This is a genomic window from Pedobacter hiemivivus (genome assembly GCF_004331685.1).
Taxonomy (GTDB): Bacteria; Bacteroidota; Bacteroidia; order Sphingobacteriales; family Sphingobacteriaceae; genus Pedobacter; species Pedobacter hiemivivus.
Window position 1 is genome coordinate 1 of record NZ_SJSM01000017.1, and the last position, 57,671, is coordinate 57,671.

Consider the following 57,671-nt stretch of genomic DNA (forward strand, 5'->3'; position numbering starts at 1 on the left):
GGCTACTTTCTGGCCACGAATAGGAAAGTCTTGGATACCAACCTCTGGAAAGAATCCTTTGGATTCAAGATCCTTTTTATCATAACCCTCGGGGGCTATATTCTTCTCTTCAAGGTAGATGTTCAGCATCTTTTCTGCTTTATCTACTTGGGTTAACTCAAAATAATCCAGGATACCTTCCGGTAATAATAAACTGATCAGGGTTTGCTCGGCTTGACTCAAAATAAAAATTGTCGTTTGGTTTACAAATGCAAAAGAAAGAAATTATTTCCTTCCCCCCAAGAATTCCGCTTGATCCGTATGAATTCCGCCGATCCCAAATTCTCGCCGGCCCGGCAGTCACTCAAAAATCCCTTAACAAAAAAAGACAGCCTTTCGGGCTGTCTTTAATCATTGTGCGGAAGAAGGGACTCGAACCCCCACGCCGTGAAGCGCCAGATCCTAAGTCTGGTGCGGCTACCAATTACGCCACTTCCGCAGTTAGGATGTTCCCTTTCGGGATTGCAAATGTAGATATTATTTTTATAAGTCAAAAAGATTTCTGAATTATATTCAGCAGCTTTAGTTAACCGACTGGTTTACAGGAAAAATATTTTTCATTTTATTTCCCAGCTATTAGCACCCACGCAGTACAAACCCATTTTTACAATAATTCTTTTTGCAATTGAAAAAGATATTGAACAGCTTTAACCAACCTACTTCCATACCAGGAAAACATTTCACCGTCCACAAGCATTACTTTGGCGTCTGGAATTAAAGTCCTTATTTCTTCCAAATGTTTTTGTTTAAAAGGATAAGGCTCCGAAGAAAGAAAAATCAAGTCTGGTTTTAAATCCACAAGAGCCTCCAACTCTAATTCAGGGTATCGACTTTGCTTAATCACATTCTGCAATCCGTTTAAAGCCAAAATATCATCAATAAAAGTATTCCTGCCAGCCAGCATATAAGGATCTTTCCATATCAAGTAAGCTACCTTTTTGTCAATTCCCTGTTGCAATGCTAAAGTCTGCAAATCATTAAATCCAGCATTGATCAGGTGATTTAGATAAGCTGCCTCTGGCTGTCGATCAACGAGTTCTCCAATATGCAAGATCGTCTTTTTAGCATCTTCAAGTGTATAAATATCACTCATCCACACGGAAAATTCTGCCATCAGCATTTCTATTTGCTTCTGCTCATTTTCTTCTTTATTACCGATGATGAGATCAGGCTTCAGGCTTCTGATTAAATCTATGTTCAGCTTCTTAGTTCCACCAACCTTGGTGCGTTCAGCAAATTTTTCAATCGGATGAATGCAGAATTTAGTCAGCCCAACAATCTCTTTGTCTAACCCCAGGTCAAACAATAGCTCAGTTTGCGATGGCACAAGTGATATTATTCTTTTTGGTGGGAAATTAATCTCAATGTTCCGATTAAGCTGATCCGTAAAACTGCGCTTCATCATACAAATATAAGCGCAATTTTCAAATCGAGTTTAAACATTTTTAGCCGATTTTATTTCGTTCCTCATTAACTACCCCATCTAAAAGATGTAAAGTTCTATTGCCATAAACGGCATTCACTTCAGAATGGGTAACCTGCACAATGGTAATCCCATCCTCTTCATTTAACTTTTTAAATAAATCCATAATTTGCAATGCCTGAACCGATTGCAGATTTCCTGTAGGTTCATCAGCTAAAATGATAGTTGGATGTGCCACCAAGGCTCTTGCGATACCAACCAGTTGCTGCTGGCCACCAGATAATTGATTAGGGAAAAGATCGCTTTTGGCCACCATGTTAAACCTATCCAGAATATCTGCTACCCGACTCTTACGCTCAGATCCCGGAACTTTTTTATATAATAAAGGAGCTTCAATATTTTCGGCCACTGTCATTTCATCAATAAGATGATAAGCTTGAAATACGAAACCTATATGGTTGCGGTACAACTCTACACGCTTACGTTCGCTTAATGAGACTACATCTTCACCCATAAATTCATACTGTCCATATGTAGGCTCTTCAAGCATCCCCAGTATATTAAGCAAACTAGATTTTCCGGCACCAGACGGTCCCATTATAGAAACAAATTCACCCTGCTTTATATTTGTAGTTACGTGGCGAAGTACGTAACTTTTTACACCTTTGTTAGCGTAATATTTCTCTATATTTTTTAATTCTATCATCACGTTGTGTTTTTAAATGTTTTAATTCTACTCGTATTTCAATGCGTCAATGGGATTTGAACGGGCCACCTTAAAAGATTGCAGACTAACAGTAAGCACAGCAATCAACAAGGACAGACCAATAGCAATAGCGAAAGGTAAAATAGATATAGCTACCCTAAATTCATATGCTGAAAGCCATTTATTGACAATAATATATCCCAAAGGAAAAGCAATTAGGTTGGCTATAGCCACAAGCTTGATAAAATCTCTGTTCAACAGTGTCAATACATTCATTGTACTGGCACCTAAAACTTTACGGATACTGATCTCCTTTTTACGCTGTTCCGCCATAAACAAAGCCAATCCCAAAAGCCCAAGGCAGGAAATAAACACAGCAAAGCCACCAAACCAGTTAGAAAGCGTCCCGAGTAATTGTTCATCCTTAAATTTCTGACCGAACTCTTCGTCAACAAATTTTCTGTCGACCGGAAATTCAGGATTTAATTCTTTCATAACTTCATCAATTGCATGTACCGAAGTACTTACATTTTGAGCTTGATTCAGCCTGACAATAACTTTACTAACCTCGGTCATTCTATGATACATGATCATGGGGGCTGCTTTCTGGTATGGAGACTCCATTACAAAATCTTTAATCACACCAATTACGGTCAATTGTTTATCCCAGACCCTCACTACCGCACCAAGCGGTTGTTTCAATCCTATCGCTTTAACCGCAGCCTCATTCAACACCAAACTTAATGAATCGTTAAACTGAGCTGAAAATGCTCTACCTGCAACCATCGATGTGCCAATGGTTTTAATAAAATCATATCCGGCACTTCTGTAATTGAACAACACCGAATAATTAGGAGCTTTTCCCTGCCACCCTATCCCGAAGGTAGAATTTCCTGTTTCATTAAGCCCCATACTAAAATATGTCAGACTAGAAACTGCACCCGTTTTAAGCAATCTATCTTTTAATAATACCAGTCTGGATTCATCTTTCAAATTACCCTGAATTTGGATTTCAATTAATCCGGCCTTGTTATAACCGATCGGCTTATTTTTAATATAGTTCAGTTGCTGATAAATTACAGCCGTGCAAATGATCAGACAGGCAGCAAATACAAACTGAAAAACAACAAGAACCTTCCTTACTAACAAAGACGAATTACCGGCTACAGGTAAACCTTTCAGTACTTCCACAGGCTCAAAGGAAGAGAGGTAAAAAGCAGGATAACTTCCTGCTAACAAGCCAGTAAACAAGGTCAAACCTATTAAAACAGACCAAAACTTCCAATCGCTATAATTAACTATCAGGTTGATATTCAACAAACCATTAAAATAAGGGAGACAAATTTCCATCAACATAAAGGCAACCACCATTCCTATCAGCGAAAGCAATATTGATTCTAACATAAACTGACCAATCAGGGAGCTCCTGGATGAACCAATTGCCTTCCGGACACCTACCTCTTTAGCTCTTTTCTCAGATCTGGCGGTTGAGAGGTTCATAAAGTTTACGCAAGCAATTAGCAGGACGCAAAAGGCAAGTATAAAAAAGATCCTGATCTGGCTGATCTTTCCCCCAACAGAAACCCCATTTTCAAAATTACTATACAAATGCCATTTAGACAATGGATGCAGAAAAGCATCTGCATTTGTACCCTGCTCATTACGTTTAAAAACACCTTTCATCTGTACACTTACCTGCCCAAAAAGCTCATTGTCCTGTAATTGAACCAGCGTCAGACAAAAATTATTACCCCAGTCGGAATTTCTAATGCCCACATCACGTCTTTCAAGCAAAGCCCAGGGCAACAGGTAATCAAACTGAATACTGCTGTTTAAAGGCACATCTTTAACTATGGCCTCAACTTTCAACGCTTCTAAATTTTCCAGTTTCACCATTTTATTGATTGGATCCTCGTTTCCAAACAAACTTCTGGCTGTGCTTTCAGTCAAAATGATGGTATTCACATCCTGCAACACTTTATCAGCATTACCTTTTACTATTTTATAATCCAGTATTTTTAAGAACTCAGTATCAGCAAAGACTACATTCTTTTTTATATTCTTACGCCCATAACTAATTAACTTTTCCTCTGGAAAAGAAGAACGGGAAACATGAGCAACTCCCGGTATCTTTTCCCTGATTTCCCGGGCTAATACGCGAGGTGTCCATTTCCAGGTAAAAACCTCGTTTGGAGTTGTGGAGTTGTTAAAAACTATGTACGTCTTATCATAATTGCTAAATTGTTTGTCATAAGTCCACTCATAAGACACATACAGCAATAGCAGCATACAACTAGCCAAACCAATAGCAAGCCCACCTGCGTTAATCAAAGTATAGCCCTTGTTTTTCCAAAGGTTACGCCAAGCTATTTTTAAATTTAATCTGAACATGAGTTTAATGTTTAAATTTGTCTGTTATTCGTATTTTAAGGCATCCACGGGGTTTGCTTTCGCAGCTTTATATGCCTGAAAGCTTACGGTTAAAAAGGTGATTATGCTTGTCCCAAATATTACCACAACGATGATCCACCAGGAAATTACGGTGCGGAATTCAAAATGTTCCAGCCATTTATTCATCAGGTAATAGGCGGTCGGTACACCAATTATAATTGCCACCAAAATCATTTTCATAAACGACACAGAGAGTAACCGCATAATACTGGCTACCGAAGCGCCAAGTACACGCCGGACACCAAATTCCTTTGTTCGCTGTTCGGCACTGTAAGCTATCAGTCCGTAAAGCCCCATACATGAAATCAATATTGCTATACCGCCGAACAAATTGGCCAGGATACCCAGAATCTTTTCCGACTGCAACTTTGCAGCAAACAACTCATCAACAAACTTAATTTCAACAGGATAGTTCGGATTGATACTTTTAGCAACAGCCAAGATCAGTTCTACATTTCTGCTTAAACTGTTGGCAGGATTTAAGCGCAGATTGATATTACCGCCCTGACTTTTACTAAAATTGATAACCATAGGGCGTCCCGAATGATAGGGCGAATCCCAGAGAAAATCTTTAAAAATGCCGATTACCGTTAGCTGATTTCCGAAGAGATTTACAGACTTACCGATAGGATCTTTCAGATTCATCATCTTCACAGCAGTGCTGCTTAACAAAATTGCAGCTGTATCTGAAGCAAATTCCTTAGAGAAATCGCGTCCGGCCAGCATTTTCACACCATTTGTCTTCACAAAATCATACTGGGTCTCGAGTCGGTTGAAAACAATTTCCTCGCCCTGTTTCTCCATTCCTGGCCATTTTAACCCATAAAACCAATTGCTCACATGGGTCATACTGCGTGATGCCTGGTTTACCGCAGTAACTGCCCCGGATTTCAATAACTGATCTTTGAACAATTCAAATTTCTCGTACAATTCTCCACTTTGCGGCATCTCCGCGAGCAAATTGATGTTATAACCTACTGATCTGCCCTTTATAAACTGTATTTGCTTATAAATGACCAGCGTAGCAATGGTCAGTATGATGGCAAAACAAAACTGTGCTACCACCAGTACCTGCCTCAGGTTGATGGGGATAAGCCTGGCCCTTGCTGTTTTCTTTTTAAAGGTCTGAATAGCGTTGAATGATGACAGGAACACTGCCGGATAAATGCCTGCCAGAAGACCTGTCAGCAACGCTACAGACAAAATACCCAGCCAATAGCCCATATTCATGTAGTCGATCGTGATTTCTATAGCCAGCAGGTTATTGAACATCGGCAAACTAGCTTCAACAATAGTAAGCGCAATCAACACTGCCACTGCAGTGAGCACCATCGCTTCGGTCAGGAACTGTGTAACCAAAGAGCCCCTCGTTGCACCGATCGTTTTTTTGATCCCCACTTCCTTTGCCCTGCGTTCCGATTTAGCCGTAGCCATGTTCATAAAATTGATACAGGCGATCAGCAAAATACCAAAGGCAAGTGCAATAAACAGATAAATGCGTTCGATGTCGCCACCTACACTCTTGCCGTCTAAAAATTTCCCGTATAAATGTGTATCCGAAAAGGGGAACAAGAAGTTCTCATTTCTTTCCTTCGTATAGGTTTCGTTGAACAGTTTTTTCACCTTGGAATTGATCAGATCTAATTTGGCCTTGTCATTAACCTTTGCTATAGCCAGAAAGCTAAAATTTCCCCAGCTGGGATTTCTAGCCTCATCATCTATACTTTGATAAAAAGACCATGGCATCAGGTAATCGGTGTATTTAGTGCAAAATCGGGATTACCAGCTATAAATTCATAGTTGAATATTTTCAGAATCTCCGGATCAGCAAAGAGATCGACTTTTTTAAACCCGTTTTCCTTATTGGAGATGAGCGATTCATTACCACCCGCAATACGGGTAATGGCATCTACTTCAGGGATTTTGCTCCTAATTGCCATTGCAATCCCGTTGCCGGGTGACGTCCTGGTACTTGTAATATTTCCTGATGCATCCTGAAAGTTAGTCATCACCTGATAGATTTTATCTGCATCTTTAAAGTGACGGTCGAAATTCATTTCGTAATTCACGTATAGCAGCAACAGTAGGCAGGCAGACAAACCAACCGCCAGTCCAATTATATTAATAACAGAAGAAGTCTTATTTCTCCAAAGATTGCGCAAAGCGATTTTTAAATTGAGTCTGAACATGAGTCTATCTTTAAAGGCTTATTCATATTTTAATGCTTCAGCAGGACTTGTTTTTACTGCTTTTCTTGCCTGGATGCTTACCGTAAGTACAGTAAGAACTGTAGAGATTAATGCCGCCAAAACGAAGGGAAAAAGGGGAATGTCAATTCTATAAGCAAAAGTCTCTAGCCAGTTCTTTGCCAGAATATAAGCCAGGGGCCAGCCAATAACATTGGAAATCAAAACTATCCAGATGAAAAAGGTATTTAACATTTTAAACATCTGAAAATCTGTTGCCCCTAGTATTTTCCTGATCGATATTTCCTTAATCCTGTTATTGGTTGTAAATGCTGAGAATGCGAAAAGACCTAATACCGCAATAAATATGGTTAGCATTGCTGCAAAGAAAAAGACAGACTGAAGCTGTTCTTGTTTTTTAAATAGCCGTCCATACAGTTCATCTAAAAACTCATACCTAAAATCGTCTCCATCAAGATTATTAATACTCGGCCATTGCGATTTGAGTGCGGCCAACGCAGCAGTCATACTACGTTGGTCTATATTAACCATTATCTTTATTTTTTGATTGTTACATGGATTCTTGATCGAATATATAGTGGGTTCAACAGCGGCTTCAAATCCCTGCGCTTTAAAATCCTTCACAACGCCAACTATTTTATAATCCATATCGCAGCCCCTAATAATCTTACCTACCGGATTTGTTACGCCATAGCGCGCAACTGCACTTTCATTTAAAGTTGCTGAACCGGCAGTGTCGGCCATAAAATTTCGGGAGAAAAACCGTCCACTTTTTAATTTAATGTCCAGTGTTTCAAAGTAATCAAAATCCACATCAATAAAATCTATCGATGATTCCTGCTCACCTAATTTATAGGTATTTGTACCGGGCTTAGATCCATCCGGTATATCTGACGCTACAGTTACGTAATTCACACCAGGTATTTTCATCATTTTGTTTCTGGCCTGTTCAAAATCTTTAGCCTTGTTATAGAACTGGATATTTTTAATAAAAACTACTTGTGATGATTTAAATCCTTTATCCTCCGCCCGCATATATTTTAGCTGGTTGTTTACAATCAGCAAACCAGCTATAAATATGATCGCAATTACAAACTGGGCCGCCAAAAGGGAATTTCTTAACCAACGTGTTTTATAACTGGTCTGCATATTACCCTTCAAAACAGACGCAGGCTTATAAGCTGAAAGTACCAGGGCCGGGTAAATACCCGAAATAACCGTTACCCCAATTAATATCAATAACAGTTGCGCAAAAAGAGTCTGATCTCCATGCCATATAGATAAAGGAATGCCAAATAACCTGTTAAATACGGGGAGCAGAACCTCAGCAATGATGAGCCCCAATGCCAGGGATAGTAAACACTGCATAAAAATCTCTGCGAGAAACTGATACGTCAGGTTCAGCTGATAGGCTCCCAATACCTTTCTTACCCCAACTTCTTTTGCCCGCTTCGTAGCCTGCGCAATGGTGAGGTTTGTAAAATTGATACAGGCAATAATGACAATCAAAATACCCAGCCCAAAAAGCGCAAATACAATCTTATAATTGGTATCACTGCCGGCCATTGGCTTTAAATGCAGATTTTTTAAAGGATCAAGAAATATAACCGAACGCCCCGCAATTCTATAATCGTTCGCAGACGCCCCCGCTTTGATCACCTCACGCTTATAGAGTTGATCTATTTTTTGTTGAAGGGCTTCGATATTTGCCCCCCTCTTAACCTGGATAAAGGTTTTAAAGTTATTTGTGCCATAGTCTTTATTATCAAAACTGATATCCTTCGAAAGCGATACCACATCAAATTTTATATTAGAATGTTCATCTGTTCTTTCAATTGTACCATATAATTTAACAAACTGCCCAGCTTTTTTTGGCCCCAGACTAACCTGTTTAGGGAATATGACTTGCTCATTTGGAAATAACTTATTAAAAAACAATTTGGGTACATAGAGCTGAAGGCCGGGATCATTTTCATCGGCTAATTTTCCTTCAGGCCGGATGTTAAACATTTTAGCCACCTTATAATCCAACAATAAAGCTTTCGTAGAATATACCCTGCCTTTTTCTGTCTGAATAGGAAACTCAAACCAGGTTGTGCTCATTTTTCCAGTTACCTCAACTTCAGGAAAGTTATCCTGAATTACTTTTGCAAGTGGCGCCGGCGTATAATCAGTTTTATGGTCAGGCAGGTTTCTTCCTACCTGATAAATTCTATCATAATTTGGCACATCCTTATCGTAACCGGTTTCATAAGTAACGTAAAGTAAAACTACAATAAAAGCCGCCAAAGCGATAGAAAGTCCACCGATATTAATTGCTGTATAAACCTTGTTTTTCCAAAGGTTACGTAGCGCTATCTTGAAATTCAGTTTAAACATATGATCTGCACAATTAATTAGTTATCAATTGAAAAGTTTCGATCTAGATCAATTCTTCTGTTCGTCCCCTATTTACTTTCTCCGAAATCACATGACCATCCTTGAGGTTAATAATACGGTTAGAAAAACTTGCGTCATGAGAGGAGTGCGTTACCATTACGATGGTAGTTCCCGTTTCATTCAGCTCACACAGAAGCTCCATTACTTCATTACCATGAGAACTGTCCAGATTACCCGTTGGCTCATCTGCAAGCACAAGTTTTGGCTTTGTAATCAAAGCTCTTGCAACTGCAACACGCTGCTGCTGCCCACCAGAAAGCTGTTGTGGGAAATGTCCGCTTCGATTTACAATATTCATCCTGTCAATAATCTCGTTTACCAAACGTTTCCGTTCTCCGGAAGGCACTTTATTGTAAATTAAAGGCAGTTCTATATTTTCAAAAACAGTAAGCTCATCAATCAGATTAAAATTCTGAAATACGAAACCCATATTTCGCTTTCTAAAATTAGAACGTTCCCGTTCATTCAAAGTCAGCAATTCAGTCTCCATAAATTTGTAACTACCACGTTCCGGTTTATCCAATAAGCCCATAACATTTAAAAGGGTCGACTTACCACAGCCTGACGGCCCCATTATGGACACAAATTCTCTCGCTTTAACGTGAAGGTTAATCCCGTTCAATGCAGTAGTTTCAACTTCCTCCGTTTTATATACTTTTTCCAGATTCTCAATTCTTATCATAATTCTATTTTATGTACCGAGCTTTTTATTTAATGTTCCTCAATGTTATAAGAAGGCTTCTCTGTTCCCGCCCAGGTTCAGAGAAGAGCCCTTCTTATCTAGTTAACCAAAACTAAACTAATTTCTATTGACTTATTTCTATCACATCATACTGATTGAATTGATCGTACGACGAGGTAATTACCTCTTCACCATTCTGTAACCCCTCCATCACCTCATAATACTTAAAGTTCTTGCGTCCGATTTTTATATTTCTCTTCGTTGCCTTTCCATCTTTAACTACGAATACCCAGGAACCGCCGGTACTTTGAAAAAACTGTCCCTGGCTTAGGAGCAAAGATTTACTATTATCGGATAAGGTCAGTTTTACGGATAAGGTCAAACCTCTCTTTAAATCAAGAGGCGATTTATTTTCAAAGCCCAGCTCAACCTGAAACTGACCCGCAGTAATCTCAGGAATTACCTTCTTTACAACCAGCTGGTAAGTACTACCATTAAATTCGCAGCTGGCAGTTTGCCCCTCCTTAACTCTGTTTACATAATATTCATCTACACTGGCCTGTAACTTATAGCCTTGCATCACATCTATTTTACCCAACATCTCATTTACGCCATAAGACTTACCGATCACAGGGTCGTAGGAGGATAACTTCCCCGAGACCGGTGCCTTAATAATCATATTTTCAATATTTTGTCTGATGGTCTGTAAACTCTCGTTCATATTATTTATTGACACATCAATTTGCTTTAACTGCATGATGCGGCTCTGATTTTCCTGTTTAACAGCCTCTTTAAGTATCTTTTTCCGGCCTTGAAAATATTCGTAATCCTGACTGGAAATCTCAAACTCCTGCCTGGTGATTACTTTTTTTGAGTACAATATGCTGTCGGTATTGTACTTTCTGGTTGCCGTTCTTAAACTGTTCTCAATACCCATCATATCCTGACTCATGATGCGTTGATTTTGTTCGAGATCAAGCCTCAGTTTACGCAATTGATTGATTTGCTCTGTAATACTGGTTTCACTGGACGTATATCCGGATAAAGCATTGGGATTGGCAATTCTTAATAAAGGAGTTTCTTTTACTACGCTCGCACCATTCTCCGTAAATATCTCAGCTACGGTACCGCCTTCAGGAGAACTAACAATTACGGAAGTTAAAGGAATTACACTCGCATTCAATAAAACCACATCCTCAAAATCGCCATACAGCACTTTGTTAAATACAACTTTATCTGCATCAGCTTTATATACCTTTGTTAGCGACAAACTATAACCGTAGGCAACAACAACTACAAATAGTAAAAGCCCCGCAGCAATCCATATTGTTTTCTTACTGAACCTCTTTTTCTCTATAAGCTTATCCATATCTAATTTGCGTACATTTATACATGGCGGTAAGCCAAGGCTATGCCAGGAGAAAAACAAAAACTAAATCACTAGTAAACAGTTAATTAAAAAATAAAACAAAACTAACATGTTCAAAATCGGACACTTGCTGTACGCCATCGGACACTTTATATTATTTTTGGTATAAACTAAAAGGCGATGATAGAGGCAACTGTTCTTGTTATAGATGATGACGATGACATCCTGCTCAGTGCAAGGTTATTCTTAAAACAACATTTTAGCCAGGTAATTACCTGCAAATCTCCCAAAGAGCTCAATACATTATTGAGCCGTAACGAAGTAGACATCGTTCTGCTCGACATGAACTATCAAAAGGGAGCCAGTGGCGGGCGGGAAGGCTTATATTGGCTGGACCATATCCTTTCCATTGATAAAGATTATGTAGTGATCCTAATGACCGCATACGGAAATGTTGAACTTGCAGTACAAGCGATAAAAAAAGGCGCTATAGACTTTATACTCAAGCCCTGGGAGAATGAAAAGCTTTTTGCGACATTGTCGTCTGCTTCACGCTTAAGACAATCCAATAAGAAGGTTAAGAAACTTGAAAAGATCCATTCTTCTTTGCAAAAAGACATCAACAGACAGTTTGAAAACATACTGGGGAGCTCAGAACCTATTCAACAGCTACAAAATACACTCGTTAAAGTTGCTCCCACTGATGCCAATGTATTAATCCTCGGCGAAAATGGAACAGGAAAACAGGTATTCGCCTACGAGGTACACAAACTATCACAACGCAGGAACCAGATATTTATGCATGTAGACTTGGGTTCACTAAACGAGAATTTGTTTGAAAGTGAGCTATTTGGATATGCTAAAGGGGCTTTTACAGATGCGAAAGACGATAAACCTGGAAGGTTTGAAATGGCTGAAGGCGGAACAATTTTCCTGGATGAAATTGGCAACCTTTCCCTGCCTTTACAAGCAAAATTACTGAGCGTAATTCAGAACCGAACCGTCAATCGACTTGGAGAAAGTAAGGACCGTAAGATCAATGTGCGTCTCATTACAGCAACGAACATGCCCCTCAACGAAATGGTAGCTAAAGGAACATTCCGACAGGATTTACTTTTTAGAATAAATACGGTGGAACTTTTCCTACCCGCTTTGGCTGAACGCGGGCAAGACATTTTATTGCTGGCAGATCACTTCCTCTATGCTTTCAACACAAAGTACCATAAAAGTATTACAACATTTGATGATAAAGCACAAACAATGATGCTACATTACCATTGGCCCGGTAATGTACGGGAATTACAACACGTAGTAGAACGGGCGGTCATCATGTCGGATGGGCACCAAATCGGACCAAATGATCTTCAGTTGAGTCAGCAGAAGTTTGGATCAACATTAACTGCACAAACAAATCTTGGACTGGAAGAAATGGAAAAGGCGATGGTACAAAAGGCAATAGACAAACACAAAGGCAACATTTCAAGGGCCGCAGCAGATCTTGGTTTAACCCGTGCGGCATTATACAGACGCATAGAAAAATTTAACCTCTAATGTTTTACAATCGTTTCACCTTCAGCCTGATTATCAGGATACTGACCATCAATTTACTGGCCATAGCTTTGTATTATCTGATCAGTAAAACGGAATTATGGTTCACTATCACTGGATTGGGTATCATTTTAATAACCAATATTTTAAGTTTATACTTTTACATCAACCAGATCAGAAAAGACATCAAACGTTTTGTTGAAGCCGTAAAGACACAAGACAATACACTGAATTTTAACCGCAAAGCTACAAAAGGCGCGTTTCCTGAACTGTATAAATTCTTTAATGAACTCATTAAGATCAATAAAGACATGCAGCTGGAAAAAGATTCCATGTTTCAGCTGATCAAGACAATATTAGAACAAATTCCAGCCGGAATAATAGTCATTAAAGGTTATCCCCAGGATAAAGAGAAAACAGAAATATTCTTTTTTAACCAGGCCGCTACAAATCTGCTTAATATACCTGCATATAAGTATTGGCATCGTTTAACGCAACATATCCCTCAATTTGCCAAAGAAATCGGGCACATTGGGAAAGGAGGAAAGAGATTTATGGAACTTAAAATACAAGACAAATTGATTCAGTTGTCTACAGAAGTAATCCCATTAAATCTATACCAAACGGACTATACCATTATTTCATTCCAAAACATTAAAGATGAAATTGAGCAAAAAGAAGCAGAGGCCTGGAACAGGCTGATTGGCGTAATTTCTCATGAAATACTGAATTCAATTACACCGATCAGCTCGCTTTCGGATACGGTAAACAGTATGATCGTTAATAAACAAAGTCTAAATAATGAAGAACTGGAGGATCTAAAACCTGCTATCCAAACCATTAAAAGAAGGTCTGAAGGCTTGCTTGATTTTGTCAAAGACTACCGACTGATTGCAGAACTACCAACTCCGCATCTGGAACACCATACCATTGGAGAAATCCTACAGCACATCAAAGTATTGATGCAACCTTTTGCCGCTGGACGTAACATCACGCTAAAAGTTGAGCAGACCTCATCCAGAATCAGTATAGAGATAGACTTAAAATTAATTGAGCAGGCACTCATCAACCTGGTTACGAATAGCATATATGCGTTAGAAAACATCCCTCAGCCAGCAATAGAAATAGGTTACAGATTAGATCAGAATAAATTATATCTGGAAGTAACGGACAATGGGAAAGGTATTGAACCCGACTTATTGGGAAAGATATTCGTACCTTTTTTCACCACCAGGAAAAGCGGATCCGGCATCGGCCTAACCATTACTCAAAATATTATGAAAATGCATCAGGGAAGCTTGGAAGTCGACTCTACACCTTTTGAAAAGACGACATTTTCCCTTATATTTAAATACCTTTGAAATTCTTTTCTCAAGGATTTTAAAATCAGATATAAATCCTATGTACATTTAAAATGAGGATCAGAAAACGAATTCGGATCCTCAATAAGGTCTAATATTACAGATTAGGTATAATCATCAAATCACTGTTCCATTCGGAATAACAGCTCCTTTTTTAACCACAACTATACCGTCCTTAACCGTATACAAAGGATGGTCGCCATCAGGCAAATGATCACCGCCAATAATCTGCACATCATTACCGATTCTAGAATTCTTATCAATCAGTGCATTCACAATTTTACACCGATCACCAATTCCTATCAGCGGTTTCTCTTTAGCGGTTTCCTCTTGAATTTCCTGTAAGGTCTGATACCGATCACTACCCATCACATAAACACTCTCTATAATCGTACCTATACCTATTCTTGAGCGAATACCAATCACAGCGTGTTTAATTTCCGCAGCCTGTAAAATACAGCCTTCAGCAATTATTGCTTTGTTTAAAGTAGTGCCTAATATTTTTGAAGGCGGCAACATCCTTGCACGTGTAAATATGCTTTGATGACTGTCAAATAGATTGAATTTAGGGATATCATCTGTAAGGCCTAAATTGGCTTCAAAAAATGAAGATATATTCCCTATATCCGTCCAATAGCCCTCATATTGAAAACTCAATACTTTATTATGTGCCATTGCCCTTGGGATAATCTCTTTACCAAAATCCTTCTCATCAGGATTCTCTAACAGAATTTTAACCAGCAAATCCCTATTGAAGATGTAAATACCCATCGAGGCAAGATAATCTCGCCCCTCTGCTTGCATTTCTGCACCTGTATCAGAGGACCAATCAACCAGCAATTCTGCAGCTGGTTTTTCTATAAAAGAAGTAATAAAACTATCTTCATTAACCTTTAATATTCCAAAATCTGTAGCGTCTTTTGCGGTTACCGGAATCGTAGCAATACTTACTTCCGCCCCTTTACTGACATGTTCCTGTACCATTTTATTGAAATCCATCTGGTACAACTGATCGCCAGATAAAATCAACGCATACTCAAACTCATGGTTCAGCAAATGGTGCATAGTTTGTCTAACCGCATCTGCTGTTCCCTGAAACCAAGTTGGATTATCAGGTGTTTGCTCAGCAGCAAGAATATCAACAAACGCTCCACTAAAATGACTAAAATGATAGGTGTTTTTAATGTGTTTATTTAATGATGCAGAATTGAATTGCGTTAAAACAAACATCCGCTGTATGCCTGAATTTAGGCAATTAGAGATTGGGATATCTACCAAACGATATTTCCCTCCTATTGGTACCGCTGGTTTAGAGCGAGTTTGCGTTAATGGCGCCAGCCTTGAACCTTGACCACCGCCAAGGATTACCCCCAATACATTGTCAGTCATAGTTTTTCATTTTATATTTGGTATAGATGTATATATTGTTGCGCTGCCTTATCCCATGAATGATCCAGCTGCATTATAAACTTACGTATTTCTTTTACTTCTTTCGCATTGACATATAACTCATAAGCCCGACCTATAGCATGTCCTACATCCCAAACACTACTCTGATCATGACAAATACCAAAACCACCATCCCCAATATCAATCACTGTATCTTTTAGTCCGCCAATTCTTCTCACAATAGGGATAGTTCCATATCTTAAAGCATACATTTGGTTTAAGCCACAAGGCTCTACCCTACTTGGCATCAACAGAAAATCTGCCCCCGCATAAATCTGGTGCGACAGCTGCTCATTGTACCCTATGTAAACATTGTAATTTCCTGGAAATGCTTCTTTCAATTGCGACAATCTACCTTCTACCTGTGAATCACCAGATCCGAGCACCAGTACATTTATTTCTCCGTTATACTCGATTAAAGCATTGTAAAATATATCAGGAAGCAAATCAGCTCCCTTTTCACCCACCAACCGACCGATGAAAGTAAACAATGGCTTTTCCGGATCAAGATTAAAAACCTTACAAAGCGCTTCTTTATTCGCTCTTTTCCCAGCATCTACTGTCCGAAGGTTATATTTTTTTTCCAACATGGGATCCGCCTGCGGATTCCAGACTTCATTATCAATTCCATTAAGTATACCGAAAGACTTACTGCGTTCCTGGGCAAGCAAATCTTCAAGTCCATTAGCTTTAAAGCTGATCTCATCCAAATAACTTGGTGAAACCGTTGTTACTCGCCATGCACATTTAATCGCCGAAGCCAAGGGATTAATAGCCCCCTTCCAATCTAACTGACCAGATTTCCAAAGTTCAAACGCCGGAATATAGTGCAACTTATCCCAACCAAATTGCCCCTGGTATTGGGCATTGTGAATGGTTAGCACTGTAGGAATATGACATAAACTTTTAAACTGATGACAATTGGCGACCATAAAAGGTACTAAGCCGGTATGATGGTCGTGGCAATGGATCACATCAGGACGATGTTCCCATTGAGCCATCCAATCAAGTACGGCTATCTGATAAGCCAGAAAACGCTCTGTATCGTCATCATAACCATACACCATTTCCCTATCCAATAGGCCTGAAATATGGACCAGATATAGGTCAAAGCCCAACTTATTGGTCATCTCCCTAAATATCTTTACGGTAAAATTATGAAAGCCAAGTTTACCCCAGCCATCATAAACTACCTCAAATTCATTCTCCTGTATAAACTTGTTATGATACGCAGGCATTACTACCTTAGCTACATGCCCAAGCTTGTTTTGATACTTTGGCAAGGCACCCACAACGTCACCTAAACCACCAACTTTAGCTATAGGATAACATTCTGCACTAAGGTGTATAATCTCCATATTTTGAGGCTTTAAAAATCACCTTAAAATAGCGATTACAATAAGGAATGCAAATATTTAACGTAAATAAATTATTTAATTAGATTTTAATCTGCTACAGCCCTAAACATCAATGCCGCTGCTGTTAAATTGGTTCTACTATCGATCAAAATAGCTGCACCATTGGCTTTATTATCTGTGTACAAATCAAACGCTAGCTCATCTGCCGTTTTCAAAACTATCCGACCAATATCATTCAACTTAAAATCATGCGCTTCTTGTTTTTCCAGCGTATTGATATCCACTTTATAAACTATTTCGCGAATTTTACATTTCGTTACCTTGCTATTGTGTTGCAACAGATAAGTAATGCTATCATCAAGTGGTCTTGCGTCCATCCAACATACATCAGCTTCTATAAGCTTAGAGCTTTGTGGCAAATGGTCGGCATTAACCAATACATCACCTCTACTGATGTCAATATTATCTTTTAAATGAAGCGTTACCGACTGGCCCGCAAAGGCAGTAGCAGGCTGCTGATCAAATATTTCTATCCGTTCAATAATAGAGCTACCTCCAGATGGTAAAACGGTCACCTTATCATTTACATTAAATTCGCCACTTAAAATACGGCCGGCATAGCCTCTGTAATCGTGCAACTCGTCGGTCTGCGGCCTTACCACCCACTGTACAGGCATACGTGCAAGATCAGACTCAGCCCCAGTCTCTACATCAACAGTCTCCAGAAAATGCAATAAACTACGTCCATGATACCAGCTCATATTTTCCGACTCATTTACCACGTTATCCCCCTTCAAAGCACTTACAGGAATAAAATTCACATCCTTTAAATTCAATTGAGCGGCCAACGTTTTATATTGATCAGTAATTGCTGTAAATACGGTTTCGCTATATCCCACCATATCCATTTTATTTAAACACACTACCACATGCTCAATACCCAATAAGGACACCAAATACGAATGGCGGATAGTTTGCTCAACCACACCATTTCTGGCATCAATTAAAATAATTGCCAATTTGGCGGTAGATGCTCCGGTAACCATATTACGGGTATATTGTATATGGCCTGGGGTATCAGCAATGATAAATTTACGTTTATCCGTCTGAAAATATTTGTAAGCCACGTCAATAGTAATTCCCTGCTCACGCTCTGCCCTTAAACCATCAGTTAAAATGGCGAGGTCAATTGTTCCGTCATCATTTTTACGATTAGATTGCTGTAAAGCCTCTAACTGATCAGCAAGGATGGAATCCGTATCGTATAACAACCGTCCAATAAGCGTGCTCTTACCATCATCAACACTACCGGCTGTAAAAAATTTAAGTATATTCATTAAAAGTATCCTCCCTTTTTGCGGTCTTCCATAGCAGCTTCCGAAACTTTATCGTCCATGCGGGCACCTCGTTCACTAATTTTTGATGCGCTGATTTCTTCAATGATTATATCAATCTGATCAGCATCAGATTCAACAGCTGCAGTACAACTCATATCACCAACAGTACGGAACCTCACTTTTTTGTGTTCAATAATATCCTCTTCATCCATATTTAAAAATGGAGAAGCTGCCATTAACTGTCCATTACGTGTGATTACATCTCTGTAATGTGCAAAATAGATAGAAGGTAAACCGATATTTTCTCTTTTGATATAGTTCCAAACATCAAGCTCGGTCCAATTACTGATTGGAAATACCCGTACATTCTCGCCTTTATGAATTCGACCATTGTAAATGTTCCATAACTCGGGGCGCTGACGCTTAGGGTCCCACTGACCAAACTCGTCTCTTACCGAAAAAATACGTTCCTTGGCGCGTGCTTTTTCTTCATCTCTTCTGGCACCACCAATACAGGCATCAAAACCATGCAGCGCGATGGTGTCTAAAAGAGTAACGGTTTGTAGCGCATTTCTGCTGGCATTTTTACCGGTCTGTTCCACAACCTTTCCTTGATCAATGGATTCCTGAACACTACCTACAATGAGTTTTTCGCCCAATCGTTGCACCATTTCATCACGGTAAGTAATGGTTTCTTCGAAGTTATGCCCAGTATCTATGTGTACCAGCGGAAAAGGAAACTTACCTGGTCTGAAAGCCTTTTCAGCTAAACGCACCAATGTAATAGAATCCTTACCTCCTGAAAACAGTAAGGCCGGTTTTTCAAATTGCCCTGCAACCTCACGTAATATGTGAATCGCCTCGGCCTCTAATTCGTCTAAATAATCTAAATTATACTTACTCATATCCTGTTGCAATTACGTTGTGGCATGCAAACCACATTCTTTTTTTGATTGATCTTCCCACCACCAACGGCCGGCCCTAAAATCCTCACCCTCACTAACCGCCCTTGTACAAGGTGCACAACCTATACTTGGGAATCCCTTATCGTGTAAGGTATTGTAAACAATATTATTCTCTTCTATATACGCCTTCACTTCTTCCAGAGACCAGAAAAATATCGGGTGAAATTTGATCAACTGGTTTTGTTCATCCCATTCCAGGTTAGACATATCGTGTCTGTTTACAGATTGTTCTGACCTGATTCCAGTAACCCATAGATCATTTCCTTTTAAAGCTCTCTTTAAAGGCTCCAGCTTGCGAATCCCGCAGCATTCTTTTCTATTCTCTACAGACTCATAAAAGCTGCTTGGTCCTTTTTTATTCACCATTGCCTGTACAGCCTCGGTATCGGGGAAATAAGCTTTTATGGGTTTATTATAAATTTCTAAAGTACGGTTCCATACATAGTATGTTTCCGGAAATAACCTACCGGTTTCTAGTGTAAAAACTTCAATTGGGATATCATTGGCAAAAATCATGTGTGTAATTACCTGATCTTCCCACCCAAAACTTGTAGAAAAAACAATCTTTCCCGGATATTGATCTGCAAAAAATTGCAAGGCAGCTACCGGATCAAGACCCTTAATTTTTTCGGCTATTTCTGCTAATTTTTCCTTCATGACTAAACTAATTTTAGGATAAAATTGATGATACTGCGCAGACTCACTAAAATCACAAGAACTCCAACTGAAACCATAATAGTTTTAGCAGATATCTTATTGGAAACTTTTGCTGCTATTGGCGATGCCAGTGCACTTCCAATAACCAAACCTGCAACAGCTTCCCAATGTGCACCATTTAACATGGTGATAAAGGTTAAAGAGCTCATCAATGCAATAAAAAAGCGAGTAATCTTTACGGTCCCTAAAGAGAACCTGGCATTTCTTCCCCCAGCAATTAAGCTAGACAATACAATTGAACCCCAGCCTCCGCCGCCAACAGCATCTATAAAACCTCCAAATAACCCCAATAACGAGATTTTTTTTATTTTCCCATTTTGGACTGCTTTTTTACGGTTGACCTGATAAGCCTTAGATAATATTACGCAGCCTAGTATTAAGGTGTATAAAGAAACAACTGGTTTGGTATAATTACTATAATGCTCTAATGAAGACAACAAATAAGCACCTGTTACTGCGCCAATAATACCAGGGATCAATAATAGCTTAAACAATTTCCAGTTTACGTTACCAAAACGATAATGCATCCACCCGGCAATCCCATTGCTTAAAATCTCTGATAAATGTACACCCATACTTGCCGAAGCCGGGGGAACACCCATGGCTAAAGAAAATGAAGTGCTGGTTACGCCATACGACATACCTATTGCGCCATCAATCATGGCAAAAATAAATCCACCAATTAAAAACCAATAAAACATTGGATTAAGGTTGGCAATATAAGTCTGAAACTCGGGTTCTTTGTGCCAAAAAACAGCTACTACTATAGCAAATGAAAATACAATAGCCGACCAGATTAACCATTTCAAATTAGCTCTGCTAGTCCGCTCTCCTTTACCATCAACCAATGACGAAGTTACTGCATTTAGCTTTTTAACTTTCGCAGCAAAATCTCCGTTCAGCGTATTTCTAAGCGCCTGCATATTTTGCAGCGTATCATTTATTTCTTCTGGTAAACTGTCATTTAGTACCTCCTTTAACCTTTTTGCAATGGTAGGAGATTTTCCATTTGTAGATATTGCTATTTTAAGATCGCCCTTTTTTACAATAGAACCTAAGTAAAAATTGCATAGATCTGGCTTATCGGCAAAGTTGACCAGCAAATTCCTACGGTCGGCTTCTTCCCTGATCTGTTGGTTGAGTTCGTCGTTATTTGTAGCCGCAACAACCAGGTCAACACCATCAAGGTCAGAAGGATCAAATTCACGTGTTAAAATGCTCAGCCTTTCATGCTTTTCTGCAAGCTGCTTCACCCCTGGTAAAACCTCCAAAGCAATAACAGTTACATTTGCTTCAGGACTATTACCAAGTATTGCTGTTAATTTCTCGAGACCCACAGGTCCCGCACCCACCAATAGCGTATGTATGGAGTTCAATTTAATGAAGACAGGAAATAACTGGTTGCCTTCCATAAAAACTACAGTTCTTCTTTAAGTGCCTGATAAAAATCCTTGATGGGTTGAAACGAAGGATGCAAGGAAACCACCTCACCAAAAATAAGTAAAGCCGGAGCTTTAATACCTTTCTCTTCCACCAGCTCTACAATTGTATCCACTACGCCAATGGCCAACTTCTCATTTTCGGTTGAACCACTTTGAATCGCCGCAACTGGCAGTTGATGTTTGCCTTCGTTTTGAAATAACTTAACAATCTCCTTCAGCTTGCCCAACCCCATTAATACCACTACCGTTGCTTTTGAACGCGCAGCTTCATACAAATCGTTAGAGATCTGGCCCGAAGCAGTAGTTCCAGTAACTACCCAAAAGCTTTCGCTTAAACCACGGTGTGTTACCGGAATTTGTTGCAAGCCCGGTACCGAAATAGAACTCGATAAACCAGGGATCACCGAAACCGGGATGCTATATCCTGCTGCAAAATCCAATTCTTCATATCCTCGGCCAAATACAAAAGGATCTCCACCTTTTAAACGAACTACATGACCATAGTTAAGTGCATAATCCACCATTAATTTGTTGATGGCCTCCTGACCATAAGAATGCTCTCCTGATCTTTTACCTACATATACTTTAATGGCATTAGGATTAGCAAAATCTAAAACCCCTTCGTTCACCAATGCATCATATAAAACAACATCTGCTGTTTTAAGGGCATTGGCACCTTTCATGGTAATTAGTTCGGGATCACCCGGACCAGCACCAACAAGTGTTATTTTTGGTTCTTTATTCTTAATTTGAGTGATCATTGAATTGCTCCTCTCTTTTAGCTTTCATTTGATTATAGAATTTATCAACCGCATTTAAGTAAACCGTTGCAAATTCTTTAGTAGGTTCATTTTTATTGATTTGAAGTACCAGGTCGTTAAATGTACCTTCCAGTTCTACTTCACCTGTAGCTACGTAGTTGTTATCAAACTCGCGGATGATACCAATTTGTGTACTGCTGTTCACACCTTTATCTAATAGCAATGCTTTTGCGGTACTTACAAATACCGCATAGCTATGGTATATCGCATCAGACCAAGCTTCGGCTTCAAAAGAGGCTTTTGCCCAATCTAATTTCTCTTCTGCCTCAAGTAGTAAGGTAGCTACTAAGTCTATCACCACACCGGCGCACTCACCCACCCCTATGGCTGGTATAAATATTCCTTCATGGCCCCAATCTACAAATTCTTCATCTTTTAAATTGGTTAAATCAGCCAAAGGCTTTAACATCTGATAAAAATAATCTTTACCCTTTCTGTCGTAATACTGATGGAATGTTTCCTCCTTTTCAGCATTGGCGCTAAAATCATTCAAGATTGTTCTCAACACATCAGTGGCACGTTTGGATGGTGCTTTAATTACACGTTCAGCTACCCTTCCTGCTCCATCTCCAATAGTACCACCACCAAGCATCACTTGTACAGCTGGTACAACTTTGCCATTCGCTTTTACCGAACTACCATGAAAACCAATATGAGCCAAGCCGTGCTGTCCACAGGAGTTCATACATCCACTGATTTTTATTTTGATGTCTTTATCATAAATCAACTCTGGATATTCTTCATAAATAACATCTTCCAAAGCAACAGAAAGCGACATACTGTTAGAGATACCTAAGTTACAGGTATCCGTCCCCGGGCAAGTGGTTACATCACCTACGCCATCAAAGCCTGGTTTTGCAAAACCCAATTCGTTCAATGCAACGTACAAAGAAGGCAATGCCCCTGCGCTCACAAACTTTAGCATTAAGCCTTGATTTTGAGTAACACGAATCTCATCAGCAGCGTAAGGACTTATCGCATCAACCAATTTACGAGCAAGCTCAGTCGGGATATCTCCTTTAGTTACTTTAATATATATGGCGTAAAAACCCTCTTGTTTTTGCGCAACAACGTTTGTTGCACGCCAGTGTTTATAATCTATCGCATTAACCACCTCGTCTAAAGCTGGATAATCAATTAGTTCGGGTATTTGTGGTTGTGGGACAGCGTCTCGATCTATTTTAAAGGACTTTACTTTATTAGCAATACGTTCTTCTTCAATCAGTCTTAATACTTCTTCTAACCCAAGTTTCTGAACCAAATATTTTAAGCGGGCCTTATTTCTATTCGCTCTTTCACCATAACGATCAAACACTCTTAAAACAGATTCTGCATATGGAATGATCTGGTCTTCATGTAAAAACTCGTGAACCAACTCCGCTAAGAAAGGTTGAGCTCCTAAGCCACCACCTAATAGTACTTTAAAACCACGTTCTCCCTGCTCATTGATTTTAGGAATAAAACCAAGGTCATGGATATAACTATATGCAGTGTCCCTTTCATCAGAAGAAAAAGAAAACTTAATCTTCCTACCCATTTCCTGGCAAATCGGATTCCGCAAAAAGTAGGTAAAGAAAGCATGTGCATAAGGTGAAACATCGAAAGGTTCGTTCGGATTAATCCCAGCATCTGGAGATGAGGTTACGTTACGAACCGTATTTCCACATGCCTCACGGATTGTTACATCGTCACGTTGCAATTCTTCCCATAGTTGCGGTGTCCTGTCCAGGCTCACATAGTGAATCTGAATATCCTGGCGAGTGGTAAGGTGCAAGTTTTTGCTTGCATATTCATCAGATACATCAGATATACGAAGCAATTGTTTAAACGTCACCTTTCCAAATGGCAATTTAATACGCACCATTTGTACCCCGGGCTGTCTTTGTCCGTAAACCCCACGTGCTAAACGTAGACTCCTAAATTTTTCATCATGGATTTTACCTTCGCGAAATTCCCTGATCTTTTTTTCAAGATCAATAATGTCTTTTTCGACAATTGGGTTCTCTAACTCTGTCCTAAAACTTTGCATACTTTTGGTCTTATTTAAAAAAAGCTCCTCTGTCTGTAAGACCGGAGAAGCTTCAATATCATGTCTCAACAGCCTATAATCTTACCTAATACATGCTTGCATGTTCAGATAAATAGTGCTGTTGTTAGTTTTGTTCATAAAGCAAATATATAAAGTATACAGGACTTGTAGTATATATTTCAAAAAATAACATTTAAAATGTTTAATTTCAGCTACTTAATTTACAATCCGCAGATAAACAAACAAGTACTATCCTAAAATTTTGTATTTTTAACCTGATGACATTTGCAGATAAAGCTATCCTTTTCAATAAAAATCTAAAATATACAGGTCCCCCCTTGCCTCGGGGTATCCGGATTATGAATCCTTTTACAGAATTTGAACAAACAATGGAAATCGTTGAAAGTTTCTATCAAAAGTACTGCAACGACAATAACCCAAGACATCTCATTCTGGGCATTAATCCAAGTAGACTTGGAGCTGGATTAACAGGTATACCATTTACAGACCCCAAAAGGCTAAAGAGCGAGTGTCATATCAAATACGAAGGGAGAATAACACATGAACTCTCTTCTGTTTTTATCTACGAAATGATTAAAGCCTATGGCGGTGTTGAGGCTTTTTACAAAGACTTCTATATTAACTCGCCCTCCCCGCTTGGTTTTACTTCAGTTGATAACAACGGCAAAGAAAAGAACTACAATTATTACGACAGCAAGGAACTGATCCATTCTGTTAAAGACTTTATGATTGAAAGCATCCACAAGCTCATTAAGCTCGGAGTCTACACAGACACTTGCTTTTGTTTTGGTACAGGTAAAAACGCAAAGTTTCTTAATAAACTGAACGAGGAGCATCATTTTTTTAAAAAGATCATTGCCCTCGAACATCCAAGATTCATCATGCAATATAAAAGCTCCGAAAAGCAATTCTATATTGATAAATACATTTCAGCTTTTGACTCTGTTAGGCATTAGGATCATCCGGCCTAAGCATCAGCCAATTTTAACATAACAATGTCATTTCATGTAACACTATAAACACTCTCCCATCCAAAGTGTAATTTAAATTCAATGAAACGAAAAACAAACTTTTTGCCCTTTGTCGTAATCGCCATACTATTCTTTTTGATAAACAGCTATGTACTGTCAGGTATCCATACCCTCAGTACCCATCCAAACATTACGCCGGCTTTCTGGACTTTTATTGTACTTATAACTGCCGCACTTGCTTATGCCATGCAAAGAATGCGCGACAATGGAATGGATATCTTTTTTAAAATAGCGACTCATGCTTTCCTCGTCCTCTTTGTAGCCGAACTTGTTTTTATCCTGATGTTATTGCCCGCGGATGTTTATCGTCTATTTGCAGGCAAACCACGAAATGGATACTGGGTAGAGTTTGCCGCCTTTCTTTTTATTCTTACTATCCTGATCTTTATTTATGGCATCATCAAAGGGAAATACGCGTACCGAGTCATTAAACACACTTTATTCTTCGATGATCTTCCTCAAAGCTTTGACGGCTTTACCATCACACAAATCTCTGATGTACATGCTGGGAGCTTTCAAAACCCCAAAGCTGTACAAAGAGGTATCGATTTAATTAAGGCACAACAGTCAGACTTATTTGTTTTTACCGGAGATCTTGTGAACAACAAAGCCGAAGAAATTAAACCTTGGATCAGTTATTTTTCACAAATAAAGGCACCATTCGGCCAGTTTTCTATACTTGGTAACCACGACTATGGAGACTACATTAAGTGGGAAAATGAAAGTGAAAAAAGTGCCAACTTACAGCAGTTAAAAAAGTATCACCAAGAATTGGGATTTAGGTTACTACTGGATGAACATATCACCTTACATAAGGGTGCTGAGCAAATTACCCTGGCTGGCGTAGAAAATTGGGGTATTGGCTTTGGACAACGGGGTGACCTTAATAAAGCAATGATCAATGTGCAATCCAATGACTTCAAAATACTGTTGTCACATGACCCTACGCATTGGGATGAAGAGGTAAAAAAGCTTCCCACAAAAATACACCTAACCCTTTCCGGCCATACACATGGAATGCAGTTCGGTATCGAAGCATTGGGCATAAAGTGGAGTCCTGTTAAATATAGATATGCACATTGGGCCGGTATAGCCAGCAAAAATGGTAGATATCTGAACATCAACAGGGGCTTTGGTTTTCTGGGTTTTTCGGGGCGAATAGGCATTTGGCCTGAGATCACAGTGATTGAACTTAAAAGATCTAGCGAATAATTTTATCATAGAAAGGTTGTTTTCTAACAAAATCAATTTTCGATTGTTTAAATTCTATACTTTTGCATGGTAGAGTATAATTATACTACAAGGCCTTAATGGAACAAAATAAATTGAGAGAAGAAACTTTGATCGCGTCTGCAGATACTGATGATTTAAAAAGAGTATTTCAGGATAGAAAAAGAACGAACATTTTAAATAACCTGGAGCAACAAACGCTTTCTTTTCTGGTGACCAGAATCCCCAGTTACATATCTTCAAACATACTTACTTTTCTTGGCACCGTTGGATCAGTATTGGTACTTGTCGGATTTGTACTTGCTAATTATATAGACCGCAGTTACCTTTTAATAGGTATTTTCGGCTTGGCGCTGAATTGGTTTGGCGACTCATTAGATGGTCGTATTGCCTATTACCGCAATATTCCTCGTAAATGGTATGGCTTTTCGCTCGATATTATTATGGACTGGGTAAGCACTGTGATGATAGGCTTAGGCTATATGGTGTACGCAAAAAATAAGTATGAGCTCATTGCTTTTGTATTTGTTGTGCTTTATGGATGGGCCATGATCATATCGCAACTAAGATACAAAATCACAGACGTATACACTATAGATTCAGGACTGGTTGGTCCTACGGAGATCCGTATCATATTGGCCCTAATCTTTGTTTTAGAAGTTGTGTTTGGTGGCTTAATAGGATACTTCGCAGGTATGATATGCATAACGCTTTTCTTCATCAATATTTTAGATACCCGCAAACTGTTAAAGCTTGGCGATATCCGGGATGCTATAGAGCGAAATGCTAAAAAGAAAGCCGCTTAATGAGTAAAATAAAATCCATTTTTGAATTTGCTAAAGCGCAGGTTTCAGCATGTACAGGTGGACTGCTGGATTACTCAGTGATGATATTGTGTACTGAACTGCTGCACATCCACTACACCATTTCGATCGCCATTGGCGGAATTATTGGTGCCGTGGCTAATTTTTCTATAAACAGATATTGGACATTCGGGGCAAGTCAATCGCCCGTTGGCAACCAACTCACTAAATTTATTTTTGTAGTAGCGGGTAGCATTACCCTAAAATCATCCGGCACCTACCTTTTTACCAACTGGTTAAACCTCGATTATAAGTTAACCAGAATTATGGTCGACATTATTGTCTCTTTAGGTTTCAACTATGTATTGCAAAAATATTGGGTATTCAGGAAACCTCCAATTCAAGAATTCGAACAATTAGATTAAAACTCTATTTTTTATTTTTCAGTAAGAAGGGTTGCAAAACCTTTTGCCAAATCTGATAGCCATTAGGCTTCATATGTAGGTTATCTGGTAAAAAGACATCTTTAAATACTTCTCCATTGGCATCAAGCATGGGTGTCCAAACATCTGCAAAAGCAGTTAACTTCTCTTTCTTCGCATATTTTTTAAGCGCTTGATTAAACGCTACATATTTATCTTTAAGCTCCCATCTGGCTACACTTGGCTTTACAGAGATAAAAACCACAGGAACTTTAGGAAATACCGCCGCAATTCTTTGTCTCAACATTGCAGCTTGCTTAATTAACGTTTCTGTATCTATCCCCTTAGCAATATCATTGTCACCTTCGTAAATAAAAATCTTCGCCGGCTTATAAGACATAATTACCCGATCTCCATAATACAATAGATCTTCAAATTTAGAACCTCCAAACCCACGATTAATGACATAAGACTTTGGGAAATAATCGGCAACGTCTTTCCAATTGGTGATCGAAGAACTCCCAACAAACAGGTTAGAACCTGGCTGCACCTTTTCTATAGAGTCCCTTTTATCAAAAGCCTTGATGTTCTTTTCGAAAGTTTTAGTGTTATACGCTTGAGCCGAAAGCAGGGCAGGCAAAGCAAGAAGAAAGACAATTAAACTAGCCTTAAGCAAATTACCGAAAGAAGATTTAAACTGATTCATTTAATGGTTTGTTAGACAATTTGGTTCATGGAAAGATAATAAAAAATCTTACTAATTGCCAATCCTATTTCGTTCCTCTTCATTGCTCTGCTCTATTTTTTTATTGCTGAATTTCTTTCCCGCAGTAAAACTATAACTCAAAGACAAACCAAAAGTCCTTGTAGGTCTTTTCTGATAAGAACTGATCTTGGTGTCCTTATAATTTGTAAACTCCTGCTCCTTAAAAGTATCAAAAATATCAGTCGCCGATAAACGCAACCTTATCTTATTACTGAACATTTTCTTAGTCAACCCCAAATCAACATAAAATATATAGCCCATTCTGGAATTGGCTGTCACATAAGGAGAATTATAGTTGGCATACATATCCAGATCAAAAAGATTTCTCAAAGTAAAAGTATGCATAGACTTGGCATAAACACTGTACCGATCAACTTTGAAATTGTTAATCTCCGTTGCCAGGTGAAAAAGTACAAATGAATTATATGTCTTCCACCATTTAAAAAGATTAACCGGCGCATCAATGCCTATTCCATAATCTGAGCTATTGTTAAAGTTTCTTGGCTGATACTCTATCACATTATCTCCTATCGGATTTACCAGCGACGCAATTGTATTTTCGGTACGGCTGTAATAAATATCTGCAGAGAAACCATTCCAGAAATTATAACCAAGTTCCACTTTATGTGTATATTCTGGTAACAGATCAGGGTTTCCAGTCATGACTTCATAGTCATTAAGTTGCAACCGATAAGGATTTAGATAACTAAACTGTGGTCTTTTTAACCGTCTGGAATAATTGATGTAAATAGAACTGCCCTTCTTTTCATTCAATTTCTGCACCAGAAACACAGTAGGAAACCAACCCAGGTACTTTCTGGAGAAAGTCTTACCAGTAGTGATTGAATTTCCTTTCATATAGGTTTCTTCCGCTCTCAAACCTAATTTAATACTTGTTTTCTGGATGCTCTTTTCCAACGTACCATAAGCCATCAAAAGGTTTTCATCATAAATAAACTGGTTGCTTGCCCCAGGATCTTTTAACCATTCATCAGCAACAAAATTTTCCTTTAATATAGTATTATCCCTTTTGGCGGCAACGTATTTAACCCCGGTCTTTAGCTCCAGCTTGTGATCAAAAACTTTTGTATAATCTGCCTGTATCGAATAAATGTTGGTAACATTAGGTGTATTGTTTCGGTATCTCGAATTTCTTGAGGGATCAGTATATTGTGACGTAAAATCATTTTCTTCCATTTTGCTGCTCCGTACATAATCACCTATCAGCTTCAGCTTGCTACCCGTACTGTCCAGCAGCAACAGGTAATTCAACGTAGCCCCGGTAGTTTTAGGCTTACGGACCCAGTCAGACAAAGCATCTCCACTTACCACCTCAGTAGGTTTATTCAATAATATATTGGTTTTGAAAGTCTGTAACATTTCACTTCCCGCCCCAACCACTTGCAATCCAATAAGCTGATTTTTAGATAAATCATAAGCCAATCCGAAACGATACTGGTCCCTGCTGTTATTGTTATAGCGGTCAGTTCTTCCAGCATATGTACTTTGATCCGGATAAATGATCGTTGTTGTTCCTCCAAGGTAATCACTTTTATCTTTTGCAAAAGACAAGCTACCCTGGGCATACAAATTCTTCAACTTATAATCCGCCGAAACACCACCCGCATAAAATGGGCGGTTTCCATATTTATAAGAACTGCTTACCTGACCAGCAAGCCCATCCATTCTAGCCTTTTTTAATACAATGTGGATAATTCCTCCCGAACCTACAGCTTCAAATTCTGAAGGTGGGTTAGAAATTACCTCTATTCTTTTAATGTCTTCCGACCTTAGTGTACGCAAATACTCCGCGAGCTCATCTTCAGACATACGCTGAACCACATCATTAATCATCACCATTACAGACTGATTTCCTTTGATCTTAATAGCCCCATCACTATTTACCCATATCCCCGGCGATTTCCGTAAAACTTCCAAACCAGTATTTCCATCAGCCAGTACACTTCCTTCTACATTTATAATGTACCTATCGGTCTTTCTTTCTATAAGCGGCCTATTCCCGGTTATACTTACCATATTCAGGGTATTGCGTTCTTCTTTTAACACTATCTTTGCCAAAACAGCTGTATCCGGATAGGTAAAATCTAGCAATAATGGCTGATAACCTACTGAGGATATTTTAAAGGAGTATTTCGTGTCATTTTTAAAGCCGTAAGAAATATGAAATTGACCGTTTTCATTGCTGACACCACCACTTACATAAACCCCAGCATTCATAAGCCCTAATGATGCAAAAGGCAAACCGTTATTCGTCTGATCTACAACCTTCCCTGACACCGAACTCCTCATTAAATCAATATCCGCAGATTTTTTTACAAATCTTGCACTTCCGATAACAATCATACGATCCGACATCATCTTATAAAAAAGCAGTTTTTTAGGCAGGATCCCGTCCAACAAGTCCGACACAGCTGTCCGCTTTACATTCACCGACACTAATATCGTGTCAGATACAATTTCATCGCTGTAAACCATGCTATAACCACAGCTTTTCTGAATATGATCAAAAAGCTGGACAAGTGGTTGTTTCTCCATAACTATGGAAGTTTTACGATTTTGAGCATCAGCAGAAAAATACCCGAGTAGCGTCAGGGTTATAAAAAGTATGTTCCTCATTTTCATCTATTTAATAACCACGGTTTTATTCGTAATCGTATAACTAAAAGGGTATGATAACTTAAGTGCTTCTAGCGCTTCTTTTAAATGTTCATCAGCAAAAAGTCCGCTAAACCTTTTATCCTTTAACTGTTCATTGTTAATCTCGATTTTCACATCATACTTCTTTTCAAGCCGAAGGACAAGGTTTTTCAGTTTTTCTTTCTTAAAAATCAGTGAATCTTGCGTCCATCTTACTTCTTGCAATTGTAAATTAACATCCATAGGGAGGATACTGAACAAATCTTTGTTTATTGAACCATTAAAAGAAATAAGTAATTTTTCTCTAGGTTTAAGTATTACTTTTTGTGTCTCATCTGTATTATTGCTTACCGCTACCAACCCACGTATAAGCGATACTTCAATGTTCGGCTGTTCTTTATCAGCCAGCACATTAAAAGCCGTGCCCTTTACTTCAATATTGATACGACCGGCATGTACGAATAATGGAATTTGCTTATTTTTTGCAACATCAAAAAAAGCTTCCCCAGACAAAAACAATTCCCTCTTGGTCCTTCCAAAATCATCATTATATCTAATGAAAGAGCCCTTCTTAAGCCATATCTGGGTACCATCATCAAGTGTTTTAAATAACTTTCCATCAACCGCAGTTAACGTAGTAAACTTTGGAGTTTGCACTGTATGGGAGTAATGATAAGCCAATAGTCCCAACCCTACCACCAAAACAATACTAGCGGCAACTTTAAGTAGTGGACTCCTATAAAACCGACGTTTTTCGAATTTATGATCGTCATAACCTTCTGGAAGATGTCCTTTATGCTCCGTCTCTGCGATGATCCCCCAGGTCTTTTTCAGTTTATCATCAACCATACTTTCGACGCCTTGCTTGCGATGAAAATAAAGCGTTAGCTCTTCGGCAATTTGCCTATAAGTATCTTCCTTATCAATAATCTGTTGTAACTGTTCCTCTTCTTCCTTGGAAATTTCATCCCTTAGCTTTCTGGCTAATAACATCAGGAAATACTGCTTCGTCATGTTCAATGGTCTTATACCCTAAGGACACCCAAATTTGATGAACTACTTATCGTATCAGAAAAAATATAAAATAGGCAGGCTTGATAGTGCCTGTTTTTTGGAGATTCGCTTTTGAGGATGATAGCCAAGGTACGAACTAATTGCATCAGCCAGACTTTTCACCGCCTTATACATTTGGTTTTCAACAGTTCTAACTGAGATGTTCAATATTTGGGCGACTTCTTTAGATTTAAGTTCATCTTCTTTTATGAGGCGGAAGATTATTCTTCTTTGTTCCGGTAAGGCCTCAACCGCCAGATCAAGCAACTTTGCCAATTCCTTTTTTTCTAACTCTGTACCGTGATGAACTGTAAGAATTGAAACCTGCTCTTGCTCTTCATCATCAGTAGATACTACCTGATGTTTTCTGGCAGCCCTTAACTGATTTAATGAAGCATTTTTTATTGATATGTACAGATATACTTCCGGATTCAATACTTTAAGTAATGTATCGCGCTTTAACCATATTTTAACAAATAGCTCAGAGGTAATTTCTTCTGCACTTTCAATTTGCTTTACATATTGCTGTGAAAACGCGACAAGCTTATCATAATAATTCAAAAAAAGCGCATTGAAAGCATCCTGGCTGCCGGCCTGAATTTCCTGGAATAATATGTTTACTGATCTTTTCGGCTTAAGCATTTTTTTCTTTTAACCTTTTGGGATAAAAAGGCAGGTATCAATAACAATGACACCAAAGTTTGAAGATATACTTATTCTAAAGAAAATTAAAATTAGTTACAAACCGTCTACTTCTTCTATACTAAATATTACTATTTTATGTTCTATTAAAGCGATCCTCTTAATCAGAAATTGCTTTAATTTGGCCCTAAATAATTACGAACAACTACATGGAATCTGTAAAAATAACAAGCACTGAAGTCCTATCAGACAATTGGTACACACTCAAGAAAATAGCTTTCGAAATCACTAGAAAGGATGGCACCAAATCTTCCCAGGAGCGAGAGGCTTACGACAGAGGGAACGGAGCAACAATTCTGCTATACAATAAACAACATCAAACAGTAGTGCTTACGCGTCAATTCAGGATGCCTACCTATGTAAATGGAAATGAAACTGGCTACCTAATCGAATGTTGTGCAGGTTTATTAGATAAAGACAACGCAGAGGACTGCATCAAAAAGGAGACAGAAGAAGAGACTGGCTTCCGTATAGAAACCGTTCAAAAGGTTTTTGAAGCCTATATGTCACCCGGCTCAGTTACTGAGCTCATTTACTTTTTTGTTGCAGAATATTCCAATGAAATGAAAGTCCATGAAGGTGGTGGCCTCGAAGAAGAAAACGAACATATAGAAGTTTTAGAACTCCCTTTTCAGCAAGCACTCGACATGATCAATACCGGAGAAATTAAAGACGGAAAAACTATCATGCTTTTACAATATGCAGCAATCAATAACCTGATCCTATAAAAGGCAACATACTTGTTTTACAAAAAAATCACCTTCTTAGAGGAGAGCTTGGCGCTTTTACCTTCAGTAACAGACGCCAGACTCCGAAAAGAACGTTTCTTTTTCTTTTTTTTAAGCCAAATAATCAGCCCTGTTACAGGAAGGCTAGCTGCAATAAGACTGGCAATACATGCTACAATCTTACCAAATAGTCCAAATACCCGACCTGTATGCAAATCGTAATTAATGGCTTCAACTAAGTCTGCCCGATTAAAATTCCTAAACAATTTAGCCTTCGATAGTGAGCCCGTTGCACTGTCAAAATAAAATGTATTCTGATTACGGGCCCATTTATACGGATATATCATCCTTAAACGAAGTTCACCATTTTTTCGAACAGATATACTCGTTAAGTCTGCACCCGGATATTTAATAGAAAAATCATGGTACAGCTTACCATAGCTAACAGGGAGCGAATCAATAACATCCGGAGACTTAACCAACAGTTGTTTTTCCCCGTCCTTAAGTTTTGTTCCAGTTAAAAAAGCCGCTGCTGTTTTAACCTCTTTAAAAGCGAAAAACAAACCTGTCAATGCGATAATGAGTAAAATCCCCGAAGCGTAAAAACCCAATACATTATGCAAATCATAATTAACCCTTTTAAAAGATCCCTTCCATTTAATGGTAAGCGCTTGTTTTAACAACCTCATCTGACGAGGAAACCATAGCACCAGACCAGTAATTAACATGATTACAAAAACTACGACCGACCAACGCTGAATAAACTTACCGGTTTCCCCCATAAGTAATGAAGTATGGAGCTCTTCAACAGTATCCAACCAATCTGCCTCCCCTTTATAAACAAGGCTTCCATCATAAGGATTAAAGTAATAAACCTTATCATTTTTCACAGCTAATTGCACGGTTGCATTCGGCTGCTTCTCCTTAATTCTTATAACCGTTATTTTTTCCTTAGGTGCTACCTGGTCAAAAGTTCTGATGATCTTTTCAAGACCAACAAATGGCATATTTTCAGCTGGAACATACAGACGTTCCTTTTGGGTAAAGTCCCTAATCTCCTCTTCAAAAACGTATAAACAGCCCGTAATCCCGATAATAAAAACAATAAGGCCGGTACCTAAGCCCAGCCATAAATGTATTAGTCTTATACTTTTCTTAAATCTTTTGGTCATAATCAATTAAAAGGCATAACCAAGCGACAGATTAAACCTGCGGCCATTTCCCCTAACATAGTTGATGTCACTTCCATAAAACTGGGAAATGCTAGGATAATAGGTTTTGTTAAGCACGTTTTCAATACCGAGGTTCACCTTTAGTGGTTTCATAATTTGGTAAGAAGCAGCGAAATTAAACAAATCATAGGCTTTTACAGGTCCTTCACCAATTAAATATTTACCTGTTTTAGGATTAACAGGGAAACGATCTCTATCACCTATACGCATCCAGTTCAAATCGAGAAACAAATTCTTAACTCCTGTATATTTCACATAAACAGTGGCTTTCGATGGTGGTATCCGCGTAGTATTTAAGTAAACATCTGTAGGACTATCAAATCTCCCGTCGTCATCTACATCCCCTTTACCACCAACCTCGGCATAGTTACCACCTATGGCTAAAGATGGGAAGAGCTGGTAATCTGCCTGAATTTCAAATCCCTCCACACGCTCAGGAATCCTTTGCGAAATATAAGTTCCATTCACTTCTAAAAGGTTAGCACCCAACTTTGAAGTACTGTAATAATAGGCAGCACTAAAATTTAAGTTCCCCAATGTGCTGCTAAAACCTGCCTCATAATTATTTACAATAATTGGCTTAGTTTCCAATTGAGAAAGCGTATTACTTTTTGCTGCTCTCAATACCCTTCCAAGTTCAAATACAGAAAAAGACTGTGCATAACTGATAAATGGATTAAACAATTTGAATTTCGAATATCTTACACCAGCATTAAATACAAAAGCATTATAGTTTAACGATCCTCCCTTCACATCAAAGCTCCCCGCACCATTGGCACCCGTAGCCAATGTTTTAAAATCATCAACATCAATATCGATATTCTCTAGCCTTAATCCAGCCTTAATAGTTAAATCAGTGAATAAATTAGCTGTAGCCTGCAGGTAGGGTGCAAAATTAACCATGTTCATTTTTGGTACCCATACCCTGCCATCTACCAGGTTTTGGGCCGTTTTATCATTCATTAAATCTACCCCATAATTTACCTGCATTGGCACCTCAGGTGAAAGTCTGAATGGCGTATTTAAATTTACCCGAGCTCCTTTTTTAGTAGAGGTAATGGCCGATTGCCCACTTCCATAAAATGATGCTGAATTTGAATAAATCGTATAAAAATCCTGAAAATATAAATTAGCTGTCAGGTCAGTACTACCAAAAACCTCCCGATTGCTGTATTGAAGATTTGAATTGTGATTAAAACGTGTTCCTTCATCTACCCCTACTCTTTCACCATAAATACCAATTGCAGGGGATTGACCATACACGCCTGTTTTAGTGATATACCTGGAATCCTGACGGGAGCTAAAATAATTGTACATCAACTCTAACCTTTGCTTAGTGGTAATGTCATAACCAAGCTTAACAAATCCGTTGTAAGTTTTAGTTTCTCCAAGTCCATATTCCGGGGAAATTACCAATCCTTCAGCGTCTCTGTATACGCCAGTTTTTTCGTACATTCCACTTACGATGTAATCGAACTTTTTAGCCCGCCCATAAAATTGCTGAACTACACGATAACCGATGGTACTATCTCCTTTCGTATTACCAGTCATTCCAATTTGTGAATATCCACCAAATTGCTTTCCTGTGTTCGCTTTCTTAGTGATGTAATTGATCAATCCACCCTCAGCTCCATTTCCATATATTGCTGTAGCACCTTTTATAACCTCCACACGTTCAATCACAGAGGGGTCAATGCTACGAATATCTCTTCCCCCAGCCCTAAGCGGAGTAGATTGAGGAATCCCGTCAACAAGCACAAGTACATTTCTTCCCCTTAGCGTTTGCCCTGAATTACCAGTCTGGTTGGTTGAGGTACCCAATCCTGGAACACTGTACGATAAGATATTTGCAAGATTAGGACTAATAATGGATTGAGTATTGATGTCTTTTGCTGTAAGGATAGTCACCGAAGATGGCGTTTGCGCCAAAGACTCTGCCCTTCTGCTTGCAGAAACAATTACTTCCGATAAGTCTGAACTTTGGTCCTTTAATACCACTTCTATATAAGTCGTATCAACACCTGATACAGACACCTCTTTGTATACCTTATCATATCCTGTTATCGAAACCGAAACCAAGTGATTCCCGGCAGGAATCCCTTTTAATAAAAACTTACCATTTTTATCAGATGTTGTTTTGACATTCAATTTTCTAATTTGAACATTAGAAAAAGCAACGCTATGCTTCAGGGAATCAGTCACTGTCCCACTTATAATTCCATTACCATTTTGAGCAAAAAGGCTCCATGGTAAAAACATCATTAATATTATAATAAAAAATCGTAGATCTCTAAACTGCATAAACTGTATATTTCAGGCAAATATACAGTTGTTTAGAATTAATACAAATAAAAACAAAGAAAGAGCAGATCTAAAAATTTAACTCTTTAGTTGAACCAACAAAATTACCTCCTTAGAGGAGACCTCGGCGCTGTTACCCTTCAGTAACAGGTGCCAGACTCCGAAAAGAACGGCTATTTTTCCTCTACATATTTTTTAAAGTTGTCTAAAATAGACTGCCAACCACTTTGTTGCATCTCTATAGAATTCTCACTCTCTGGATCAAAAGTTTCCACCACTTCAGTGGTATTACCATCCTCAGTAAATGAAATTTTCACTTCCCTTCCATCCCCCAAAACATATTCAATAAGCTTATGATTTTCAACTTTTGTATAAACGCCCGCAAAATCAAAACTAAAGCTACCATCTTTGGCCGCCATAGTGGTTTTAAATGTCCCGTCAACGCGTACATCATTATCTGCATAAGGGTGCATGCCAGTCATCCGAAGCAAAAGTCCATTGTTTAATGTGTTCTGGGTTTGTCCAAATCTCCCAAACTTTTGCTGCCGGTGCGTTCACTGTAGCGCTTACCGTAATTGTCGTTTTTTTTGCTGTTTCCATCTGTCTAAGTATTATTTATAGAGTTCATCTTTATAATGTAAATATACCTGCCCTTTTTCTAAATAAAGATGGCCATAAACGACATTATCCGGGGTCGATTACGACAATAAGTATTAAGAAAGGTACAAACAATTTCAGTTCGATTTGGTTAATCATCAAAGGACCTAAACACCCATCATGTCGCGATTAAAAATTAAGGTGTTGCTTTTCGTTTCCGCAGCAATTTTCAATGCACAAAACCTAGTGGCACAAGACTCCTTATACAATGACCTTCCCAAAATCTGGAATCTAAACGAATGTATTCTTTATGCAAAAAAGAACAATTACACCCTCAACAGCCTAAAGCTAAGCTCTAAATCTGCCGAACAGGATCTAATCGCTGCTAAAGCTGCCAAATACCCCAATTTAACCGGTAGCGTAACGCAGGATGCAATACATTATAAATCCGGTATGCAAAGCTCCAGTGGTTATGGGCTTAATTCCGGAGTTACTCTTTTCAACGGCGGATTTCTTAATAACGACATTAAGTCGAAGAACTTTAGTCAACAGATCGCCAACCTATCCGTTGTCTCGGCAGAGAACGACATGACCATCCAGCTTACCCAGGCCTACTTAAATATTTTATTAACCAGAGAAAACATTACCTACCTAAAGGATTTGCTAAACACCAGTCAAGCGCAAGTAACCCAGGCACAACAGGAATTTAAAATAGGCACTATTGCAAAAAATGCCCTCTTGCAGCTTCAAGCCACCATGGCAAATGATAATTATACGCTGATCACGGCACAAAACCAATTCCAACAAAACATACTCACGTTAAAGCAATTACTCCAATTGCCTACCAGAATTCCCTTTGAAGTAGCCGTAACCGATACCGTTAAAATGACTAAGCCATTAATGGATTTAAATTCAGCACAGGATCAAGCTTTACAAACCCGGCCAGAGGTTAAAACTGAAGTCCTCAATGTACAATTACAAACCAATGAAATGGAAAAGGCAAAAGCCAGCATCCGACCAATCTTAAGTCTGGGCGGTTCCCTATCCTCGGGCTACAACAGCAACAGTTTTGGATCTTATCCAAATCAACTGAACAACAGTTTTAATCAGGGACTAGGCTTAACCCTGGCGATTCCAATTTTTGACAGGAAGGTAACGCGAACCAATGTTGCCAAAGCCAATATTGAAATTCTACAGGCCAAACTATCGCTACTTAACACCAAAACAATTTTAACCCAAGCCGTAGAAACCGCTTATTTAAACGTTCAGAATGCCAACAGTCAATATGTAGCCGCCAAAGAGCAACTCAACTATACCAGCGAAGCTTTAAGGATTGCCGAAGCACAACTTAAGTTAGGTGTGAACAATATGGTCGAATACCTGCAACAAAAGAACCTATACATCCAGGCATTACAAGCCTATATACAAGCAAAATACACGGCCAACCTAAATACTAAGATCTACGATTTTTATACAGGCGTCCCAATTACTGAATAAACAAAGGAAAATGAAAAAGAAGAAAACCATATTTATCATTTTAGGTGTACTTGTACTTGGCTTTGCCATTTGGTACTTCGGAATCCGAAAAAAGGAACTGGTGGTTAAATTAGACACAGAAAAACCTACGATAGGTTACATTTCGGAAAATGTAACCGCTACCGGGAGGGTCGAGCCGATGGATACGGTAATGGTAGGTTCACAGGTATCTGGTAACATTTCAAAAATCTATGTAGATTTCAATTCTACGGTTAAAAAGGGACAACTGCTGGCAGAACTGGACAAAACGTTATTTCAAGCCTCGGTAGATCAGTTTAAAGGTAGCCTCGCCAATGCCCAAAGTTTGATCGTTTTTCAAAAAGGGAATTTCCACAGACAGAGCGAGCTGTACAAACTGGGCGCCATTAGCAAAGCCGATTACGACAATGCCCTTTATACCTATAACTCCGCTATCACCAGTGCTAACAGTATAAAAGCACAACTGGTCTCTGCTCAAAAGAATCTCTCTTTAGCCAGTATTTACTCCCCTATTGATGGAACTGTATTGGCCAGAAGCATCAGCGAGGGGCAAACGGTTGCGGCAAGTTTTAATACACCAACCTTATTTAGTATTGCCAAGGATTTAACAAAAATGCAGGTCGAAGCTGCCGTTGATGAAGCCGATGTGGGTGATCTTAAAATCGGGGAACGTGCTACCTTCACCGTAGATGCTTTTTTAGATGATACCTTTAAAGGAGACATACAGGAAATACGGTTAAGGCCAAGCATTGCTTCCAATGTGGTTACCTATACCACAATTATCAAAACAGACAATAGCGATCAAAAGTTAAAACCGGGCATGACGGCCAACATCACCATTTTTGCTAAAGAAGTGAATAATGCACTGCTGGTTCCTGCAAAGGCACTTAAATTTATGCCCGATACGACGCTAAAAAATTACCAACTGGTATGGGTCAACAAAGCCAGAAAGCCAAGCGCTCCGACTGAGGGTTATGTGTGGCTCAAAATGGGTGATCATAAACTGGAACAAAAGAAAATACAAGTGGGCATCAATAACAATACTCAGGTGGAAATTTTGGGGGGAATAACAAAAAATGACTTAGTCGTTGTTGGCAGTAAGGTAGCCGGCGGAGGTGCTGCCGCAGGTGCCGCAGCTTCGAGCCCATTTATGCCAGCACGACGTTCAGGAAGTAGTAACAGACCACGATAATGGCAAAAAATAAGATACTGGAATTACATGAGTTAAAAAGAGAGTTCGTTATGGGTGAGATGACCGTAAGGGCGTTAAAAGGCCTTTCTTTTGAAATCAACTCCGGCGAATTTGTGACCATTATGGGGAGCAGTGGCTCTGGCAAAACCACCCTCCTAAATATTTTAGGCTGTCTGGATAAACCAACTGAGGGGAGCTACTTTTTGGATGGAATTGACATTAAAGGATTAAATCGTGATGAACTGGCTGGACTGAGAAATAAAAAAATTGGCTTTGTATTTCAATCTTACAATTTATTACCTCGGACAAATGCATTGGAGAATGTGGAGTTACCCCTCTTTTACAATAAAGAAATCTCTGCCGATGAGCGTAGAGAAAGGGCAATCAAAGCGCTTGAAGCTGTAAAACTGGGTGATCGGTTTGATCACACCCCTAGTCAGCTTTCGGGCGGACAGCAACAAAGGGTGGCCATTGCCAGGGCACTAGTCAACGAACCCGTCATGATTCTTGCTGATGAGGCTACAGGAAATCTGGATACCAGAACCTCATATGAGATTATGGCCTTAATGCAGGAGTTAAATACACAAGGTAAAACCATTGTCTTTGTAACCCATGAGCCAGATATCGCTGCTTTTAGCAGTAGGACAATTATGTTAAAGGATGGCAAGCTACAAAAGGACAGTATCAATGAAAATCCACGTTCTGCAAAAGAAGCCCTGGCTTCATTACCCACATCGGATGACTATTAAATAGAAGAGATGAGCATTTTAAATCTATTAAAGATCGCTTTTCGGGCATTAAGAAGAAATAAGCTACGTGCCTTCTTAACCATGTTAGGGGTTATTATAGGCGTGGCCGCTGTTATTGCCATGATGGCGATTGGACAGGGCTCTAAACAAAGTATCCAATCGTCGTTGTCTGGCATGGGCTCTAACATGATTACCGTTCAACCTCAAAGCAATTCACCAGGAAGCGTGCGGCTAGCCGGCAGTAGCATTCAAACCTTAAAACTTGAAGATATTGAAGCCATTAAAAGGTTGCAGTCCGATAATATAAATGGATTATCCCCTGTCGTTTCTTCTGGCGGTCAAGCCATTAGAGGTGGCAACAACTGGCCAACCAGCATCACCGGAATCGTTCCTGATTACCTGCACATCAGGCAACTTCAACTTCAGGATGGGATCATGTTTTCTGATAATGACGTTAAAAAATCAGCTAAAGTTTGTTTGTTGGGCAAAACAGTAATCGATAATCTTTTCACCGATGGCAGTAATCCAATTGGCCAAATTATTCGCTTTAAGAGCATTCCTTTCCAGGTAATTGGCACATTGGTATCAAAGGGTCAAAGTAATTTCGGACAGGATCAGGACGACATCATTTTGGCACCTTTTTCTACAGTACGCAATAGAATTACAGCTACAAACTATTTGCAGGCGATTTATGCTTCTGCGGTTTCAGAAGCTGCTAGTGATGCGGCGACTGCCGAAATCACCGCTGCAATTAGAGAAAGTCATAAATTATTGCCCTCGCAGGATAACGATTTTCAAGTCCGTACCCAGGCACAATTAATCGCTACCATTACTGCGACAAGTAGTATGCTTACCGTTTTACTCACTGCAATTGCAGGGATCTCTCTGTTGATTGGTGGTATTGGGATTATGAATATTATGTATGTTTCGGTCACAGAAAGGACGCGGGAAATTGGTTTAAGAATGTCTATTGGTGCCCGCGGCAAAGATATCCTTATGCAGTTTTTAATAGAAGCCGTTTTAATCAGCATTACCGGCGGGATTCTGGGTGTTTTACTAGGCATCACATCCGCCTATTTAATTGCTTACTTTTTACAGTGGCCTATATTAATTTCACAATCGTCTATCGTGATTTCCTTTCTAGTGTGCGGAGTTACAGGAATATTCTTTGGGTACTATCCCGCGCAAAAAGCCAGTAAACTAGATCCTATTGAAGCCCTGAGGTACGAGTAACCCTCTGATAAGCGGCCTTTAATAATGCTACAGCATAAGCTTTAGTAAATACTTATAATATCTTTTATTGCATGTTCTGCTTTCGGAAAAATAAAGGGGTAACCAGAGTCGACAAGCCGTTTAGGTGCAACCCATCTACTTTTTAAAATTAACTCCGTTTCTGTCCCAATAAACATAGCTCCTAGTTCTAACAGCCACGCTGGAGAAGGAAGACCAAATGGAACACCATAAGCCCTACGCATCAACTTCATCAGTTCAGTATTTTTAACTGCTTCCGGACTGGTACAATTGATGGCCCCATTGAGTTCCTTATGCTCCATCAACCATTCAGTACATTTTGCTGCATCTTGTTCATGAACCCATGATACATATTGCTGCCCATCCCCTTGCCTTCCGCCAAGACCACATTTTACAAGATTAAGTAAGCGCGGAAAAGCACCATCGCGCTTACCCAATACAATCCCCATGCGCAAAGCAATTTTCCTAGTATGTGGGGTATTTGTTTCAAAGAAAGTTTGCTCCCATTGACGACAAACATCTATAGAGAAACCATAGCCAATTTCACCCATTTCTTCATCCTGCACATGATCTTCTGCATGACGATATATCGTTGCAGAGGTAATATTTATCCAAAGTTGTGGAGGACTTTGCATTTTAGCGATCACCCTTCCCAAAAGCATAGTTGGATTGATTCTCGAAATTATGATCTCCTGTCTATTCTTCTCTGTGTATCTACAGTTCACATTTTTACCGCAAAGGTTCACCAAAAGATCTGCACCTTCTAAAGTACTTTCCCATTCTCCTTCAGCCACTCCATTCCAAACTATCGTTTTAATATTTCCATCAGCAGGCGCTGGTTTACGACTCAAAATAATAATTTCTGCCGCAAGACTTCGGTAATATTGCGCCAGAATGCCTCCAAGGTAGCCATTTCCCCCGGCCAAAATGATCTTATTATATTTCATGATTAAGCGTTTAAATTATGATAAAAAGTACTGCAATGCGATACAAAACCCAGGTGATCGTCAGCGTCCAGCCGATTTTTAAAAGCTTGCTTCTTCTGATGTGCTCCAGTAACATCAAACCGGCAACTGCCATAAACCAGGCGAGATAAAAATATGGGCTAAGGCTGAACCATGCAGATAGCAACATTGCCGGCAATAACAACAACGCCCCTGCAAAAGAAATCGTCATCATATTACCCAGGTATTCCCAAATTTTATCCCTATTCACAAATGTGATGACCAACCCTTGGAATAAAATCTGTCCACCACAAACAAAATATTCACGATAAGGATGACCTGCGGGCAGCAAGCCATACATTAAACCAGTGTAAGCAGAAAGGACATACGCCGTTACCAGCCAGGTAAAAATCAAATAGACTATCCGATAATGCAGTTTAAATGTCGGCTGAAACTGATAACTTTCCCCTTTAGCAGGTGGCACAATTACGCGCCTATTGTAAGCAATAAAAGCATACACCTTACTCATTAACCAAACAAAAGGTTTAAACCTGAAAAGCGGACCAAAGAAAGGCATGATCAGCGCAAAGATTTTAAAAAGGCTGTCAATACCATAGGTCACCTCGCCTGTTTCCTGATTGACTAAGGCGATTTCATTTGCCGCCCGTTGCCGGTCTACCATTGGACAAGCCTGAGTTGGTAATTCCTGATAAGCAGCCCTACCATCCTCGTCCAAAAGCCCTGTGCTCACAAAAGCATTGGTATACATACGGCACATCGGACATTCTTCATCAAATAGAATCAAGTGGTTTTTCAGCGTTTTCATAACACAACTACTTAAACATTTTAAAAATGGATCCCCAAAACCAGCTTTCTTCAGCTTTAAGCATGGTATCTAATGTTTTATCCACATTTTTAGCCAGCTTATTGATATCCGTCACTGTTTTATTGAAGGTCTTAAATTCAGGATCTTTCACATCCCCCTGCACGTTAGACAACTCATCCAGAATTTTCAAAACCGGATCCAACTCCCTCTTTCTACGTTCTTTAGCCACTTGTCGTGCGATGTTCCAGGTATCCTTATCTGCATAAAAATATTCCTTCCGTTCGCCAGCTTTATGCTGTTTCTCTACCAGGCCCCAACCAATCAAATCCCTTAAAGTCATATTTGCATTTCCTCTGGAGATGCTCAGATCTTTCATGATTTCTTCTGTGGTCAGCGCTTCTGGAGACACCAATAATAGCGCATGAACCTGGGCCATAGTACGGTTAATCCCCCATTCTGACCCCAGCTTGCCCCATGCCTCTATGAATTTTTGTTTTGCTGCTGTTAATTCCATGAACAAATATACATAAACATATTAAACTTTCAATAATTACTGAAAGTTTAATATCAATCATTATGTCATCGTCTGAAAAAGCGATCGAAGAGCGCTTTAAATATATGCATAGCCTTGTTCTGCCGTATACTGATCAATGTAACGAAACTCCGCATCAATTAAATTTGCGGCAACGTCTAAACTTACAAATTGCAAATTCCCAAATACACTGGCAAATGCAGTATCAGTAGCATCAACACCAGTTGCAATCTTAACCAATCCATTTAATGGAACCAACTTAGTTGCATCCACAATAATCCAATAACCACCAATGTAAGCTTCGAAACAGGCATGAAAATCTGCAGGCTGCAACTGGTAGGCATAACCAGTGTAATATCTTGCCGGAATCGTTAATGCCCTGCACAAGGCGACTCCCAAATGTGCAAAATCACGACATACGCCTATTTGTTCCGTGATGGTATCAAATGCTGATGTTTGAGCATTGGTATACCCCCCACTATATTCTACATTAGCATAAATCCAGTCACGGATAGCCATTACTTTATAAAATGCATGATCAATATGTCCAAATTTGTGAAATGCGAACTTATATAGTTTGTCCGACTGACAATACCTGCTGGGATTTAGATAAGACAAAGCACTAACCGGCATAACACTAATGGGTATATCATCCAAATAATCTGCCGCAACTGCGCGGACTTCTGTTTCAACTACCGCATGATAATTGATCACCAAGCTTCCGGTATCAGGAATTTCTATGATCTTAAATCTTTTTTCTCCGGTGACTGCAAATAACTCCGTCATTTTCAATTGCGAATTCAAATCCATACACTCTTCAACAAGAAACTGACCTGCAGATTTAAGAGGTTGAACATTTAAGATCAGGGTTGAAGGCGAGATCACCTCGTAAACTATTTTAGCAGACACCTCTAATTTCATAAAAACTCCATATTAAGATAATAATTCAACAAAAACTAATCATTTTTCAAACAAATAATCAGAAAATAGATAAAAACAACAAAAATCAACCGATAAAAATTAACAAATCAATAAAAATTACATTTAATCACATATAAAAATCAATTTAAATAAAGATATAACTATATTTCAAAAGATTTTAACGTAAAATTTTCGGAAATGGAAACAAAAAGCTACACAAAATCGTACGATCTGCCCGAAAACACTTGGGATGAAATGTTTAAAGACTCAGAAACGGTAAGAGAAGCGTATAAAACCGTGATGGACTACCTCGATCTGGAGTCTACCGAAGAACTCAATAAGAAAGAGGAGCTATCTAAAGTACTTTTCATGAGCCAGGGAATAACCTTCACTGTATATAATAGTGGAGAAGGCATCGAAAAGATTTTCCCTTTCGATATCATTCCCAGAATTATCACTTCTGATGAATGGTGTTTTATAGAAAAAGGAATTAAGCAAAGAGTTATAGCCCTAAACCTCTTCCTGAAAGATGTATACAGCGACCAGTTTATCATCAAAGACGGGATTGTCCCCATCGATGTCATTTATTCCTGTCCACATTTTTTACGGGAGATGGTCAATGTAAAAGTACCACACGATATCTATATACACATTGCCGGGATCGACTTGATCAGAGACAACGATGGCACTTATTATATTCTGGAAGATAATGTACGTACGCCATCAGGAGTAAGCTACATGCTGGAAAACAGGGAGATCACTAAACGTCTATTTCCAGATCTTCTGCCACAATGTAAAGTCAGAAGTGTAATTGAATACCCCAATGTACTCTACAACAACTTACTTTCGCTTGCGCCACATGATGTTGCTGATCCTACGATTGTATTACTGAGCCCAGGCAGCTTCAATTCCGCCTATTTTGAGCATACAACCCTAGCGCGTTTAATGGGAATAGAATTGGTTGAAGGCCCAGATTTAATTGTAGAAGACCATAAGGTATACATGAAAACTACTGCCGGACTACAACAGGTTGATGTAATTTACCGGAGAGTAGATGATGACTATCTTGATCCGTTGGCCTTTAATCCAACCAGCTTACTCGGTGTTGCCGGACTAATGAATGCTTACAGAAAAGGGAATGTCACCATCGTAAATGCGGTAGGCAATGGCGTAGCTGATGACAAAGCTGTATACGTATATGTACCCGATATGATCAAATATTACCTCAATGAAGAACCTTTACTTAAGAATGTGCCGACCTATCAGTTAGGCAATGCACAAGAGCGGGCCTATGTATTCGACAACATTTCCCGCATGGTTGTTAAACAGACCAATGGCAGTGGCGGTTATGGAATGTTGATGGGCCATGCTTCAACCGAAGAAGAAATTGAAGCCTACAAACTGGAAATACTGAAAGATCCAAGGCAATTTATTGCTCAGCCAACCATCAGCCTATCATCTGCCCCATGCTATATGCAAGGCAAATTACAGCCCCGGAGAGTCGATTTTCGTCCCTTTGCATTATGTGGACCCAATGGAATAGACATTATCCCCGGTGGCTTGACCCGTGTAGCGCTAAAAGAAGGCTCACTGGTTGTAAACAGCTCTCAGGGAGGCGGTAGTAAAGACACCTGGGTACTTTCTAAATAAAAAATATTAAGCTAAAATCATAAATCAATATGTTAAGCAGGGTTGCAGAGAGCTTATACTGGCTAAGCCGTTACATCGAAAGAACAGATGGCATGCTACGCATGCTTAAAATAAATTACGCATCCTCACAGGATGCAATTTCAGAGTTTTCCTGGAGCCCTGTCATGCGCTTATTTTGCGATCCTAATGATGATGGACTGGACGGCATGGAGTTCAATAGTCGTGCAGTTCTCCAGTATATGGTTACCAACAAAGAGAATCCTAACTCTATCGTTAACATCATCACACTGGTAAGAGAAAATGCAAGAAGTGTTCAAGATCATATTACCAAAGATGTATGGCAATGCTTGAATGAATATTATCATACGGTGAAAGACCCCCGGCTAAATGTAATGCTCAAAAAAGATGATCCTATATCCGTACTGGATATCCTGATTAAACAAGGTATGCTATTTTATGGCACGACGGAAATTACTATGGCCAGAAATGAAGGTAGTAGTTTTATGCGTATTGGAAAATATCTGGAGCGAAGCATCCAGTCGGTAAACATATTAGACATTAAATTTGGATCGGTCGACCATAACCCGGATTTGTTAACCAACACCAGTTATTGGAAACACCTTTTGTTTTCTATAGGCGGATACGAATTATACCTTAAAACCTACAGGCAAGGTTTTGAGGCAGAAAATGTACTAGACCAGGTAGTACTGAATAACGAATTCCCCAGGTCTGTAATCTACTCCATCAACCAACTGTTCAAATATTTTGAAAGGTTAAAAAGAGATGGGCACATTACCGCAGGAAACCTTGCCTTCCTCATTGGTCGACTCCAAAGTAAAGTAAAATACAGTTCCATAAAAGGGCTGAAAAAAGGAGACCTTCATCTTTACCTGGCGGAAATAAAATCTGAACTCTATGGCATAGGAAATGCCTTTAACCAAACTTGTTTCAACATATACTAATGCCATGCCGGAATTTAAAATCAAACACGTTACCAGATACACTTACGAATCTCCGGTAAGAGAAAGCGTAAACCACATCATCCTCTATCCAATTGAAGATCAGTTTCAAAAGGTAATTAAGCATACCCTAATCATCTCTGGCAACCCAAAAGTAGATGTATTTACCGACTATTATGGTAACAAAATCGGCTTCTTTGCTTATAGCGAACGACACAGGGAACTTGAAATTTGTTCGGAACTTACTGTAGGAACCACACCTAAAGAACTCCCCACAGAAACGATGTTCAGCGAGATGCAATGGATGGAGCTAGAAAAATTACGTTATCAGGTCCCTTACATTGATTACCTTAAATGGGAAGCTTTTAATGAGCTCAATGAGCTTAAAAAAGTTACTGAGCAATACCTTCAGGCAGGTTTAACACCCCACCACGTGGCGATGGACTATTGTCAATACGTATATGAGCATTTCAAATACATACAAGGTGTAACAACAGCACAGACGCAGATAGATGAAATCTGGCACATCAAATCAGGCGTATGCCAGGACTTTGCACATATCCTTTGCCAGATGTTGCGCATGGCCAAAATCCCCGCAAAATATGTAAGCGGATACATCTGTCCGAATAAAAACGGTATTCGAGGTGAGGGTGCCACCCATGCCTGGGTAGAAGCCTACATACCGGACTATGGCTGGCTGGGCTTAGATCCAACAAATAATTGTATTGCCAATGAGACTTATGTAAGACTGGCACTGGGCCGAAGTTTTACTGATTGCTCTCCGGTAAAAGGTGTATATAAAGGTCCATCCAATCATAAGCTTACGGTTCAGGTAATCGTTGGTTATGATAATGGAACATCAGATGCACATGAACCTTTCACAGAAGAAACCGAGTCAGTAGCAATTTCTGCGCCAGCTGCAAAAGGCAATAGTTATCGTCGTAATCTGGAACTTATGCAGCAGATCCAACAACAGCAACAACAATAAAAAGTATTTAGCAGGCAGAGTTCATGTCATAAAATATAACTTACTTTATGCCCTACTAACAGCGTGTTTTATGAAAAATGAATTTGCATTAATAACGGGAGCCAGCAAGGGCATTGGAAAATCCATGGCCATAACGCTTGCTAAAGCAGGTTACCATTTACTGCTGGTTGCAAGATCGGAAGCAGAATTGCAGCAACTCGCCATACAAATTCAAAATGACTACAACAATCAAGTGTTCTATCTGCCGACAGACCTCTCTGCAGATACTGGACCGCTACAAGTCGCCGAATGGGCTCAGCAGCATACAGATAAATTATCCATATTAATTAATAATGCCGGCTATGGACTTTGGGGCGATTTTGAAAAACTGGAACTTAGCGCACAAATGAATATGCTGGCCTTAAATATTAATGCTGTACTTAGTCTAACGCACCATTTACTTCCATTATTAAAACAACAAAAACAGAGTTATATATTAAATCTATCCAGCACTGCAGCCTACCAGGCTGTACCGACCCTCGCATTATATGCAGCAAGTAAATCATTTATTCTTTCTTACAGCCGAGCTTTGCGCTACGAACTGAAAAACACTACCGTTTCCGTAAGCTGCCTCTGCCCAGGCCCCACTGATACCGGTTTTGCTCATCGTGCAGGATTAGATGCCATGGCAGATCTGGCAGAGAAATTTAATATGTCGCCCGAAAGCGTAGCCAGTGCCGGGATAAAAGGAATGTTTAACAAAAAAGCAGAGATCATCCCCGGCTTTCTAAACAAACTATCCGCATTCGGCGCACAGCATCTGAATAAAGCACTTATTGAACGGATTACAGCCGGATTATACAAACGATAACACTATCATTATCTGCTTGTTAAAAAAACATTCAAATTATTTGCAAATAAATTTGATAATAGTTTTTTTTTGCTACTTTTGTAAAGTCTACTAAACAAGTATACTTTATTTAAATGACTAAAAGCAACTATAACCCTACTGCATGTACCATGCGAATGTGTCTCCTAAAAGGCATAGGTTGTTGCTGTTGTTGCTAATCAGATTCTCATTTACTGATTAACCTCTTTAACATCTGCCTACCTCCGCAGATGAGAAATTTAATCATTTTTTAATTTTAATACTTCCTGATCATGGGTACCTCTTATATAAAATTCACCTTAGGCAACAAAATTACCACCGAGCAAAAAGACTTTTTCAATCAAAATGGTTTCATCCATTTTAAAGGTTTCATCAAACCAGAAACCGTAAATGACATTGTAGCTGCATCCAAACAGGTGCAACAACAATGGATAGCAAATGAAAAAATAAAGGTAAATGGCATTCCTATTAAATATGGGAAAGATCTTGATGGATCTGCAATTGTACAACGCTTTGCTTTTTTAAATCAGCACCACGCGCTATTTGCAGAACTTACACAGGATCCACGCTTTGAAACACTATTGGAACTGATCGGCCCAGGTGCCAGGTTAGGTACTGAAGAAAAAGATGGAATGGTATTAAACCATTATGTAAACGGACATGAAAGCAAGTTTAGCCAAATGGGCTGGCATACAGACGGACTAAGAGACATCTTTCATGGGCAGAAATTAAGCCCTATGCTGAACGTAGGTATTCACCTGAATACATTAAAGCCGGAAAATGGTGGGCTAAGAGTTTTACCCGGCACCCATAAACAGAGCTTATATCAAATGCTTTTCCGTAAGAAGTATTTCTTAGACAACAAAGCCGATGCTCATGAAACAGCGATTATACCTGATGCCGGCGACTTGACTATACATGATGGGCGTTTATGGCATCGCGTTGCACAATCCTCGGTAATCGGAGAAGAAAGCCGCAGAAGGGTCATCTACATCCCAATTATTGCCGGTAAATATGAGCCAAAAAATGAAAATAGTCCTACCGCTTTCTATCAGCGTTTTGCAGGCCTGGTTAAATAATTATATATGTTGATCGCATTGATTATAAGCTACCTGATCCGCTCAGGAAAATTGGTTTTCTTACAAAAAACCTCGCAGCAAGTACGGTTATTCGTTAAATTGAATACCAAAAGATTTTAGATGTTTGGTTAGATCTATTTTTGTATCAAAGAGGGTGTCTGAATGCACCCTCTTTAAATTTTATTGAGATACGATTACTTAGCAATCCCTGTTTTTTCTGCTATAAATTTGGAGTCAATCATCCAATCCAGTTCCTGAAAATGAATTCTGGTTAGTTTATCTAATCCCGTCTTTTTAGCGGCATTTCTAAACATTAGTTGTTGTTTTCTCAGCTGATCTTTAAATAAGCCTTTTAAATCGGAAACTGTAAATTTATAGGTGCCCAATCCGGAACTAGTATTCATCTCGTTCTCTACAAAAGTTTGTTCCAGTAACCTGTATACATATAATTTCTGCAAATTTCTGCGGTAATAGTCAACGTTAGTCCCATTACGGGCTTCTTTTAATATCCTTGCATCTAAATCACTAAAAAGATCTGTCAAGGTATACGTTTTAACTCCGGAACCGTTGTGTTCATTGCCCCACAATTTCATGATCCTATTTCTCATGATTACCGCATTAATGGCGCCTTTTTGCAAATTGTTCAATTCCGCGTCAAAATTAATATCCAGTTTCTGCGCGAAATCCGGATTACTGAGCCATACAGGTGTATCAAACAACTCATCGTTTACAAATTTAACGGCTCTTTTTTGTATGGAATAAGGCACTGGCTCATATATTGAACCCGACTCTCCATTTACTTTAACGGTATGATAGATACCACCTATATTTTTAATCACGTGGCCAAGATAAAGTTGGTATTGGTCCCAAACGCCTGCATAACCACCATGTAATTTACTTTGATCCGCATCGGGAACGGTTACCCATTTACCAACCTGTGGCATGATCCGTTTTAGATTCTTAATTCCATAAGTACTTGCTTTAACAGCATCATCGCCTAAATCTTCATTTTGCGATCTTGGGTCAAATGGTTCCGACTCAGTACCAAACCACAAACGCTTATTGTTATTAATAGAATCAGTAGCCATTTTAACCAGCATTTTCTGCTCCTGCTCTGGCGTTTCAAATTCAGGATGCCAGGTATAAGCCCATTTAATGGCCCATTTATCGTAATCACCAATTCTCGGGAACAAACCTTTCTCAGTAATTTTATCTTCAGGCTGTGCTACATAATTAAACCTCGCATAATCCATAATAGATGGCGTATGTCCATGGGCTTCCACCCAAGCTTTATCTCTTAGTTTTTCTACTGGGACAGTTGAGCTTGAACCAAAATTATGTCTCAGACCTAAAGTATGGCCCACTTCATGAGAAGATACAAAACGAATTAAATTACCCATCAAATCGTCATCAAAAGTAGCCTTTCTTGCTCTTGGATCTGTAGCACCAGCCTGCATCATATACCATCTTTGCAATACAGACATTACGTTGTGATACCAGAAAATATGACTCTCGATGATCTCACCACTACGTGGGTCAACGGTACTTGGCCCCATTGCATTAGCAATTGCTGATGGTCTGTAAATAATAGCAGAATGTCTTGCGTCATCAATACTCCAGGTACTGTCCTGTTCTTTTGTAGGAGCCTCCTTTGCAATTATTGCGTTTTTAAAGCCAGCAGCTTCAAATGCTTTTTGCCAGTCATTAACACCTTGAATCAAATACGGAACCCATTTTTTAGGTGTAACCGGATCTATATAGAATACAATTTGTTTTGCAGGTTCCACCAGCTCTCCTTTTTTATATTTCTCTACATCTTCTGGCTTAGGTTCCAGTTTCCAACGATTGGCGTAGGTAGTAGTCTTTACTCCTTGTGGATCTGCATCAAAGTCTCTAAACGAAGTGGTAAAATACCCCACACGTTGATCTTGTAAACGCGGTCTCATTGGTTTCTCATCCAGCAAGACCATAGATGAATTCAGTTCAATGGTATAACTTGAGCTGGCCGGATTTAACCCCGCGCTATATGTTTTAACCGCCCTTATCTCTAAATTTTTAGGGTAGCTATGCACAAAATCAATATAACTTCTGTCATTTTGTTGCCCCGCCATTCCGGCCCTGTCTTTAAATGCTTTACGTTCAAAATAAAGAATGTCGTTGTCACTGTTTAAGAAATCTGTTACATCCACAACTGTTGCTGAAGAATCTTTGGATAGTGCCAGCATTGGAAATACCGCTGCAATAGCCTGGATATTGTTTTTCTGTACACTTGCGAACATACTTGTAGTACTGTCTTTGTTGTATTCAGAAAAAGAGATTCTTCTTAAAAAGATCTTTTTGTCACGGCCTTTTTCAAAACGGTATACCGTTTCGCCAATCTGGTCCCCGGCATAACCATTGGAACCGTTACGCATATCAGCAGAAGCCTTGGAAACCCTGTTTACAAAAAGGATCTCCCTGTTTAGGATGGCGTTAGGAATTTCGAAATAATACTTATTTTCCTTTTGGTGAACGGTAATAAAGCCGTTTTGGGTTTTTGTATTTTTTGTGATCACCTCCGAATAAGGTTTTAAAGTATTGACCTTTTTAAGGCTATCTGCGGTTTTCTTAGCAGGATCTATCACCGCGACTTTAGCCGCAGGGGCTTTTTTTTTGTGCAGTAGTGCACAACCGGATACCAGTGTTGCCGTACTTAACGCACAGTAAAATAATGTTGATTTCAGTTTAAACATTTTGGTTGTTATTGTTTTTGTAATTGATGTATTAGATTGAATTGTTTTTATCGTTGTATTATCCTATAATTTCAAGGATCTTTTCATTTTCAATGATCATCATCCCATGCCTATCACTGCTAATGCCCTGTTTTGCACGATAGGTGTATACCGGAATCTTTCCATGCATTTCTGTAGGCATATAAATAAAACGGATGTTATCACTGCGCTGTCCTAATGCCTCCCCCACCTCCACAATGTGTGTAGAGATAATGAAAAAACAATTGCGGTGTTCTGCAAATACCTCAGAAACGGCGAGCGTGGCATCATAGGCATCTTTTACATTAGTGCCTTTAAACAGCTCGTCGAATATGACCACCAGGTTTTTAGGCGCACCTACTTCTTCAGCTATCTTTTTTACCCTCAGCACTTCTGCATAGAAATGACTATAGCCCATATTAAGGTCGTCAGGAACATTTATGGAGGTATAAATACCATCTTTTACGGAGAACGTCATGGATTTGGCAGGCACCGGGAACCCCATATGGGCGAGGTAAATACTGATTCCGAACGACTTCATAAAAGTGGATTTACCAGCCATATTTGCTCCTGTTAAAAAGATCACATTATTGTCAGCATCCAGCTCAGCCGTATTGGGCACCGCCTTTTCCAGACAAGGATGAAATCCCTCTTCAATATGAAGCACATCTTTTTCGGCTGTTAATGCCAGTGCATAGTTGAAGCCTTTTGCGCGAGAGACATCGGTTACTGCAATAAAAACATCCATAGCGTGGACTAGCTCAAGAATCACTTCAATTTCATCTCTAAGGGTGGTACGTAGCAGGTAATCGCACCTTACAGTCTGAAAAAAAGACAGTGGTCCGGCTATATTTACACTTTCAAGCCATTTTAATTTATTACCGTTAAAAATAAGGTTGGCTTTCTGAAGTTCAGCTGCAAACGGACTTTGAGAATCCTGCTGCAACAGTCCGGAAATGAACCCTCCAATACTGGCAAGCATTTTTATAGCGGTCAGAAGTCCATTGGCAATCAGATCATGTTCTACCCTTAAGCCCATATAGTATAAAAGCTTACGGCGGGCATTTTGTCCGGCGGCCATCAAAATATTGGATGCTGAAGCTCCACTTAAGTAATTCTCTGTTGCAGACAGGGCTTCGGTTTCAAAAGGGAAATCCAATTTCTTACTTTGAAAATATTGAAAGATCTGACTGCGTCGGTTAATGTTGGCTACACTGGTTAAAGGCTGTTGGAACATAGATTCCAGTAAATGTTCCGCACCTGCAGTGCGGGTAAGATTAAACAAGTTAATTACAGAATTATTCTTGTATTTACCCAACAGGTTTAAATCGTCCAGTGTTTGTTTATCTGTTACAAATGGCATGGCTATCTGGTCTTTTTATTTTTCAAAATGTCAATAATACCTTCGTTATTGATGATGATCATCCCATGGCGATCTTCAGTAATGCCCTGCTTCAGGGTATAAGTATAAACAGGCTTGGCGCCATCCATAATTGTTGGCAGGTAAATAAACTGGACGTTGTTACAACGATCTTTTAATACCGCTCCGGCCTCGATAATGTGTGTAGAAATTACGAACATGCAGTTTCTTTTACGCGCAAAAGCGGCCGTAAGGGCAACTGTGGCCTCGAAAGCATCTTTCACATTGGTCCCTCTAAAAAGTTCATCGAATATGACAAAGATCTTTTTTGACAGGGCCAGCTGTTCTGCCACTTTCTTTACTCTCAATACTTCCGCATAAAAATGACTATATCCCATGCTCAGGTTATCCGGCAGGTTAATGGTACTGAACAAACCATCCATCACAGGGAATACCATACTTTTTGCAGGTACTGGAAACCCAGCGTGCGCGAGAAATACAGCGATACCCAACGATTTCATAAAAGTAGATTTACCTGCCATGTTCGCTCCTGTTAGGAAAATGACATTGCCATCCGGATCTACTTCCAGGTTATTGCCAATTGCATGTTCGAGCAACGGATGGTATACGCCTTCCAACTTCAAAGTTTGCTGGTCCGCCGGTAATGCTTGTGGAAATACAAACTGCTTAACAGTAGCCACCTTTGCAATGGCGATATACACATCCAAATGATAGGCATAATACAAAAGTCTTTGCAGCTGGTCTTTCTTTTTAAAACGCAATACCTTGTCGTACGCAGCAATTTTCTCATAATTCTGCTTTTCTACCGCAGCCTCTTTAATGATCTGTTGTATTTCCTCGTCTGCAAGAACGCCCTCAATCGTTTGGCTTTCTTCATCGTATGGGGTATTGGCTTTACCCTGGTTTACCTGGTCCAAAAACTGGCGAAAAGCATTGAGCAACGCTATAACAGCGGTAACGGCTTTTGCGATTTGCCTGTATTCGGTATCAGTCCCCATAAGGCTGCTAAATGTTCTGCCCAGCTTATTTTCATCATTCTGCAGTTTGCTACGCTCGTCTGCATTACTGAGATACTGTTCTATCAGGTCAAACCACTCTTCTTTAAACGGAAAAGCAATCTGAGCGGACTGAAAGAACTGGATGACCTCACTACGCTGATTTATAGCTCCGGCATCCGACAATGGATACCGGAACATTTGCTCCAGGATTTCCGCACCCCCACGGGTGCGGGTGCGGTTAAAGAGCCCGAAAACAGAATCGCGTCCTTTTTTATTGAATACATTCAGATCGTCCAGCGTCTGTTTATCAACGGAAAAACTCATAATTATGTTTAGGTTAACTATCTTCCTCTTCTGCGGATCAAAATGACCAGTCCCGCAGCAATAAGCAACGCCGGGAATCCCCATTTAAAGAAAACACCAAAGAATGCCCATCCTTTCGTGCCAATACTCAGGGAACGATCCGAAGGCGTATCACGGCGCATATCTATCGGCACTTCACCGTTCGACAGCCAAAAGAATGAACCTGCTACCAATAAGAAGTTTGCCGCCTGTACTTCATTACGCTTCATTCCGAGCTCGCCGTTACTTAACCAATCAGCATCACCTGTAATTAAAATCCGCTGGTCTTTACCATTAACTTTTCTGGATAATGCCAGCACTGTTGGATAAGATTGTTCTACCTCCCCAGCTGCAGGATTTAACTTTTCTTTCTGATCAATAAAATCCGTGGTTTCCACTTCGTTCCAACTTCCTGTAGAATCCGTACGTAATAAAGGAATCACATTAAATCCTTTGTCGCTGGTATAAGCAAGTGCCGAAGTAGAAGGCATGGTGATTACTTCTTCTCTTTTCTTCGAATTTTCCAGATAAAAAGAAAAATCAGCAGCTTCTTTTGTAATTTTTGAGACCAGGAGATCTGAAGCTAATTTAGGATTCGGACTTACCAATCTGCCTGGGAGAAACTGTACGCCCAACTGTTCTGTAATGGCATTCATCTGTGTTTGTCTGCCCGGTTCTCCAGCGATTAACAGGTTACCTCCATGCGCAATATATTGGTTTAAGTTTTTCTGCTCTTCTGCTGTTAAAACTAGTTTAGGCTCGGCAATGACCAGGATACGAATATTATCAGACACAGGTTTATCTAATTTAATCTCTGCGAAATCAAACCCTTGGTTAAT

At 39.4% G+C, this 57,671-nt stretch carries 49 protein-coding genes and 1 tRNA gene (1 of these 50 running past the window's edge); 16 read left to right on the forward strand and 34 right to left on the reverse strand.

Features of this window, described 5'->3' with window-relative positions; genetic code table 11:
- The 10 genes from EZ444_RS20245 to EZ444_RS20290 all read right to left on the reverse strand — a co-directional run.
- The coding region (locus EZ444_RS20245) for an ISAon1 family transposase N-terminal region protein (RefSeq protein ID WP_455430285.1) at positions 1-222 on the reverse strand (222 nt) is incomplete at its 3' end.
- Positions 223-396: 174 nt separating this feature from the next.
- A tRNA-Leu gene (locus EZ444_RS20250) sits at positions 397-478 on the reverse strand.
- 165 nt (positions 479-643) lie between these two features.
- Positions 644-1,444: an ABC transporter substrate-binding protein gene (locus EZ444_RS20255; RefSeq protein WP_225874784.1), complete on the reverse strand. Its 801-nt coding sequence runs from the start codon at positions 1,442-1,444 to the stop codon at positions 644-646.
- Between the two features lie 40 nt (positions 1,445-1,484).
- Positions 1,485-2,168: an ABC transporter ATP-binding protein gene (locus EZ444_RS20260; protein ID WP_131610977.1), complete on the reverse strand. Its 684-nt coding sequence runs from the start codon at positions 2,166-2,168 to the stop codon at positions 1,485-1,487.
- A gap of 27 nt (positions 2,169-2,195) precedes the next feature.
- A complete protein-coding gene (locus EZ444_RS20265; protein WP_131610978.1) occupies positions 2,196-4,559 on the reverse strand; it encodes an ABC transporter permease in 2,364 nt (787 codons plus the stop codon).
- Between the two features lie 24 nt (positions 4,560-4,583).
- Complete coding sequence (locus EZ444_RS20270) at positions 4,584-6,365, reverse strand: FtsX-like permease family protein (protein ID WP_131610979.1); 1,782 nt, start codon at positions 6,363-6,365, stop codon at positions 4,584-4,586.
- Positions 6,365-6,808: an ABC transporter permease gene (locus tag EZ444_RS20275; RefSeq protein ID WP_131610980.1), complete on the reverse strand. Its 444-nt coding sequence runs from the start codon at positions 6,806-6,808 to the stop codon at positions 6,365-6,367. Before EZ444_RS20275 ends, EZ444_RS20270 begins: the two co-directional genes overlap by 1 nt.
- An 18-nt stretch (positions 6,809-6,826) precedes the next feature.
- Entirely contained in the window at positions 6,827-9,205 is a 2,379-nt protein-coding gene (locus EZ444_RS20280) for an ABC transporter permease (RefSeq protein WP_131610981.1), read from the reverse strand.
- Between the two features lie 43 nt (positions 9,206-9,248).
- The gene (locus EZ444_RS20285; protein ID WP_131610982.1) at positions 9,249-9,947 is read right to left on the reverse strand and encodes an ABC transporter ATP-binding protein; all 699 of its coding nucleotides are present in this window, start codon (positions 9,945-9,947) and stop codon (positions 9,249-9,251) included.
- Positions 9,948-10,071: 124 nt separating this feature from the next.
- Positions 10,072-11,316: an efflux RND transporter periplasmic adaptor subunit gene (locus EZ444_RS20290; protein WP_131610983.1), complete on the reverse strand. Its 1,245-nt coding sequence runs from the start codon at positions 11,314-11,316 to the stop codon at positions 10,072-10,074.
- A 180-nt stretch (positions 11,317-11,496) separates the two neighbouring features.
- Between EZ444_RS20290 and EZ444_RS20295 the strand changes: the two genes are divergently transcribed.
- Positions 11,497-12,867, forward strand: a complete 1,371-nt coding sequence (locus EZ444_RS20295) for a sigma-54-dependent transcriptional regulator (RefSeq protein ID WP_131610984.1) — start codon at positions 11,497-11,499, stop codon at positions 12,865-12,867.
- Complete coding sequence (locus EZ444_RS20300) at positions 12,867-14,225, forward strand: sensor histidine kinase (RefSeq protein ID WP_131610985.1); 1,359 nt, start codon at positions 12,867-12,869, stop codon at positions 14,223-14,225. Before EZ444_RS20295 ends, EZ444_RS20300 begins: the two co-directional genes overlap by 1 nt.
- A gap of 117 nt (positions 14,226-14,342) precedes the next feature.
- Here the strand turns inward: EZ444_RS20300 and EZ444_RS20305 are convergent, their stop codons facing one another.
- The 8 genes from EZ444_RS20305 to EZ444_RS20340 form a co-directional block, all read right to left on the reverse strand.
- Positions 14,343-15,614, reverse strand: coding sequence for a glucose-1-phosphate adenylyltransferase (locus EZ444_RS20305; protein ID WP_131610986.1), 1,272 nt, complete (start codon positions 15,612-15,614; stop codon positions 14,343-14,345).
- An 11-nt stretch (positions 15,615-15,625) separates the two neighbouring features.
- A complete protein-coding gene (locus tag EZ444_RS20310) occupies positions 15,626-17,032 on the reverse strand; it encodes a glycogen synthase (RefSeq protein ID WP_131610987.1) in 1,407 nt (468 codons plus the stop codon).
- Positions 17,033-17,118: 86 nt separating this feature from the next.
- Complete coding sequence (locus EZ444_RS20315) at positions 17,119-18,369, reverse strand: sulfate adenylyltransferase subunit 1 (RefSeq protein ID WP_131610988.1); 1,251 nt, start codon at positions 18,367-18,369, stop codon at positions 17,119-17,121.
- Complete coding sequence (cysD, locus tag EZ444_RS20320; protein ID WP_131610989.1) at positions 18,369-19,274, reverse strand: sulfate adenylyltransferase subunit CysD; 906 nt, start codon at positions 19,272-19,274, stop codon at positions 18,369-18,371. Before cysD ends, EZ444_RS20315 begins: the two co-directional genes overlap by 1 nt.
- Positions 19,275-19,286: 12 nt before the next feature.
- Positions 19,287-19,991, reverse strand: coding sequence for a phosphoadenylyl-sulfate reductase (locus EZ444_RS20325; RefSeq protein WP_131610990.1), 705 nt, complete (start codon positions 19,989-19,991; stop codon positions 19,287-19,289).
- 2 nt (positions 19,992-19,993) lie between these two features.
- Entirely contained in the window at positions 19,994-21,463 is a 1,470-nt protein-coding gene (locus tag EZ444_RS20330; RefSeq protein WP_131610991.1) for a TSUP family transporter, read from the reverse strand.
- A gap of 5 nt (positions 21,464-21,468) precedes the next feature.
- Positions 21,469-22,254 carry a uroporphyrinogen-III C-methyltransferase gene (cobA, locus tag EZ444_RS20335; RefSeq protein ID WP_131610992.1) on the reverse strand — a complete coding sequence of 262 codons (786 nt, stop codon included), beginning with the start codon at positions 22,252-22,254 and terminating at the stop codon, positions 21,469-21,471.
- Entirely contained in the window at positions 22,238-24,343 is a 2,106-nt protein-coding gene (locus EZ444_RS20340) for a HEPN domain-containing protein (protein ID WP_131610993.1), read from the reverse strand. Before EZ444_RS20340 ends, cobA begins: the two co-directional genes overlap by 17 nt.
- A gap of 278 nt (positions 24,344-24,621) precedes the next feature.
- Between EZ444_RS20340 and EZ444_RS20345 the strand changes: the two genes are divergently transcribed.
- The 4 genes from EZ444_RS20345 (at position 24,622) to EZ444_RS20360 (ending at position 27,853) form a co-directional block, all read left to right on the forward strand.
- Complete coding sequence (locus EZ444_RS20345; RefSeq protein ID WP_225874785.1) at positions 24,622-25,320, forward strand: SMUG2 DNA glycosylase family protein; 699 nt, start codon at positions 24,622-24,624, stop codon at positions 25,318-25,320.
- Positions 25,321-25,416: 96 nt separating this feature from the next.
- Positions 25,417-26,607 carry a metallophosphoesterase gene (locus tag EZ444_RS20350; RefSeq protein ID WP_131610995.1) on the forward strand — a complete coding sequence of 397 codons (1,191 nt, stop codon included), beginning with the start codon at positions 25,417-25,419 and terminating at the stop codon, positions 26,605-26,607.
- A 98-nt stretch (positions 26,608-26,705) separates the two neighbouring features.
- Positions 26,706-27,431: a CDP-alcohol phosphatidyltransferase family protein gene (locus EZ444_RS20355; protein ID WP_131610996.1), complete on the forward strand. Its 726-nt coding sequence runs from the start codon at positions 26,706-26,708 to the stop codon at positions 27,429-27,431.
- Complete coding sequence (locus EZ444_RS20360) at positions 27,431-27,853, forward strand: GtrA family protein (protein ID WP_131610997.1); 423 nt, start codon at positions 27,431-27,433, stop codon at positions 27,851-27,853. Before EZ444_RS20355 ends, EZ444_RS20360 begins: the two co-directional genes overlap by 1 nt.
- A 4-nt stretch (positions 27,854-27,857) precedes the next feature.
- On the opposite strand, the gene EZ444_RS20365 is transcribed toward EZ444_RS20360, so the two are convergent.
- From EZ444_RS20365 to EZ444_RS20380, 4 genes are read right to left on the reverse strand one after another with little or no spacing between them, the layout of a single operon-like run.
- Positions 27,858-28,556, reverse strand: a complete 699-nt coding sequence (locus EZ444_RS20365; protein WP_131610998.1) for a GDSL-type esterase/lipase family protein — start codon at positions 28,554-28,556, stop codon at positions 27,858-27,860.
- Between the two features lie 51 nt (positions 28,557-28,607).
- Positions 28,608-31,253, reverse strand: coding sequence for an outer membrane beta-barrel family protein (locus EZ444_RS20370; RefSeq protein ID WP_165503677.1), 2,646 nt, complete (start codon positions 31,251-31,253; stop codon positions 28,608-28,610).
- Positions 31,254-31,259: 6 nt separating this feature from the next.
- Complete coding sequence (locus EZ444_RS20375; RefSeq protein ID WP_131611000.1) at positions 31,260-32,288, reverse strand: FecR family protein; 1,029 nt, start codon at positions 32,286-32,288, stop codon at positions 31,260-31,262.
- Positions 32,289-32,342: 54 nt separating this feature from the next.
- Complete coding sequence (locus EZ444_RS20380) at positions 32,343-32,969, reverse strand: RNA polymerase sigma-70 factor (RefSeq protein WP_225874786.1); 627 nt, start codon at positions 32,967-32,969, stop codon at positions 32,343-32,345.
- A 209-nt stretch (positions 32,970-33,178) separates the two neighbouring features.
- Between EZ444_RS20380 and nudK the strand changes: the two genes are divergently transcribed.
- Positions 33,179-33,757, forward strand: coding sequence for a GDP-mannose pyrophosphatase NudK (gene nudK, locus EZ444_RS20385; RefSeq protein ID WP_131611001.1), 579 nt, complete (start codon positions 33,179-33,181; stop codon positions 33,755-33,757).
- 17 nt (positions 33,758-33,774) lie between these two features.
- Here the strand turns inward: nudK and EZ444_RS20390 are convergent, their stop codons facing one another.
- The 4 genes from EZ444_RS20390 to EZ444_RS27815 form a co-directional block, all read right to left on the reverse strand.
- A complete protein-coding gene (locus EZ444_RS20390) occupies positions 33,775-34,929 on the reverse strand; it encodes a PepSY-associated TM helix domain-containing protein (RefSeq protein WP_131611002.1) in 1,155 nt (384 codons plus the stop codon).
- A 6-nt stretch (positions 34,930-34,935) separates the two neighbouring features.
- On the reverse strand, positions 34,936-37,251 hold the full coding sequence (locus tag EZ444_RS20395; RefSeq protein WP_225874787.1) for a TonB-dependent receptor: 2,316 nt from the start codon (positions 37,249-37,251) through the stop codon (positions 34,936-34,938).
- A 212-nt stretch (positions 37,252-37,463) separates the two neighbouring features.
- Entirely contained in the window at positions 37,464-37,772 is a 309-nt protein-coding gene (locus EZ444_RS20400) for an SRPBCC domain-containing protein (RefSeq protein ID WP_317130134.1), read from the reverse strand.
- A complete protein-coding gene (locus EZ444_RS27815) occupies positions 37,744-37,890 on the reverse strand; it encodes an SRPBCC domain-containing protein (protein WP_317130135.1) in 147 nt (48 codons plus the stop codon). The genes EZ444_RS20400 and EZ444_RS27815 overlap by 29 nt, the downstream gene beginning before the upstream one ends.
- Positions 37,891-38,067: 177 nt before the next feature.
- Between EZ444_RS27815 and EZ444_RS20405 the strand changes: the two genes are divergently transcribed.
- The 4 genes from EZ444_RS20405 to EZ444_RS20420 are packed head-to-tail and all read left to right on the forward strand — an operon-like array spanning position 38,068 to position 42,576.
- Positions 38,068-39,384: a TolC family protein gene (locus EZ444_RS20405; protein ID WP_131611003.1), complete on the forward strand. Its 1,317-nt coding sequence runs from the start codon at positions 38,068-38,070 to the stop codon at positions 39,382-39,384.
- Positions 39,385-39,394: 10 nt separating this feature from the next.
- A complete protein-coding gene (locus tag EZ444_RS20410; RefSeq protein WP_131611004.1) occupies positions 39,395-40,594 on the forward strand; it encodes an efflux RND transporter periplasmic adaptor subunit in 1,200 nt (399 codons plus the stop codon).
- Entirely contained in the window at positions 40,594-41,343 is a 750-nt protein-coding gene (locus EZ444_RS20415; protein ID WP_131611005.1) for an ABC transporter ATP-binding protein, read from the forward strand. The genes EZ444_RS20410 and EZ444_RS20415 overlap by 1 nt, the downstream gene beginning before the upstream one ends.
- 9 nt (positions 41,344-41,352) lie before the next feature.
- A complete protein-coding gene (locus tag EZ444_RS20420) occupies positions 41,353-42,576 on the forward strand; it encodes an ABC transporter permease (protein WP_131611006.1) in 1,224 nt (407 codons plus the stop codon).
- Between the two features lie 41 nt (positions 42,577-42,617).
- Here the strand turns inward: EZ444_RS20420 and EZ444_RS20425 are convergent, their stop codons facing one another.
- From EZ444_RS20425 to EZ444_RS20440, 4 genes are all read right to left on the reverse strand, one after another.
- Positions 42,618-43,541, reverse strand: a complete 924-nt coding sequence (locus EZ444_RS20425; protein ID WP_131611007.1) for a TIGR01777 family oxidoreductase — start codon at positions 43,539-43,541, stop codon at positions 42,618-42,620.
- A gap of 10 nt (positions 43,542-43,551) precedes the next feature.
- Positions 43,552-44,364 carry a DCC1-like thiol-disulfide oxidoreductase family protein gene (locus EZ444_RS20430; protein WP_131611008.1) on the reverse strand — a complete coding sequence of 271 codons (813 nt, stop codon included), beginning with the start codon at positions 44,362-44,364 and terminating at the stop codon, positions 43,552-43,554.
- Positions 44,365-44,371: 7 nt separating this feature from the next.
- The gene (locus EZ444_RS20435; protein WP_131611009.1) at positions 44,372-44,878 is read right to left on the reverse strand and encodes a GbsR/MarR family transcriptional regulator; all 507 of its coding nucleotides are present in this window, start codon (positions 44,876-44,878) and stop codon (positions 44,372-44,374) included.
- Positions 44,879-44,974: 96 nt separating this feature from the next.
- Positions 44,975-45,817: a transglutaminase-like domain-containing protein gene (locus EZ444_RS20440; protein WP_131611010.1), complete on the reverse strand. Its 843-nt coding sequence runs from the start codon at positions 45,815-45,817 to the stop codon at positions 44,975-44,977.
- Positions 45,818-46,015: 198 nt separating this feature from the next.
- Here EZ444_RS20440 and EZ444_RS20445 point away from each other — a divergent pair, with 198 nt between their 5' ends.
- The 5 genes from EZ444_RS20445 (at position 46,016) to EZ444_RS20465 (ending at position 51,361) form a co-directional block, all read left to right on the forward strand.
- Positions 46,016-47,467 (forward strand): circularly permuted type 2 ATP-grasp protein, encoded by a 1,452-nt coding sequence (locus EZ444_RS20445; protein WP_131611011.1) that lies wholly within the window; start codon positions 46,016-46,018, stop codon positions 47,465-47,467.
- 29 nt (positions 47,468-47,496) lie between these two features.
- On the forward strand, positions 47,497-48,429 hold the full coding sequence (locus EZ444_RS20450) for an alpha-E domain-containing protein (RefSeq protein ID WP_131611012.1): 933 nt from the start codon (positions 47,497-47,499) through the stop codon (positions 48,427-48,429).
- 4 nt (positions 48,430-48,433) lie between these two features.
- The gene (locus EZ444_RS20455; RefSeq protein WP_165503679.1) at positions 48,434-49,414 is read left to right on the forward strand and encodes a transglutaminase family protein; all 981 of its coding nucleotides are present in this window, start codon (positions 48,434-48,436) and stop codon (positions 49,412-49,414) included.
- Between the two features lie 70 nt (positions 49,415-49,484).
- Complete coding sequence (locus tag EZ444_RS20460) at positions 49,485-50,264, forward strand: SDR family NAD(P)-dependent oxidoreductase (RefSeq protein ID WP_131611014.1); 780 nt, start codon at positions 49,485-49,487, stop codon at positions 50,262-50,264.
- A 290-nt stretch (positions 50,265-50,554) separates the two neighbouring features.
- Positions 50,555-51,361, forward strand: coding sequence for a phytanoyl-CoA dioxygenase family protein (locus tag EZ444_RS20465; protein WP_131611015.1), 807 nt, complete (start codon positions 50,555-50,557; stop codon positions 51,359-51,361).
- A gap of 194 nt (positions 51,362-51,555) precedes the next feature.
- Here the strand turns inward: EZ444_RS20465 and EZ444_RS20470 are convergent, their stop codons facing one another.
- The 4 genes in view from EZ444_RS20470 to EZ444_RS20485 are tightly spaced (at most 58 nt apart) and all read right to left on the reverse strand, a layout consistent with a single transcriptional unit that may run on beyond the window.
- Positions 51,556-54,093: a zinc-dependent metalloprotease gene (locus EZ444_RS20470; RefSeq protein ID WP_131611016.1), complete on the reverse strand. Its 2,538-nt coding sequence runs from the start codon at positions 54,091-54,093 to the stop codon at positions 51,556-51,558.
- 58 nt (positions 54,094-54,151) lie between these two features.
- On the reverse strand, positions 54,152-55,474 hold the full coding sequence (locus tag EZ444_RS20475) for a MutS-related protein (protein ID WP_131611017.1): 1,323 nt from the start codon (positions 55,472-55,474) through the stop codon (positions 54,152-54,154).
- Positions 55,475-55,476: 2 nt separating this feature from the next.
- Positions 55,477-56,814, reverse strand: a complete 1,338-nt coding sequence (locus EZ444_RS20480; protein WP_131611018.1) for a MutS-related protein — start codon at positions 56,812-56,814, stop codon at positions 55,477-55,479.
- Positions 56,815-56,831: 17 nt separating this feature from the next.
- Positions 56,832-57,671, reverse strand: partial view of a Gldg family protein gene (locus EZ444_RS20485; RefSeq protein WP_131611019.1) — the 3' end only. 1,452 nt of this gene lie beyond the right edge of the window; only the last 840 of its 2,292 coding nucleotides appear in the window; its start codon lies beyond the right edge, outside the window; the stop codon is at positions 56,832-56,834.

What these genes read in the sequence shown, in the direction of transcription:
- cobA (WP_131610992.1), bottom strand. Translation starts at nt 22,254, where the DNA reads ATGATCACTCAAATTAAGAATAAAGAACCAAAAATAACACTTGTTGGT.
- EZ444_RS20315 (WP_131610988.1), bottom strand. Translation starts at nt 18,369, where the DNA reads ATGAATATACTTAAATTTTTTACAGCCGGTAGTGTTGATGATGGTAAG.
- EZ444_RS20275 (WP_131610980.1), bottom strand. Translation starts at nt 6,808, where the DNA reads ATGTTCAGACTCAATTTAAAAATCGCTTTGCGCAATCTTTGGAGAAAT.
- EZ444_RS20400 (WP_317130134.1), bottom strand. Translation starts at nt 37,772, where the DNA reads ATGACTGGCATGCACCCTTATGCAGATAATGATGTACGCGTTGACGGG.
- EZ444_RS20470 (WP_131611016.1), bottom strand. Translation starts at nt 54,093, where the DNA reads ATGTTTAAACTGAAATCAACATTATTTTACTGTGCGTTAAGTACGGCA.
- EZ444_RS20395 (WP_225874787.1), bottom strand. Translation starts at nt 37,251, where the DNA reads ATGATGTTTTTACCATGGAGCCTTTTTGCTCAAAATGGTAATGGAATT.
- EZ444_RS20260 (WP_131610977.1), bottom strand. Translation starts at nt 2,168, where the DNA reads ATGATAGAATTAAAAAATATAGAGAAATATTACGCTAACAAAGGTGTA.
- EZ444_RS20435 (WP_131611009.1), bottom strand. Translation starts at nt 44,878, where the DNA reads ATGGAATTAACAGCAGCAAAACAAAAATTCATAGAGGCATGGGGCAAG.
- EZ444_RS20360 (WP_131610997.1), top strand. Translation starts at nt 27,431, where the DNA reads ATGAGTAAAATAAAATCCATTTTTGAATTTGCTAAAGCGCAGGTTTCA.
- nudK (WP_131611001.1), top strand. Translation starts at nt 33,179, where the DNA reads ATGGAATCTGTAAAAATAACAAGCACTGAAGTCCTATCAGACAATTGG.
- EZ444_RS20375 (WP_131611000.1), bottom strand. Translation starts at nt 32,288, where the DNA reads ATGACGAAGCAGTATTTCCTGATGTTATTAGCCAGAAAGCTAAGGGAT.
- EZ444_RS20475 (WP_131611017.1), bottom strand. Translation starts at nt 55,474, where the DNA reads ATGCCATTTGTAACAGATAAACAAACACTGGACGATTTAAACCTGTTG.
- EZ444_RS20300 (WP_131610985.1), top strand. Translation starts at nt 12,867, where the DNA reads ATGTTTTACAATCGTTTCACCTTCAGCCTGATTATCAGGATACTGACC.
- EZ444_RS20330 (WP_131610991.1), bottom strand. Translation starts at nt 21,463, where the DNA reads ATGGAAGGCAACCAGTTATTTCCTGTCTTCATTAAATTGAACTCCATA.
- EZ444_RS20465 (WP_131611015.1), top strand. Translation starts at nt 50,555, where the DNA reads ATGGGTACCTCTTATATAAAATTCACCTTAGGCAACAAAATTACCACC.
- EZ444_RS20280 (WP_131610981.1), bottom strand. Translation starts at nt 9,205, where the DNA reads ATGTTTAAACTGAATTTCAAGATAGCGCTACGTAACCTTTGGAAAAAC.
- EZ444_RS20340 (WP_131610993.1), bottom strand. Translation starts at nt 24,343, where the DNA reads ATGCAAAGTTTTAGGACAGAGTTAGAGAACCCAATTGTCGAAAAAGAC.
- EZ444_RS20345 (WP_225874785.1), top strand. Translation starts at nt 24,622, where the DNA reads ATGACATTTGCAGATAAAGCTATCCTTTTCAATAAAAATCTAAAATAT.
- EZ444_RS20355 (WP_131610996.1), top strand. Translation starts at nt 26,706, where the DNA reads ATGGAACAAAATAAATTGAGAGAAGAAACTTTGATCGCGTCTGCAGAT.
- EZ444_RS20365 (WP_131610998.1), bottom strand. Translation starts at nt 28,556, where the DNA reads ATGAATCAGTTTAAATCTTCTTTCGGTAATTTGCTTAAGGCTAGTTTA.
- EZ444_RS20325 (WP_131610990.1), bottom strand. Translation starts at nt 19,991, where the DNA reads ATGAAGGAAAAATTAGCAGAAATAGCCGAAAAAATTAAGGGTCTTGAT.
- EZ444_RS20255 (WP_225874784.1), bottom strand. Translation starts at nt 1,444, where the DNA reads ATGATGAAGCGCAGTTTTACGGATCAGCTTAATCGGAACATTGAGATT.
- EZ444_RS20305 (WP_131610986.1), bottom strand. Translation starts at nt 15,614, where the DNA reads ATGACTGACAATGTATTGGGGGTAATCCTTGGCGGTGGTCAAGGTTCA.
- EZ444_RS20380 (WP_225874786.1), bottom strand. Translation starts at nt 32,969, where the DNA reads ATGCTTAAGCCGAAAAGATCAGTAAACATATTATTCCAGGAAATTCAG.
- EZ444_RS20285 (WP_131610982.1), bottom strand. Translation starts at nt 9,947, where the DNA reads ATGATAAGAATTGAGAATCTGGAAAAAGTATATAAAACGGAGGAAGTT.
- EZ444_RS20430 (WP_131611008.1), bottom strand. Translation starts at nt 44,364, where the DNA reads ATGAAAACGCTGAAAAACCACTTGATTCTATTTGATGAAGAATGTCCG.
- EZ444_RS20310 (WP_131610987.1), bottom strand. Translation starts at nt 17,032, where the DNA reads ATGGAGATTATACACCTTAGTGCAGAATGTTATCCTATAGCTAAAGTT.
- EZ444_RS20390 (WP_131611002.1), bottom strand. Translation starts at nt 34,929, where the DNA reads ATGACCAAAAGATTTAAGAAAAGTATAAGACTAATACATTTATGGCTG.
- EZ444_RS20445 (WP_131611011.1), top strand. Translation starts at nt 46,016, where the DNA reads ATGGAAACAAAAAGCTACACAAAATCGTACGATCTGCCCGAAAACACT.
- EZ444_RS20455 (WP_165503679.1), top strand. Translation starts at nt 48,434, where the DNA reads ATGCCGGAATTTAAAATCAAACACGTTACCAGATACACTTACGAATCT.
- EZ444_RS20405 (WP_131611003.1), top strand. Translation starts at nt 38,068, where the DNA reads ATGTCGCGATTAAAAATTAAGGTGTTGCTTTTCGTTTCCGCAGCAATT.
- EZ444_RS20450 (WP_131611012.1), top strand. Translation starts at nt 47,497, where the DNA reads ATGTTAAGCAGGGTTGCAGAGAGCTTATACTGGCTAAGCCGTTACATC.
- EZ444_RS20425 (WP_131611007.1), bottom strand. Translation starts at nt 43,541, where the DNA reads ATGAAATATAATAAGATCATTTTGGCCGGGGGAAATGGCTACCTTGGA.
- EZ444_RS20270 (WP_131610979.1), bottom strand. Translation starts at nt 6,365, where the DNA reads ATGCCATGGTCTTTTTATCAAAGTATAGATGATGAGGCTAGAAATCCC.
- EZ444_RS20440 (WP_131611010.1), bottom strand. Translation starts at nt 45,817, where the DNA reads ATGAAATTAGAGGTGTCTGCTAAAATAGTTTACGAGGTGATCTCGCCT.
- EZ444_RS20265 (WP_131610978.1), bottom strand. Translation starts at nt 4,559, where the DNA reads ATGTTCAGATTAAATTTAAAAATAGCTTGGCGTAACCTTTGGAAAAAC.
- EZ444_RS20480 (WP_131611018.1), bottom strand. Translation starts at nt 56,814, where the DNA reads ATGAGTTTTTCCGTTGATAAACAGACGCTGGACGATCTGAATGTATTC.
- EZ444_RS20290 (WP_131610983.1), bottom strand. Translation starts at nt 11,316, where the DNA reads ATGGATAAGCTTATAGAGAAAAAGAGGTTCAGTAAGAAAACAATATGG.
- cysD (WP_131610989.1), bottom strand. Translation starts at nt 19,274, where the DNA reads ATGAGTAAGTATAATTTAGATTATTTAGACGAATTAGAGGCCGAGGCG.
- EZ444_RS20415 (WP_131611005.1), top strand. Translation starts at nt 40,594, where the DNA reads ATGGCAAAAAATAAGATACTGGAATTACATGAGTTAAAAAGAGAGTTC.
- EZ444_RS20350 (WP_131610995.1), top strand. Translation starts at nt 25,417, where the DNA reads ATGAAACGAAAAACAAACTTTTTGCCCTTTGTCGTAATCGCCATACTA.
- EZ444_RS20370 (WP_165503677.1), bottom strand. Translation starts at nt 31,253, where the DNA reads ATGAGGAACATACTTTTTATAACCCTGACGCTACTCGGGTATTTTTCT.
- EZ444_RS27815 (WP_317130135.1), bottom strand. Translation starts at nt 37,890, where the DNA reads ATGGAAACAGCAAAAAAAACGACAATTACGGTAAGCGCTACAGTGAAC.
- EZ444_RS20295 (WP_131610984.1), top strand. Translation starts at nt 11,497, where the DNA reads ATGATAGAGGCAACTGTTCTTGTTATAGATGATGACGATGACATCCTG.
- EZ444_RS20420 (WP_131611006.1), top strand. Translation starts at nt 41,353, where the DNA reads ATGAGCATTTTAAATCTATTAAAGATCGCTTTTCGGGCATTAAGAAGA.
- EZ444_RS20410 (WP_131611004.1), top strand. Translation starts at nt 39,395, where the DNA reads ATGAAAAAGAAGAAAACCATATTTATCATTTTAGGTGTACTTGTACTT.
- EZ444_RS20460 (WP_131611014.1), top strand. Translation starts at nt 49,485, where the DNA reads ATGAAAAATGAATTTGCATTAATAACGGGAGCCAGCAAGGGCATTGGA.